Genomic DNA, 54,292 nt, shown 5'->3' on the forward strand with positions numbered 1-54,292 from the left:
CGTACGGGTTACTTTCGACAAAGGCGAGCGTTATTATGAAGGCGAAGCAAAAAGGTGTTGTGGCAATACAACGCATCTTTTTAATCGATTCGAGTGCGATGGAGAAGAGCTGCAATCTTTTAGATAAGACGAAACCGGATTATATTGAGGTGCTTCCAGGAGCAATGACGGATATTATCGCTGAAGTGAAAGAGCGTACTGGTGTACCGATTTTAGCAGGTGGTTTTATTCGTACTGTAGAAGATGTGGAAAGAGCTTTAAACGCTGGTGCGACAGCGATTACGACGTCAAAACGCGAACTATGGAAACATTACCAAAAAAAGTGACGAAAATGTGAAAAAATTCTGTTGACACCGCTTTCATAAGAGGTTAACATTATAGACAAGTTAATAAACGTGACGGAGAAAAGAAGAGATCCACATTTCATTGTTTCTATATAAATTTATATAGAAGCGTGCAAAGCTGTGGGTCTTTTTCTTTTGACAAAAACGAATGGCCATTCATTTTACCTCTATCACATTTGGAAGCGTTTAAATTGATTGTGGAGGGATACTATGTCAGCATTTTTAGGAGAGTTAATAGGGACTGCGTTGTTAATCGTACTTGGTGGCGGCGTTTGTGCTGGTGTAAGTTTAAAGAAATCGTTTGCGAAAGATTCAGGTTGGATTGTTATTACAATGGGCTGGGGCTTAGCAGTAGCGGTTGCAGCGTATGCGGTTGGATCAATTAGTGGGGCACATTTGAATCCAGCTTTAACGATAGGACTAGCATTTAAGGGAGCGTTCCCATGGAGTGACGTACCAGGTTATATCGTAGCACAAATGATTGGGGCAATTATCGGGGCAGTTATCGTATATTTACATTACTTACCACACTGGAAAGAAACAGAAGATCCAGGAACAAAGTTAGGCGTATTTGCAACAGGTCCAGCAATTCCGAACACATTTGCAAACCTTTTAAGTGAAATGATTGGAACATTCGTTTTAGTATTTGGTATATTAGCAATTGGTGCAAATAAATTTGCAGATGGATTAAATCCATTTATCGTAGGTTTCTTAATTGTAAGTATTGGTTTATCATTAGGTGGGACAACAGGATACGCAATTAACCCAGCACGTGATTTAGGTCCGCGTATCGCACACTTCTTCCTTCCGATTGCAGGAAAAGGCGGTTCAAACTGGAAGTATGCATGGATTCCAGTAGTAGGTCCAATTTTAGGTGGATCACTTGCAGGTTTATTCCATCAAGTTGTATTTGAAGGAAAACAAAATTCAGCACTTATTTATGTGATTATCGCAACTGTGATTGTACTAGCAATCTCTTATATGACAAGTAAAAAAAGCGGAAGCAATACAAATAGTAGAAAAGTAGCATAAGGGGGAAACCGATATGAAAAAATATATTCTTTCATTAGACCAAGGAACAACAAGCTCACGTGCAATTTTATTCAATAAAAAAGGTGAAATTGTTCATTCAGCTCAAAAAGAGTTTACACAACATTTTCCAAAGCCGGGCTGGGTAGAGCATAATGCACAAGAAATTTGGGGATCTATTTTAGCAGTTATCGCAACTTGCTTAAGCGAAGCAGATGTAAAACCAGAACAAATCGCTGGTATCGGTATTACGAACCAACGTGAAACAACGGTTGTATGGGATAAAACAACTAGTAAACCAATTTACAACGCAATCGTATGGCAATCTCGCCAAACAGCTGAAATTTGTGATGAGTTAAAAGAAAAAGGTTATAGCGAAATGGTTCGCGAAAAAACAGGTCTTTTAATTGATGCATACTTCTCTGGAACGAAAGTAAAGTGGATTTTAGATAACGTTGAAGGTGCAAGAGAGAAAGCAGAAAACGGGGATCTATTATTCGGAACAATTGATTCATGGCTTGTATGGAAACTATCTGGTGGTAAAGCACACGTAACAGATTACTCAAACGCATCACGTACGTTAATGTTTAACATTCACGACTTACAGTGGGATGATGAGCTTCTAGACATGTTAACAGTACCAAAGAGTATGCTTCCAGAAGTACGTCCATCATCTGAAATATATGGAGAAACAATTGATTACCACTTCTTCGGTCAAAATGTACCGATTGCAGGTGTAGCTGGTGACCAACAAGCAGCTTTATTTGGACAAGCTTGTTTCGGTGAAGGTATGGCGAAGAACACTTACGGAACTGGTTGCTTTATGTTAATGAACACAGGTGAAAAAGCAGTAGCTTCTGAGCACGGTCTATTAACAACAATTGCATGGGGAATAGATGGTAAAGTGAACTACGCATTAGAAGGAAGTATTTTCGTAGCAGGTTCTGCGATTCAGTGGTTACGTGACGGAATGCGCATGTTTAAAGATGCAAGTGAGAGTGAAGTATATGCCTCTCGCGTTGAATCAACTGACGGTGTATACGTTGTACCAGCATTCGTTGGACTAGGAACACCTTATTGGGATAGTGAAGTACGCGGCGCTATGTTTGGTGTAACACGCGGTACGACGAAAGAGCATTTCATTCGTGCAACGCTAGAATCTTTAGCTTACCAAACGAAAGATGTATTATGCGCAATGGAAGCAGATTCAGGTATTAAACTGAAAACATTACGCGTTGATGGCGGAGCAGTTAAAAATAACTTCTTAATGAAGTTCCAAAGTGATATTTTAGATGTTCCTGTAGAGCGTCCAGTGATCAACGAAACGACAGCTTTAGGTGCAGCATACTTAGCTGGTCTTGCGGTTGGATATTGGAAAAACCAAGATGAAATAAAATCACAGTGGCATATGGACAAACGCTTTGAACCAACTATGGAAGCGGAAACAAGCGAAGAGCTATATGCTGGATGGAAAAAAGCAATTGAAGCAACAAAAGCTTTCAAATAATCATAAACAGTGTTATAATGGTGACAAGTTAATAATTCGGTAGGAGATTTGGAGAGACCACAACGCGCTATAGAGGCGAAATCTATAGCGGAGTTTGTGGTCTCTTTTTTCGTTATCAAAGGGAGGAATTACCATGAAATTTTCAAGTAAACAACGTAAAGACGTATTAAACGGAGTAAATAAACAAGAGTTAGATGTGATCGTAATTGGTGGAGGTATTACTGGTTCTGGTATTGCATTAGATGGAGCAACACGCGGGTTATCAACAATTGTGTTTGAAATGCAGGACTTTGCAGCAGGTACATCAAGTCGTTCAACGAAGCTTGTACACGGTGGTCTACGTTATTTAAAACAACTTGAAGTGAAAATGGTAGCAGAGGTGGGTAAAGAGCGTGCGATCGTATATGAGAACGGTCCCCATGTAACAACACCAGAGTGGATGTTACTTCCGTTCCATACAGGCGGTACGTTCGGATCATTTAGTACATCAATTGGTCTTCGTGTATACGACTTCTTAGCAGGTGTAAAACGAAGCGAGCGCAGAAAGATGTTTAACCGTGAAGAAACGCTAAACAAAGAGCCTCTTGTAAAAAAAGAAGGATTAAAAGGCGGCGGTTACTACGTAGAATATCGTACAGACGATGCGCGTCTTACAATTGAAGTAATGAAAGAAGCAATTGAGCATGGTGCGAAAGCTGTTAACTACGCAAAAGTAGACAGTTTCTTATATAAAGATGGAAAAGTATGCGGTGTACGTGTAATCGATTTACTAGACGGTGAAGTATATGAAGTTTACGGTAAGAAAATTGTAAACGCAGCTGGTCCTTGGGTAGATACACTTCGTGAAAAAGATAACTCGAAAAAAGGAAAAGTACTTCAGTTATCAAAAGGTGTTCACTTAGTAATTGATCAAAAACGTTTCCCACTCGGGCAAGCGATTTACTTCGATACACCAGATAAACGTATGGTGTTCGCGATTCCTCGCGGAGGAAAAACATACGTAGGTACAACAGATACGTTCTATGATAAAGACGCAGCTGTACCACAAATGACAACAGAAGATCGCACATACATCATTAATGCGATTAACTACATGTTCCCAAGCGTGAAAATTACAGAGAAAGACATTGAATCAAGCTGGGCTGGTGTACGTCCGTTAATTTATGAAGAAGGTAAGAATGCATCTGAAATTTCTCGTAAAGATGAAATTTGGACTTCTGAATCTGGTTTAATTACAATCGCAGGTGGTAAATTAACAGGATACCGTAAAATGGCTGAAATGGTAGTAGATTACGTAACGAACTTATTACAAAAAGAAGGTCATAGCGCATATCCGAAGAGCGATACGAAACATATGCCAATCTCTGGTGGACATGTAGATGGTTCACACGGATTCCCAGCATTTGTTGCGAAAAAAGCAGACGAAGGTACAAAATCTGGTTTAACGAAAGTACAAGCAGAAGAGTTCGCGAAATTCTACGGCTCTAACGTTGATGTACTGTTCGACTTAGCGAAAAAACATAAAGAAGAAGCGAAAGAATACAACATGCCGCTTGACGTTCTAATCCCACTTGTATACGCAATGGATTACGAAATGACAGCAAAACCAGTTGACTTCTTCGTACGCCGCAGAGGCGCTGTATTCTTCAACATCCACTGGGTATACGAGTGGAAAGAAGCAGTAATCAACTACATGGCTGCGAAACTAGGCTGGAGCAAAGAAGAACAAATGAAATATACAGCTGAACTAGAAAAAGCACTAACAGACGCTGTAATTCCTGTAGATCAACAAGAACAGGCAGCTGCGTTAGCATAAAATAGAGAACCACCTGAAGGGGAGCCTTTAGGTGGTTTTTTTATGGGTTATTTTTCTAACTATGTTGTATAACGACATATGTTGTTATACTATGTATATAAGGTGGTGGTATTGTTGGACAAAGAAATCTTGAAGGGAAGTATAGATATTTTATTACTTTCTATCATTGCAAAACGTGATACATACGGCTACGAAATAGCTCAAAGTTTAAAGGATGCAAGTGAAGATTTGTATAGTATGGGACAGGGAACTTTGTATCCTGCTTTAAAGCGATTAGAGAAAAAGGAGTTTCTTGAATCTTATTGGAATGAATCTGAGAATGGGATGAAAAGGAAATTCTATACTATTACAGATAAAGGGAAAAAAGAATTGCAGAAGAAAGTGAACTCTTGGGAGAGTGTAACAGCATTAATTCAAGCTTGTCAGAAAGGAGTTATTTATGAGTGAATTTGATGAGTATATTAAGTCTATTTTAGTCTATTCAGAACTTAGTGATATTGAACAGGATGAGTTATTTCTAGAAATGTATGATCACTTGAACAGCTTGAAAGAAGAATATATGGAACAAGGTATGAATGAAAAAGAAGCGATTTATAAAGCGATTCAAAGTTTTGGAGAATCAAAAGTTATTGGCGTAGAGATTAATAAATCGGTATACGAAGTTCCTAGGCCATTAAAGGTATTATCAAAAATTTTATGTATTCCTTATATAATCATTTGTTTTATTGTCTTTTTAGGAACGTTTATTTCAACTTCTACATTTGACTCTGTTCGCAGTTTGACAGGTGGTGGGACTGTCTATCATCCCATTGAATTTTGGCAGCAATTTTTACATATATCTGATTTAGAAACGTTATTACAACTTTTTGGAATAACACTTTGGCAAGTTAAAGATTTTATTGCACATCCAGGTCCTTGGGGAAACTCAACTTATTGGTTAAGCGTTTTACAACATATAATATTAGTAGTTCCATTCGGATTTTTCGTTCCAGTGCTGATTAATAAAGTGACTAACTATAAGAAAGCTCGTAAGTGGTATGTTATGACCTTTCTTGTTTGGGAGATATTACATTTACTAACTTTGTCTGATGTTTTTGATGTGTGGCGGATTGCTATAAATATGCTCGGTGCGTCAGTGGGATATCTTCTATTTGTAAGTATGATACAAATAGATAATAAAATTAATATGATGCGCAAGAAGATATTTGAAAATTAACTTGCTATCATGTAGTGCGCTGATTTTTTTTACTCATAATAGGTGTTTATTTATACTGTTATGAAACTGCTGCATAATCCATCTTTATTAGGGTCGAAATGAAATACACAGCTGAATTAGAAAAAGCATTAACAGATGCTGTAATTCCTGTAGATCAACAAGAGCAAGCAGCTGCGTTAGCATAAAATAGAGAACCACCTGAAGGAGAGCCTTTAGGTGGTTTTTGTATGTTATTTATCGGATAAGAAGTGTGAAGAACTTATTGGTTTTGATATTATCAAGCCATCTTTGTATGGTCATGAAATATTAGATTCTTTAAGTGAGTGTTAGGATGAAAGAGGAATCAATTAAATCGGTTCTCTTTTTAATTTAGCGATGAGGGGAACCTTGGCGATAGAAAACTAAGACACAACCTTTATTGCAAACTTAAAAAGCGCTTTGGGAGAGAGGTGCTCTTTAGGTGAATGTATTGTAACGACTATTCGGTTTATTATATGTAAGTGGCTGAGGAATTGTTTTATCAAAAACGTTATTGCCAACCGAATTTTTTTATAAATTTATAAAACTTTTTCATACAGTGCGTCGTCTAATATATGGGAAGGAGGAAATAACAGTAAATAAAAATCTATAAAAAACTATAAAAATTTACAATTATATGTTATGTTTTTTCACAAAATTCAACATATAATATTTTCAGGTAATGAAAATAAAAAATTATATTTCAATTGTGAAAGCTGCAAACATATTAGGAAAAACGCAACAAACTTTACGGAATTGGGATGAAGAAGGTGTTTTTATTGCGGATAGAACACATTGAAAAAAACGAAGAATCCGAATTAGTGGAAGATCTTATAGCAATCACAACCTCTTTTTCTGCAAAAATTCATGGGAAAAGAGGAGGTAGAAAATTAGAAAATGCAATAAAATCCGTATTAGAAAAGGGTGGAAAGGATGAAAACAACACGGGCTTGTAAAATCGGTTCTATTACAAAAGAACAAACGGAAGATTTAATTACTTTGATTCGTACGTTCGAAAGCGCAAAACGATATAGTTTGAATCGTTTGATTGATGGCGAAAACGAGAAAGAATTGATAAAAAAATTACAGCCTAAATATTTGTTAAATAAACGTTTTTGTGAAGATGCGGTTTTACAAGCGCAAACGATCCTTTCCTCTCAAAAAGAACTTCTTCCAGTTTACCTAGAAAACAATCAAAAAAAGTTAGAAAAGACGTTACAAAAAATAGATGATTATGAAAGCGGCAAAAAAAGACCTAAACAAGTTTCATTAGAAACTTGTTTAATTGGTTTAAGAAAACGAAAACAAAAATTAGAACAAAGAATGGAAACATATGCAAAACATATTAAAAATGAAACATTACCTCCTATTATTTTTGGTGGGCGGAAAAATTTCTATGAAAGAATGAAAAACAAGATATCCAATCAAGAATGGAAAGATTTGCGTACACGACAATTATATTCTCGTGAGATAAAAGCAAAAAAGGGAATTTGAACATGCGCATTACAGTTGATGACTGTGGGCAAGGATGGTTAGAAATTGCAAATCCATTAGGACTAACAAATGGAAAAACAAAAAGCCCACGAATCAAAGTTCCGATTATCATTCCATATCGTTTTTATCATCAAATTACAAATGTCGTTATGGGAGAGAAAATCGATGTAAATCCAAAAGGAAAACCGATGATAGAGCATCAAAAATATAGTGTAGAAATCATTCGTAAACAAAGTGAATTTTATGTGAATATTACGTTTGATGAAACGGAAATAGGTCGTGTACTAGATTTCAAGGAAACACCACAATCAGATGTAATGGCAGGAATCGATGTAAATCCGGACCGTATTGCAGTTAGTTTATGTACAAAACAAGGTAATTTTAAAGATTCAAAAATTTTTTATCTACACAATCTTAATACGTTTTCAACAAACAAACGCGGAACGATAATTGGACAAATCGTACAACAAATTAAAACATGGTTGTTGGAAAACAATGTAGGTGGAATTGTTTTAGAAGATTTACAGTTTCAACAATCTCATGATACTGATAAATACAGTAATCGTAATTTCCATCAATTTACGTATAAAAAGATGTTGAACAATTTAATTCGTATGGCTCTTCGCAACGGGCTTTCTGTCAAAACAGTGAATCCTGCTTATACAAGTGTGATTGGAAAATTAAAATATAGTAAAAAATACGGTATTAGCGTTCATGAAACAGCCGCATTCACGATTGCAAGACGTGGATTAGAATTGCAAGAACAATTACCAAAAGAGATTATTTTATTATTAAAAAACCAAATTACAACAAAACTGCGTATTCTTGTTGCTTCTATGGAAGAAAGTAAAAAGAATACGAATACGAAAAAAGTATATAAAAAATGGTTACAAACAATTAAAACGTGGAAAGAACATCACAATTGGAAATTGTGGAGCATTCTTCACAAAACGGTTTATATGAGCAATCAACAATTCGTATTTAAAATTTAAATGAGAAGGGGGATACTGGTTTATTTCTTATAACCTCTTGCATACTACTGACTTGGATGAATGGTAGTATGCAAGAACAGACCGTTCCTAACAGGAACCTGCCGTCATTCTTTCACGATAGGTGGATGAAAAGGTCACAACCCTTACGGACAGGAAAAAGGTGAGATTCCTTTTCGGTAGTTGGCATTTGACTTGGTTCGCCAACAATTTATAGATTTTTATAAGAATTTCAAACCAGGAAATGATGTGGATGAATTAACGATAGAAGCGTTTGAAATAGAAGATAAGGAGGACCTTATCGACGAAATAATGAACAAGTATGGACAAGAAGTCCTGCAGATTGTGTATTCGTATGTGAATAATAAAGAGATTGCGGAGGATTTAACGCAAGATATATTTGTGAAATGCTATAAATCTCTTCATACATATAAAGGGAATTCGAATTTAAAAACATGGTTATGGAGAATTGCAATTAATCATTGTAAGGACTATTTAAAAAGTTGGTATAACAAAAAAGTTATCGTGACAGAGGATGACTTTACGTATATGGAGATTCAAAAAGAAAGTGTGGAACAAACTGTCATTCAAAATGCGGAGGATCGTGAACTGGCTTCTGCAGTAATGAGTTTACCGATAAAATATCGAGAAGTTATTTATCTATTTTATTATGAGGAATTATCAATTAAAGAGGTTGCTACGGTAATAGAAGTGAAGGAAAACACGATAAAAACGAGACTGAAAAAAGCAAAGGAGCTTTTGAAGAAAGGATTGGAGGAATAATCAAATGGAAGATCGATTAAAAGGTTTGCGAAAATCAATGGAGAACACAACGTTTAAACATTTGAGTTTTTCTGATCAGCACCAAAAGCGGGTGCGCGAAAAAATCAATCAATCGTCCGAAAAGGAAGAAGACATCCTTTTAGCAGTGTTGCAACTTATTATGAATGAAAAAACAGGTTATGAATTGATGCAGTTAATGCGGGGGAGAGGAATTCAAAAATTCGAAGGTGATGAAGGATCTCTATACACTTTATTGCATCGTCTAGAACAGAATCGCTTTATCCAATCTAGCTGGGATCATGCGGGAGCTAAATATTATCAATTAAATGATAAAGGAAACAAGATGCTGCGAAAGGCAGAGAAGAATGCTACGAAGGCACGATTTATATTAAAAGGATTAGTACAGGAGTGAGAAAAAATTGAACAAAAAAGGGGAGCGTTTTTTAAAAGAAGTTACGAACCATATTAAATCAAAAGAAGCGAAGGATTTGGTGGCGATGGAACTAGACTTTCACTTAAAACAGGCGAAGAATATGTGGATGGATAAAGGATTAAGTGAGGAAGTTGCTGAAGATAAGGCTGTTGAACAAATGGGAAGTCCGGTCAAACTTGGCGAAGAACTTAACAAACTGTATAAGCCAAAGGTTGATTGGTTTTTAATTGGTTTATTAGTGGCTGCGATGGGGCTAGGGTTTTTGCCGATTATAACTTTTGGACATGCTGACTTATTCATGAATAAGGTGATATTTGTTATTCTCGGTGTTGTAACAGCTATGGGCATGATGCTACTTGATTATCGGAGATTAGAGAAACTTGGGTGGCTGTTTTATACAATTGGCGTACTTATCTTGTTAATGATAAAATGTTTTCCGACTGATTACGTGATTGGGGAAGCAATAATAAAAATTGGCCCCATCAAAATTGACTGTTTAATGACGATGCCATTCTTCTTTCTAGCTTGGGCTTCTTTTTTCAATAATAGTAGGTTAAAGTTTATGCATCTTCTCATATTATACGTATTTTCTTTATATCTATTTTCAACTACATCAATTCTTTTACCAATTTTCATCTATATTACGATGGTATTCGTTATGCTTTGGTGGAGTAAGTTAGGAAAGAACACGGCATGGCTCATTACAATTTTACCCTTTATTGTTAGGGATCTATTTTCCTGGTCTGCGGTAAAAGAATACCGGATAGCTAGAATTTTAGGATTTATAAATCCAGCGCATGATCAATGGGATTTACGTTTACAAGAGGCAATGTCTTCAGCAGGTTGGTTTGGTACATATGGAAATATAAAGTCTATCCGTGCTGCCCATACTGATTTTGTATTTGCAAGTTTGACTTACTATTATGGATATGTACTTGCGCTAGTTCTTGTCGTGATTCTTTCTCTTTTTGCAGTAAGAATAATGAACATAGCTTATAAAATAAATGATGGTTATGGTAAATTGCTTCTCGTTGGCGGAGTGACTCTTTTTGTAATCCATTTTATTTGTAACGTTGGCATGACCCTCGGGATATTACCACGTGTTTCTATATCATTACCTTTTATTAGCTACGGATTGATACCAACTCTGTTTCATGCATTTATAATGGGAATTGTGTTAAGTGTATATCGACGTAAAGATATTCCTTTTAGAATGAGAAAAACACCTTGATGATTATCAAGGTGTTTTCGTTATAAGTTCAAAACTATCCGAATCAGCCCCAAGCACAAAAGGACTAACCTCGCCAACACTATAAAGTTGCAACTCATGCATCGCGCGCGTACAAGCAGTGTAGAACAATCTACGTACGCTCTCATCACTGTATACATCTTCAGAAGCATCATAAATAATAACAACGTCAAATTCAATACCCTTCGCTAAATAAGCAGGGATCACGACAATACCTTGCTCATACTCGGCTGAGTTACTCTTCACGAGTTTAATATTCTCGATATGACGGAGTGCTTCGTATGCAGCGGCGCTTTCAGTTGCGGATTTACATATAATTGCGATTGTATTGTGATTTTGTTTTTGTAGTTCGGTAACTTTTGTAGTAATATGCTCGTGCAGTTCGCTGTAATCAGCTACTTTCGTTACTGTAGGTTTCTCGCCGTCGCGTTCAAAGGCGTGAATGTTCTTCCCTTCCGGTACGAGAGCACGTGTAAATTCAATAATCGGTTTTGTTGAGCGGTAGCTACGAGTTAAGTTAATACCGTTCGTTTCATCTGGTCCGTATAAGCTAGTAAGTGTATTGAAATTCACTGCCTCACTCGCATGGGCAAATATCGCTTGGTTAAAGTCTCCGAGTACCGTCATTCTTGCAGCAGGGAAGAGACGTTTTAAGAACTCGAACTGAAACGGAGAATAATCTTGCGCTTCATCTACGAGTACGTGTTTAATCGATCTGTTCGTTTGGAAGCCTTCAATTAATTCTTTTAAAAGTAAAAATGGAGTCGCATCCTCGTAATATAGCTTTCCTTCATCAAGCATGTTCACCGTTAGAGAGCAAATGTCATCCCATTCTTTCGGTTTTTCTCCAGTAACCCATGATGCGTCTGTGAAGAGTTGTTTATAGATTCCTGTGAAATTGATGAAGCGCAGTGTTTGAACGCCTTTACGAAGCGGCTTCAATTTTTTGCGGACAATCATACGTCCCAGGACTTTCGTTTCTTTCTCATAGTCATTAAAAGAGTTGTCGTCAAACTCGCCTTTTTTCTGCAAGTATTTATAAGCCTTTTGATATTCATCTTTACTAAGTAATTCAATTTCTTCTTCTACCCAAGGCTTTTTCAGTTCTGCTTTTTCAAGTGCATCTATTTGTTTATTTAGCCAATCCGTTAACTTCTCAATTCGACTATGGAAGCGGAGGGAGGAGTCAGTATTGTAAAATTGCTCTGTAATTTCTTTAGCTGAGGCGATCAGTTTCCCTCTAAATTTCATTCCTCTAAATAGCATGCCTGAAGTTTCAAGAGATTGTCTGTACGCTTTAATCATTTCGAAAAATTGAGTGGATGCTTTAAATCGGATGCTGGCATTTCTAATTTTGTAATTTGCGCTATTTGTTTCAGTTAGCATATATTCTAATTGTTCGTAAGGATCTTCCACATCAAATGACTTACTTAGTCTATGGTTTAAATATTCTTGGAATGTTACTTGCTGCATATTTTCTTCACCGAGTTCAGGTAGTACGTTAGAAACGTAGCTATTGAACATAGAGTTAGGGGAAAAGAGAATAATTTGATCCGCTTTTAGCCATTCGCGATATTTATATAGTAAGTAGGCGATTCGCTGCAGGGCAGCTGATGTTTTACCACTACCAGCAGCTCCTTGAACGATAAGGAGTCGGCCTTCATCGTGACGGATAATTTCATTTTGCTCACGCTGAATCGTAGCGACGATGCTCTGCATATGTTTGTTTGTACCTTTTCCGAGCGCTTGTTGCAGAATTTCATCACCGATTGTGAGGCTCGTATCGAACATGGAATCAATCTCGCCATTTTGAATAATGTATTGTAATTTTTTCTCCACATTACCGCGAATTACGCCGCCTGGTGTGTTGTATTCAGCCGGTCCTGGTGGATAGTCGTAATAAACACTTGAAATTGGGGCGCGCCAGTCATAAATAAGAAAGTTTTCTCCGCTTGCATCAGTAAGGGTAGAAACACCGATATAGATTTGTTCTGCGGCAGGTTCGCCTTCTTCAGTAAAATCGATGCGTCCGAAGTAAGGTGCTTTTTGCATGCGTCGCAGCGCGGCAAGTCGATTAAAGGTGTGTTTATGGGTGATTTGTGTAACAGCTAGTGACTGAGCTTGTTGTCTTAAGTTGATAACTGTTTCAAGGTAATCATCAAAAGTATCTGTATTCACTTTAACGTCATCCCAGAAGTGTTTACGGATGTTGATTACTTCTGCCCGGCGTCTGCCAGTTTCGTTTTCCAGCTTATCAATTTGCTGCGTAATCGTTTCGATTACGGTATCCAATCGTTTTTGCTCTAGATCAAGTTTTTTGTTCATACGTAAGCACTCCTTTAAAAGTGAAAAATAGAGGTTGACTGAAGAAAGGTTTTGTTGTACAATTAAGATACGGATAAATACGTTCTGTGTATTTTAGAAAACGTGTTTCTGTACTAATTTAACATAGTTTCTTAATTTAATCAATAATGATGAGATAAACCCTTGGTTCCACGCGTTGTGAATCAAGGGTTTTTTGTTTTTCTGTAAGAAATAATTGCAATTTTGCCGAGGATAATCTAAGTAAAGTATAGAAACAATCAGGAATAGGGGGATACTGATGGGAAAATATTTTGAGGAAGCACATCGTTTTTGTTCTCGTAATAGAAAGCACTTAGAAAAGGATGTTATATGTGGTTGTTTCTATTGTTTAGAAATTTTCCATCCAGAAAAAATTACAGAGTGGTGGGATGATGATAACACAGCAGTTTGTCCGTATTGTGGGATTGACTCTATTATAGGGGAAAGTTCAGGATTTAGAATCACAGAAATGTTTTTAAGTGAAATGCATAAAAGGTGGTTTTAGTTAAACGAATGACAAAATAAACTTTCGGTAACGAAGATAGTGTAAAACTAGCTAAGATTGTACACTATCCATAAAATGAAAAAGACGTTATCCTTTCTATAGAATCGAAGAGTCAATCATGTAATTTCATTTACCCAATCTGTACACAATTTCCCCCTGGAAGAGGGGATATAAAAAAGCTCGGGCTAAGCCCGAGCTTTTCATTATTTCTTTTCGTCTTTTTTATCGTCAGCTTTTTGCTCTTTGAAAAGATCTTTTAAATCTTTATCGTCAACTTTTACGTCAGCTTTTTTGATTTCTTTCATCATAAGATCGTTCATGAATTGAGCATCTTGCGTTTTTTCTTGAGCTAGTGATTTTTTAATATCAGCTTTTGCTTTATCGAAAGTAGCATCTGCGTGATTATCAGTTACTTTAATAATATGGTAACCAAATTGTGTTTTTACAGGTTCGCTTACTTCATCTTTTTTCAACTTTTGAGCTGCTTCTTCAAATTCTTTTACCATTTTCCCTGGTCCGAAGAATCCTAAGTCGCCACCTTTTTCTTTTGAACCTGTATCTTCAGAGTATTGTTTTGCTAATTCTTCGAAAGATTTACCTTGAGCAAGTTCATCTTTCACTTTTTTAGCAGTTTCCTCATCTTTTACAAGGATATGACTTGCTTTAATTTCTTTTTTATAATCCTCGAATTTTGCTTTTACATCTTTATCAGTAATCGATTGTTCAACCGCTTTTTCTTGAGCTAATTGAGCACGTACACTATTTTTTATAGTTTCTTCTTTAATACCTTGTTGTTTCATTAGGGTATCGAATTGATCACCGTATTGTTTTTTCATTTCATCGAACTTTTTGTCTACATCTTTGTCTTCAACTTTGTAGTTTTTAATAAGTACTTTTTCCATAACCATGTTGTTTAGTACTTGTTTACCAGCTTGTGTCTTCATTTGATCGTAGAATTCTTCTTTTGTAATGTCACCAGCTTTAGATGTAACGATTTTGTCTGATGATGATGTTCCACATGCTGATAATGCGATTACACTTGTTGCGGCTAAGGCAAGCATAGCTTTCTTCATTCGATAAACACTCCTACTATTATGTATTTTTAATTTATCCTACACCGATGAATTTTAAATTCATAAGAGCCCGATTAAGTCTCACTGATACTTTTGCTTTTTTGTATTGGTAAAGCGCGCTTAACAGGGCTTACCGTGGCTGAGGATAAAGTTTTGATGAATGTTTTGTTCTATAGTATAAGCAATATGTACAAAATTTAATATATCATATTTCGACGCGTTTTCATATTGATAAAGAAAAATTAACCAGTACGTGTCAGATTTTGAAAGTGTGCCATATTGGGCGTATGCCGCATATACAGAATAGAGGAGGGGATGGGGATGAATTCTCAACTTATTTTATTACTTGTACTGTTTATTTTATTGGTTATTGTAGGTATAATTTGCTTATAGAGGAAAAAAGTGAGGAAGGGGCTTTCCTTCCTCACTTTCCATGAAATATAATTTCTATATAACTAGAAATTAATAAAATTGTTATACATACATTAATAACCCGAAAGACACCGGGCTGGCGGCTCGCAGCTATTTGTTTTCGTTCACACAGTGTATGTGTCATGAAATTCGTGTAAAATATAACAAGAAGTGCGAATGCGACAAAAACAACTGTTATAAGTGTCATGAGGCGAGACCTCCTTTTGGCTAAAATACATATACATATATTGTATCACACGATATTTTGTTCGTGTTACAAAATTCAGAAATAGAAGACTTTGTGTTAGAAAGTGAGGGAGAAAATGGACGTTGTTAGAAGATTAGAACAAGCTGAATACTACGTAGATCTACTATTTAAAATGATTGATGAAGAGAAGTGTCCATTTTATTCTTTGATCATAAAGAAAAAAGCTCGTAAAAAAGATATTGAACGTATACTAAATCTTTGTGAAAAACTGAACGAGCAATATGTAGTGGAGAAAGCTGAAGGGCTTCTTTTGTTCGATGCGCTGTTAAATCAATTTGAAAAAGCGCTTCCACATCAGCTCGAAGTACACGAAACTGCGGAAGCGCTAGCAAAACAAGGTTTATTTAAGCCGCTTATGAATGAATTCTTAAGCATGATTGCGAAAAAATAAATAGATTATTTCTTAACTAACTTTTGATCGGATTCTGTAAAGTTCTCTTCAATATCTTCTAATGATTTCTCAAAAATATCGATAAAGTCTTGTCCGTAAATATTACGCAGGATTGCAATCAGTTCGATATTTTCTGGGAACTTCCCATAAAAATTACGAAGTGCAAGAGCCCCATTAAACACTGAATTATTTTCAGGATCATACTCCTCCATTAAGCGAAGTAGTAATTCTTCCCCTTTGTCTGTAATTTCAATGTACGTATTTCGTTTATCATCTTCCTTTTTTGAGAATACAAGATAGCCGCGTTCTTCCAGCTTTTTCGAGAAGTTAAACGCCGTTGATACGTGCATAACTCCAAACTTAGCAATCTCAGAAATAGAAGCCCCTTTTAAATGATAAGCGATTGTTAAAATATGATGTTCATTAATATTTAAATCGTAAGGTTTAATCCACTGCTGCCAATCTTTCTCTACACATTTCCATAACGCTTTCGATAATTGAGCAATGCGTTGGCTGAAAATCATCGCTTCTTTTACCGAGTAATCTTTTTCTCCACTTTTCATTTACTCACCCACTTTAACATTCTTTTTCATTACTATCTATTATGCCAGTAAAATAAAAATTAATAAAGTCTTTTTGTAAGAATTGTGAAAATTTTTTAACAAAATGACATTCTATACAAATCATGCATAACTATGGAAGCGTTTTATGAGTCGTGAATACATGCGTTGTCCTTACATGTTAATTGATAACATATATTGTAAATGCATAAAAACACGGCATATCTATACGATATGCCGTGTCAAGGTCAATTTATATAAAAAATATTTGTTATATGCAAAAAACTAAGCAGGAATTTGTTTACGCTTTTTCTGGAACAGCTTCTTGTAGTTTCTCAATTGACTTTTGGATGTCCAAAATTTCTTTCTCAATATGGCGCTTGTTTTGAGAAATATCTTGTTTCCAGTTAGAAAGCGTGTCTTGCATGTCATCTTTTAGTTCTTGAAACACTTCTTTACCTTCTGAAGCCGTTTCAACAATTTGACGCTTTAATAATTTCGTATCAGCTGTAATATCAGCTAAAGTCTTTTTAATATCATTTCCTTTTTCTTTTAACTTGCCGCGCATGTCTTTACCAGAAGAAGGAGTTGAGAAAAGAACGGCTAGTCCAGCAACTGCTCCCCCGCAAATAACACCTGTAATAAAGGATTTAGCTTTTGACATAAAAGGAGACCTCCTTATTTTTTGTTCGTATTCATGATGTGAAAAAATATGCATATCTTTCTTATATGTGCTATGCACAAACAATCATCCCTGAGCATTTTAAGTGAAGAAACAAGCCATGCGGAATTTGATGACTTCAGGGAAGTGGCTTGTTATGTATTACGCCTTCTTATAGTGTCATTATTTCACACTATTTGCAATTGTACTTGCGATGTTTTGTAAATTTTCCATAGTGTATTCATTTTGGTGTGATTTCCAAACAGCACCGAAACCATCTTTTTCACCGTAGCGTGGAATTAAATGAAGGTGGAAGTGGAACACAGTTTGTCCAGCTTTTTCACCGTTATTGTTAAGTAGGTTAAAGCCAACTGGATTAAACTCTGCTTTAATCGCATTTGCGATTTTTGGAACGACAGAAAAAATGTGTGATGCGATTTCTGGCGTTAACGCAAAAATGTCTTGTTTGTGAACTTTCGGAATAACAAGAGTATGTCCTTTTGTTACTTGACTAATATCTAAAAATGCAAGCACATGTTCATCTTCGTATACTTTTGAGCAAGGGATTTGCCCGTCAATGATTTTACAAAAAATACAATTGTCTGCTGTATGATTCATTGATCTCATCCTTTCAAATATCCTTAGCCGTATTTTACCATAATTACATAAGAGAACAAACACGAAAAACAGGAAGCTGACTCAGCTTCCTGTTTTCTGAAGAGGGATTGAAAAAGCATTATCGTAATTTACGTTTCGCAGACACCTCATTTATTTAAGAAATGCACGGTAAATCGGCTAAAGTTTCTGCCGTAGACACCCCATTTTCAAGTGAAATGAATTGCAATCTTTTTTAAAATGAAATTGTTTATTTTTTAAAACAGTATATGCTCTTTCAGAGACACCCCGTTTCGAAAATGAAACAAATAATCTGGTTATGTGTAAATTTCATTGTCCAACATGGACACCCCATTTCATGATGACTTCACTATGTTGTTGTACTCATCAATTGGTGGTTGCTTTTTCAATGTGTTCCTTCTTCACTAATTATGATGTCCGCTTTCGGGAAAATATATGCTAATAAATTTAAAATTTTTTTTTGAGTACATGGATACTATGTAGTACAGCATAATTTTTGGTAAGATGAATATAGAATGAATACTAATGAAGAAAGTGGTGTCGTATGAGCGAGTTATTGCGTGTAGAAAATGTTACAGGAGGATATACGAAACGACCTGTATTAAAAGATGTTTCGTTCTCTGTTAATAAAGGCGAACTTGTCGGCTTAATCGGTTTAAATGGAGCTGGTAAAAGTACGACGATTAAACATATTATCGGTTTAATGGAACCGAAAAAAGGAACTGTCACAATTAATGGGAAAACAATTCGTGATGATATGACAGCGTACCGTTCTAGTTTTTCGTTCATCCCAGAAACACCTGTATTATATGATGAGCTAACGCTAGAAGAACATTTGAAGCTAACAGCGATGGCGTACGGTGTCGATGAAAAACAATATGAAGAACGTGTAGGACAACTATTACATGAATTTCGCATGAAAAATCGTTTAAAATGGTTTCCATCTCATTTCTCAAAAGGGATGAAACAAAAAGTAATGATTATGAGCGCGTTTTTAGTTGAGCCATCTCTTTACATAGTAGACGAACCTTTCGTTGGATTAGATCCGTTAGCAATTCAATCACTTCTTCAAATGATGGATCAAATGAAAAAGAGTGGCGCCGGCATTTTAATGAGCACACATATTTTAGCGACGGCAGAGCGTTATTGTGATTCGTTCATTATTCTGCATCAAGGTGAAGTAAGAGCGAAGGGAACATTAGCTGAACTACAATCACAGTTTAATATGCCGGGTGCAACGTTAGATGATATTTATATTGCATTAACGAAGGAAGAAGACTATGAATAGCACAGCATTATGGAAAGAACGATTTCGTCACTTTCTAAAAGAAGTTCGTACATATAGTAAATACGTATTTAATGATCATTTGAAATTTATTTTTGTATTTATCATCGGCGCAGGAGCGTATTATTACCAGCAATGGTTACAAACGTTAACACCTTCGTTTCCGACAGCGCTTGTTATGGCAGTGTTGCTTGGAATCGTATTAACGGCCGGATCGATACAAACGTTATTAAAAGAAGCAGATCTTGTTTACTTACTGCCAGTAGAAGAAAAATTAAAACCTTATTTCACAAAGGCATTTCTCTTTACATTTATGATTCAGTTATACATAATCGCAATCGTAGCAGCTGCGCTTGCTCCGTTATACTTCCAACAAATGAAGCAAACAGGTGCTGGCTACATATGGATTGTCCTCGCATTTGTCATTGTAAAAGCGTGGAATTTATTCGTCGCGTGGGAAAAGTCATTTTTAACAGATCAAAATATACAAAGGGCTGATTGGTTTATTCGTTTTATCTTAAACGGTTTATTTGTATATTTCCTTGTAGAACGTACTTCAGTTCTTGTTATTAGCGGAATCGTTCTGCTCATGGTGTTATATCTTGCTATCATGCATCAAATGGTAAAAGGAAAGCCGCTAAACTGGGAGTATTTAATTTCTGAAGAAGGTAAGAAAATGATGCTGCTGTACCGAATTGCGAATATGTTCGTTGATGTACCAGCATTAAAAGAAAGAGTATCACGTAGAAAATGGCTTGATTTCATTCTTTCGATAATCGGCGAAAAGCGTACATATTTATACTTATATACGAGAACGTTTTTAAGATCAGGTAACTATTTTGGATTATATGTGCGTTTGCTCGCTCTTGGAGGAGTTATTCTTTACTTCATTCCATTTTTATATGGGCGATTTATCGTAAGTTTTATCTTCCTATACTTAATCGGCTATCAGCTATTAACTTTATGGAAACATCACCGCATGAAAATTTGGCTTGATTTGTATCCAGTAAAGGTAGATGAAAAGAAGAAAGATTTTCTTACTTTATTAAATGCGATTCTAATCATCGGGAGCGTAATCTTTACAGTTATATTTGCACTAGCAACGAAAGATTTCATGATGACAGGAATTTTACTTATCGTAAGCATATTATTTAGTATCGGTTTTGTTTACCAATACGGGGCGAAGCGCATTGAGCGTTTAAATTGAAAGGAATGAACCTATGATTACATACGAAGAGAAAGTTATAAAAGAATTGGAGCAGTGGAAAGCTACATTCATGAAAGATTCTTCTATGATGACACGGTTCTCCAAAAAAGTGCAGACGAAAGTGCAACAGCTCATTCCGGGGAAAGTACAAAAAGTGCTAACAGAGACGATCCGGATGATGGTGCAAACGATCAGCGCCGGGTCAAACTTTATAAAGCCGAAGCTAAAAGAGACGACATGGTCACTGCAAAGACGTGACGACGAAGTTCGTAAAAAAATGGATGAGTACAAAAAAATAGCAGCGGCAGAAGGGGCTGGGACGGGAGCGGGTGGTATTCTCCTTGGCCTTGCTGACTTTCCGCTTTTACTCGGCATTAAAATTAAATTTTTATTCGATGCAGCAACATTGTACGGATTTGATACGAGCGACAAAGAAGAGCGCCTTTTTATCCTTCACGTTTTCCAGCTTGCCTTTTCAAGTGACGACCACCGAAAAGAAATATGGAAAGCAATCGAAACATGGGATACAGAAGAAGAAAATCATATGGACTGGGAAAAGTTCCAAACAGAGTACCGAGACTATATCGATTTAGCAAAAATGCTTCAGCTCGTACCCATAATCGGTGCCCCAGTCGGCGCGTATGCGAACTATCAATTACTGCAAAGACTTGGGGAAGTAACGATGAATTGTTATCGTATGCGGTTGCTGAATAGGGATTAAAAAGAAAGCATCCTAAATTTGTGATTTAGGATGCTTTTTTGTTTTAATGATTAATACTTCAAAAGAAGAAGGTATAATTCAGATTGTCTTTTCAGTGTTTTAGGCTGAAATTAGTAGTAGAGATAGAACCGATATTATAATCATCCTTATAATCAATTGAAGTAGTAAATTTCTTATTTGTATCATCTTTGATATGACCAGTTATAAAAATAGTTTCGATATCATTAGAAGGAAATCTATGATTCGTAATAGCCACTTCTAAATTCTCTTTTTCTTTAAAATATTGAATTGTAGTTTCTGTTGCTTTATTAACTATTTGTTGTTCCTTATTCTTTTGATCTATCGTACATCCACCTAAAAGGGTAAGTGTAAAGATAAAGAATAATCGTATAGCATATTTTTTCACGAATAATCACTCCATGAATTTTGCGTTATATTCCTCTTAACTAAATTGTATATCCACAGAATATGGTGTGGCTGGGTATAAAAAAACGGGACTCTAAAGTAAAAAGGTTATTAGTTTTTAAGCTCTAAATTTTTGGTGGTTGAAATAGCGCCGATATGATAATTATTTGCGTATCCAACTGAAGCAGTAAATTCTTTCGTTTTATCATTAGTCACATAGCCTGATATAGAGATAGTTTGAAAGTCTTTTGGTCCAAATTCATGATCAGTAATTGATACATCTAAGCCCTCTGTCTTTTTGAAATATTGAATGGTTTCTTCTTTTGCTTTATTAATGATTTCTTCCTCGGTATTATTTTCATTATTACAGCCTCCTAAGGTAGTAATAATGAAAACTAAATAAAAAAACAATCTTTTATGCAACATAATTCTCCTCCAATCATTGGTTCCTAAGTTAGGGATATATCAAATGTTGTAGAAGAGAAACTTTAAAATGTTTTAATAGGTTCAAATCAATCTAGGTTTTTAAGAATTATTTGAGGGGCTCCTTTTGAAAATAAAAATAGACACCTTATTGTTAGGTGCCCAAAAGTTTGATACATTGCTTCTAAATTTTTAACGTTAGAAGTTGAGCTTATTGAATATTGATATCATCCTTTATATACATATGAAATAATTGGAATTAATATAAAGGGCCAACAAAAATATACTTTATTTTCATATTAATTTCAGTCATCATAACTAATACTTTCAACCTTATTTTTATAATTTATATCTGCAGTTATTTTACGGTTTGGATTATTTGTTACATGACCTAATACAAAAATCACCCAAAAATCTGAGGGGACGAATTCCACTCTTGTCACTGTGACACCTAGCTTTTTATCTTCTTTAAAATGTTGGATTGCGATCTTTTTTGCTTTTTCTTTTAATGCTATTTCATCATTTTTTTATCCATATTGTATTATTTTTTTAGAGAAAAATTCGTTGAAACAGAACCAACATTATAATTATTATTGTAATCTATTGTAGCAGTGAATTCCTTGCTTTCATCATCTTTGATATGACCAGTTATGAAGACTGATTCTAGATCATTAGAAGGGAACCTGTAATCAGTAATAGTTACATCTAAATTTTGTTTCTCTTTAAAGTAATTAATTGTTTTTTCTGTTGCTTTATCTACTATTTGTTTTTCTTTATTATTTTCCTGCATATTACATCCCCCAATTATTGTACTTACAAAGATAAAAAAGACAAAAAAGGTAAATTTTAGGGTTTTAATTCTCATGTTTACCCTCCGTTAATGTTGTTCTATAATTTAGAATATACTAAATATCCCGAGGAGGGAATACTTTGGATAGCAAAAATACACAAGAAGTGTTAGATTTAAGCTTTTATCGAATGGCTAAAGATGCGTATAAATCAGATAAAGAGTTAAGAAATGAAATTACAGTGAATAATGCGAATGATGATACTTTACAAACATGGAAGGTCCGTGAAACATTCCACGACAAACAAACCGGAATGGATGCAGTAGCCTTTGAACGAGATGTCGATGGGAAGAAGCAAGTTATGGTAGCTTTCCGAGGAACAGAAGGGGATAAAATTATAGAGAAAAACTCTTTAGGCATTCCGATGAAGCCAGGGGAAGGTATGAAGGATTTAAAAACAGATACTAATCATTTTGTATTACGAGAAGGTGTTCATGAACCAGCAGCACCTCCTGTAGCAGGGACTGAGAATGAAGGTTCAAAGAAATATTGGAATGAAGAGAATCAGCGCTGGGAAACACATAATCAATTCGAACAAGCTGAAAGGGTCATGAAACAAGTAACGGATACATACAAGGACAGGGATGATGTAGAGATATATACGACGGGTCATTCGTTAGGGGGAGCTTTAGCGGAGTATGCAGCGGCATCTAATGATAATGTAAGATGTATGTCATGGAATGCGCCGAGTGCAAAACATTTGTTACCGCCTAATTTACAAGAAAAAGCAAATAATGGTGAGTTTAATAATAGAATTGTAAGTGTTGTTCACGGAAATGATTCAATTGGTTATGGACCATTTGGTGCATATGAAAGTCATATAGGATCGACTTATGCGGTAACCCCACCAATTTCGAAAGAAGAAATGTCAAAGCTATCATTACAGCAAAAGCTTGGGATGGATGTTGCTCGATTTTTGAATTCAATAAGTGGCCCTGGTTATCATTATCAAACAGATCAGAACTTCCGATTTGGAGAGAATGGGTCTTTATCAAATAAATACTTGTTAAATGTAGACACGAATGAAAGAGTTTATGATTCACCGGGCGCGTTATTAGGCGGGGGAGAGATTCGTGTAGTTGTAGAGAATTTGGAAAAGGCCGTAAGAGATATGAAGCGAAACGCGCAAGAATTTCAAGATAGAGTACCGAGGTTAATTTCTAATATGATGACATTATTAGAAACGGCTGAAAGTAGACGGGTAGAAGCTAAAGTAAATAATATACGTGCACATGTAGAGCATTTAAGTTTTTGGTACATACGAACAGCAACGGAAATTTCAGATTTTATTGAGAAGAAAGCCGAGGATTATAAGAAGACGGATCAACAATATTAAGGGAGAAGATTAAGATGCCGAGAATTTACTTAAATGAAGAAGCATTGAGCCAAGCTTTACAACAATTTGACCATATGATTCAAGATTTAAACCATAATAAAAGAGTGGTAAGTACTGTACATGATTTACTCTTATCAAGCTGGTCTCAACTTGGAGTAGGGAAAAAAGCCATTAGCGATTTAGAATCTTTTAAAAAAGATATTGAAAGAAGAATGGAAGAATTAGAGTCTGATAAAAGAGAGTTAAAGGGTGCGATTGATTTATTAAAAGCGCTAGATCAAAGTTATGATTACATGGGGCCTAAATATTAGATTACAAGAAGCACTCACAACGGTGCTTTTTGTGATTTAACTGGATTAAAGAATATTGTAGTAATTATTAAGGAATATGATCCAGATTCATAATATAGATTGAAAAAGTAATATATAGTTTTGAATCAAACTTGCAAATGATTATTTTTTATTTTACAATTTACTTACCGACCGGTAAGTAAAAATAAGTGAGGTACAGTATGACGAAGAATTTACAAACATCGCAGAACATTGTAGAGGCATCATTTAAACTTATGGCAGAACACGGCATTGAGAAGATGAGTCTTTCCATGATTGCGAAAGAGGTAGGTATTTCAAAACCGGCTATTTACTATCATTTTTCTTCTAAAGAAGCGTTAGTTGATTTTTTATTTGAAGAAATTTTTTCTGGGTATCATTTTGTGAATTATTTTGATAAAGAGCATTATACGAAAGAAAACTTTGCAGAAAAGTTAATTTCAGATGGTTTACATATGCTCTCTGAATATGAAGGGCAAGAAGGAATATTACGTGTTATAAATGAATTTATCGTAACTGCATCGCGAAATGAAAAGTATCAGAAACGCTTATTTGAAATACAAGAAGATTTCTTAAATGGTTTCTACGATTTATTGAAGAAGGGTGTGGAACTTGACGTTGTGTCACAACAGGCAACGGAAGAAAATGCTCATACGTTAGCGCTCGTAATCGATAATATGAGTAATTACATGCTCATGGGATTCCAGTTAAAGTATAAAGAAATTTGGATTCGAAATGTGAAAAACGTCATGAAGGAGGAGTAAAGATGAAAATGCAAAAAAACTGGTGGCTCGGTTTTCTTGGATTTATTGGGATTTATAAAATACCAGGTATGATTGAAGCTTTTCAAGCGGATGGAAGTTGGCTAAAGTTAATCGGTTTCATTTGGTTACTTTGGTTCGGATATTTTATTCCGGAGAAGAAAGAAGATTAAATTTTAATTTTCTGTAAAGTTATGTAAAATATAGATTAAGAGTATTCATATATTAGATTACTAGATTTGGAGTGGTTACATGGATCCATTGAAAAATGAAATTCACCCTGACATGGTCAAGGTGTGGAAAGTTCGTGCTGTAATTGAAGAAGGGATCGGTATACTCGTTATTTTAGCTTACCTTTTCCTCATGATAAAGTTTGATTGGTGGGCGTGGATTTTGTATGTGATGATTGGGCTAACAGTTGTGTTCGCACCATTTGCGTACTTCTTATTCCCGAAACTACGTCAACGTTATTACAGCTACCAACTAAATGAAGAAGAGCTTGAAATTCAGCATGGTCTTTTTGTCGTAAAGCGCGTATTAGTACCGATGATTCGTGTGCAGCACGTAACGATTGAACAAGGACCAATTATGAGAAAATATGGCTTAGCAGAATTACACATTTCAACGGCTGCAACTTCTCACAGCATCCCAGGCTTAACGATGTATGAAGCAGAAATGTTGAAAACGAAAATCGCAGAATTAGCGAAAGTGAGTGATGAGGATGTATAAGAGGCAGCATCCAATCACGATGTTATTAGAATTAAAAATAACAGATTTTATACCACTCATTATTTTCATGTTTAGCTTAAACGGAAAATTCCCGTTTTGGTATTTAATTCCCGCAGCATTTGGTTTACTCACCGTTTTTTCAGCATTTGAAAAATGGTATTACACAACATATTGGGTTGAAAATAACGTATTACATGTGAAAAAAGGTCTCTTCGTGAAAAAGGAGAGCTACTTAAATAAAGAACGTGTTCAAACGATTAATACAAGTTCTAACGTACTATATCAAATGCTCGGTTTGAAAAAAATTCAGATTGAAACAGCTGGTGGGGGCGATGAAGCAGAAGTTAGCTTAGCTGGTATTACGGCAGAAGAAGCGGCGGAGCTTATTGCTTTGCTAAATGAGCCAACTCCAGAAGTGAAAGCAGAAGGAACGTTAGACGAAGCAACAGAAAATGTAGTAGAAAAAGAAATTGTTACAGAGGAAAAACAAACGACAGAATATAAATTAACTTGGAAAGAGATTTTATTAGCATCTGTTACATCTGGTCAATTTGGACTATTATTCTCTTTAATCTTTTTCGTTTATCACCAAGTAGATGAGTACATTCCGAAATGGATAGAGAATGGCGTAAAGTCGTATGTAATGGAACATGATATATATGGCTGGATTTTCATGGTAGCCATGTTACTCGTTCTTTCTTGGATTATATCTACAATCGGTTACGCGTTAAAACATGGCGATTTCACAGTGAATCGAAGAAATGACGAAGTCCGCATTTCGCAAGGATTGCTTGAGAAAAAAGAGCTCGTACTAAAATTGCATCGTATTCAAGGTATTACGATAAAAGAAAGTATTTTACGCCAACCATTCGGTTATTGTGCTGTGCAAGTAGAAGTCATTCAAAGTAAAGGAATGAGTGACGAAAAAGAAAAGGTTACACTGCACCCAATCATTCGAAAAGATCGAGTACAACAGTTACTCGCCCATTTACAATTACCATACGAACTGAATGCAAACATTATTGCATTACCAAAAGCAGCATTACGCCGCTATCTCATTGATAGTTTCATTTTCTTCGCAATGCTAGCAATCCCGTTTATTGGAATAAGTATATACTCTGAAAAGCACTTCATCATGTGGGCATTAATTCCGCTCGCGATTCTCATCTTTACACTTGGATACGCAACATTTAAAACAAATGGTTACAGTGTTAACGGAGAACAAATTACACTTGTCTATCGTAGCGTCGGAAAATATACAGGACTTATTAGAAGAAGACATGTCCAATCAATGGAGAAGACACAATCATATTTCCAGCGCCGTGCGGATTTATGTACGTATAAGTTTTCGAGTGCATCATCTAGTTATAAAATAGAGCATACGAGAGTAGAAGATGCGGAGAGAATGCAGAATTGGTATAAGAAGAAAATAAATGAGATGTAACTTGAGAAAGCTTGCCTATTATGAAAGGCAGGCTTTTTTGTTATAGGGAAATTAGTACAACTACAGCACACATGTATCAATACGTATGAAAAAAGGTAATATGCTTCTGTTTTAGGAAAATATGTGGAATTTTTAATATAAATGGTATACTAAAATACAAATAGTATTAGGAGGTTATATATGATAAGTCAGTTGAAAAGAGAAGCACTTGATGCATTAAAAGGAAGATGGGGATTAGCGGTAGGGGCAACCTTATTAATTGGAATCCTTATTGGAGCTGTTGAAATGCTAACAACAGGTATTTTCTCGATATTTTGGGGTTGGGAAGAGGCAAGTGATTCACTTACAGTAAGTATTATAGTAATGCTTGTTATTGGTCCATTAACAATAGGTGCCTATTATCTTGTTTTAAATGCAATTCGTGGGACTGATGCTCGCATTGGTCATATATTTAGATGGTTTAGCGATGGAAGTAAGTTGATGAAGTCGTTTTTAACATATTTACTAATGTATGTATACTTGACTCTATGGACATTACTTCTTATTATTCCAGGTATTATTAAATCATTTTCTTATTCTATGACATATTTTATTTTGAATGATCATCCAGAATATACAGCGAATCAAGCGATTACTGAGAGTCGTCATATGATGAATGGACATAAAATGGATTACTTTTTACTATGCTTAAGTTTCTTAGGCTGGTTCATATTAAGTATTCTTACTATAGGAATCGGTTTCTTATGGTTAGCACCGTATTTCTACGCGACATCAGCCGCATTTTATGAAGAGATTTCAAAAGAATATTATAAAAAAGAAGGCACTACTTTCTAATAAAACATATAAACTATCTACCCTAAAGAATGTAGGGAGCAGATAGCAGATGGTTTAGGTGTTTTGATATTTGTCCTATTTTCGGGATTCACTTCAGGATAAGGTATAGATTTTTATATAGAAATGCTTCCCTCTATGTTTTATCATAGAGGGTTATTTTTTTATGTAAAAATGATAGGAAATAATGAATAATATATGTAAAGAAAAAAGCGAGGTGAATGAGAGTGAGCAAATTTTTAATACCGTATTCATTTTCTATATTAAGTTTCTTTATTTCAGCAACAGCACTTGATTTATATGATAGGATGGGAAACGATAGTGAGCTGGTTTCGCCGAACATAATTGGAAAGATAATTCAATCTACTGCGCAAATGGGAGTCCTTACATTGTATTTCGGAGTACCTATTATTTTAGGTGGCTGTCTACTTGGTGAGCTATTGTTTAGAGGTATCATTTTACGATTTAAACTAAGCTATATTATATCTTTATTATTATATCTATTTTTAGCTTTTAGTATTGTTTTCATAACGGTAGGCATCCCAACTACATATGAAGATTCTAATACATTTTTCATGGGGATAACTATGATTTGTGCTGTTACATTCTTTATGGGCCGGAATATATGGGAGAAAAAAGAAATGAATAATGGAGTAACAGAATGAAATATACATGTCCGTGCTGCGGGTATAGAACAATAGAAGAAGAACCACCAGGTACATATGAAATTTGTAATATATGTTACTGGGAAGATGATGAGGTACAGTTTAACGATCCTGACTTTGAAGGCGGTGCAAATGAAGTCTCGTTAAGACAAGCACAGAAAAACTTCATTGCATTTGGTGCTTGCGAGGAATGTTTTGTGAAATCAGTTAGAAAGCCGACTAGCGAAGATGTGAAGGATACTAGTTGGAAGCAAATTAGTTAAATAGATTTAAATAAAAATGTTATTACTCGATGTAACAAGAGTAATAACATTTTTTTATGTAATGATGAAAGAATTAACGGCGTCTTATAAGGTAAAATAATAAAGATGATAACGTAATAGGTAGGCCTGTTTCCAAAAAGGCTTCTAAATTAAAGGATAGAAAATATCGGTCGTTAAACAACATAAAGAAGAAATGATTGTAGGAAATACCTAACACTATAAATAAAGGAATACCGATTTTTAATTCGTGACTTCCTTTTATTTTTCTATAACAAAATTCGCCTATTAAACAACCGATAAGAACAGGAATACTTCCAAGAATTGAAAGCATAATAATAGATACCCAAATCGGCCCCCATGAATCCGCATAATTTGGAACGCTTGTATACTGTAAAACATTCACAATGATAGAAAAAAACAATAAGCATATTAAATAACTAATAGAAAATTTTTTCAATGGAATCATCCTTATAAAATTTCACTTTATTTTTATGAAAATATAAACCTCTTTAAATTATAGATTAGATGTATAAGGATAATCAATTTTTATACATTTCGTGTTTATGGATATATTTTCGATGAATATAAAAGTATAGATGTATAGTCAATGTTATGTATTTGATGTTATCATATTGAATGATATGGAAATTTTTAATGGAATAAGTAACTAAAAATTCAAAGGTAATGCAGCTTTTGTTGTATAAAGAAAATACTTAGTAGTAATCAACAATATTAAAAATAAGATTCGTATTTATATAAATTTAGTAGAAATGGGGTTTTAAAAAGGAATGAGTATCAGCATAACGCGGCAAAAGATTTTGGCGGCCGCTTCTCAAATTGTGCAATGTAAAGGGGTTGCTAAATTAACCTTAGAAGCAGTGGCAAAAGAGGCGGGTGTAAGTAAAGGGGGATTATTGTATCACTTTGCAAATAAAGAAGCTTTAATAGAAGGTATGATAGTCAGAGGGATAGAGGATAATGAGGGCGCTATTTACAATAAAGTAGCGGAAGACTCAGAGAGGAAAGGGAGATGGGTTCGCTCTTTTGTAGAGGAAAGATTAAGTAATGAGAGAAGAACAGAAGAGTTGTCTAGTAGTATGATGGCAGCATTCATGTTAAAACCTGAATTACTTGAGCCATTACAACAATCATTTCAGCAACTGCAAAAGAATATAGAAAACGATGAGATAGATTCAGTTTGTGCAACAATTATTAGATTAGCAGCAGATGGATTATGGTATTCGGAATATTTAGGGGTTGGCAGACTAAGCCCCGAGTTAAGAGAAAAAGTGATTCAAGCTCTTATTAGTAATTCATATAAATAGAATATACGAACTATATAATGCGAAAACAATTCACCATTACTTATTTAATGTAGTGGTGAATTGTTTTTTTTATTAGAAAAATAGAACAATTTTATAGAGTATTGAATTATAACCGTCCAGACGGTATAGTAATATTTGGTTTAAGAGGAAAATGAAACAAAAAAAGAATAAAAGATATTTTTAGCACACTATTCGAAAGGATAGGCCGCAAAGCTTAGAGTCTACGGTAATACATATTGGTTACTAAGATCGTCTGGTTGCACATTTTTGATGCAACCGGACGGTCTTTTTTTGTTATATAAATATAAAAAATAGGAGGGAACTATGCAAATGAAAAGTACTAAAAGGCATATTTCAATGGTTTCATTAGTTTTTCTAGTATTATTTTCAGTGCTGAATGTGTGGGCTCCAGTTATTCAAGCTGCTGTGATGAAAAGTCCAGTGGACGAAATTAATATTTCCCGTACTGATGGCACGACATCTGAACCGTATCAAGCCTCAGATGGTATGAAAGTAGAAGTGAAGTGGTCAGCTAAAGAAAAAATAAAAAGTGGAGATCAATTCACAATTGATATGCCAAAAGAGTTTCGAAAAGACCTTATGAATATGAGTTTTCCTTTAAAAGATGCTGAAGGAAAAACAGTTGGTACATGTGAGATGAAAAAGGGTCTATTAACATGTACTATGGGTGATTACGTAGAAGGAAAGAATAACATTAAAGGTTCTTTATTCGTAGAATTCTACTTTGGTCTAGAAGCATATGATGGTGTTAAAGAAATTCCATTAGAATTTAACGTTGATGGTCAAATCGTCAATAAAGAAGTAAATGTAAGTAATACGACAGAGAGACCGAAGCCACAGCCCAATACAGATAATCTATTGAAATGGGGTTCTTATAATCAAGAAGATCCTTCGATTGCTGATTGGCTTGTATATGTAAATGCAACTGGGACAGAAATGCAAGATCTTAAATTAACAGATACATTAGGACCTGGGCATGAGTTAATTACAGACAGCGTAGTATTAGAAGAGGCTGTATTTGAAGATGGTTATGCACCAACAAATATTAAGCCAGCAGATTTATCTAACATTAAAATAAATGCAACGAAGACTGGATTTACAATTGAGTTTCCAGACAGTTCAAAAGGTTATATTTTAAGATATAAAACAAAGATTACTAATCCTGCTGCAAAGCCTCATAAAAATACTGTGAAATTAGAAGGTAAAAATATTAAAACTGAAGAAAAAGTAGGACAAGTATTCGTAAGTGGTGGAGGGGGAACCGGTTCAGGTGACGATAATCCACCTAGCATTGAAAAAAATATAGTTGATGAGAATGGCAAGCTTGTAGAGAATGAGCAGTTAACACAAATGGATCAAGTTATTCAATACCAAGTTGGTACACATATACCGAACGATCCTCCTAAATACACATCTATGGTAATTAGTGATGATTTAGAAGATGTTTTAGAAGTATTAGAGGCAAAGGTGTATGATCAAAATGGCCAAGATATTACTTCTAAAGGAACGTTAAATATAGATAAACAAAGAAGTGAAGTAACATTTACATTTGGTGAGAGTTTTGACTATAAGTCATATGAAGACCAGATAATTAACCTTAGTATTAAGGCGAAAATTAAAAATAATGCAGACTTATCTTCTTACGTAGATAAGAAGATTCCTAATAAAGCGGAATTACATTTTGATGATAAAACATTAACATCAAAAGAAGTAACTATTACGCCGCCTGAAGCTCCAAAAGATGGTACAGTATCGCTTCATAAAATAGATTCTGAGAATCCGAACAAAGGGTTAAAAGGTGCCGAATTTGAAGTTCGAAATAGTGCAAATGAAGTTGTTGTAAAACTGAAAACGGACGAAAAAGGTTTTTCAGTACCTCAAACTTTAGCTCCTGGGACGTATAAAGTTTATGAAACAGTAGCACCAGAAGGATATCAAAAATTAACAAGCCCAGTAGAGGTTACACTTCAAGCTGGAGAAACAAAAACAATTGAAATTAAAAATACTATGCAAAAGGGTCAAATTGAAGTAAAGAAAATTGATTCGGAAAATGGTGAAAAACCATTAGCAAATGCAGAGTTTGATATAGTAAAAGACGGTGTAGTAGTCGAACATATTGTTACAGATAAAGATGGTAAGGCAATCTCTAAACCGTTAGCACCAGGAAAATATATTTTAAAAGAAACAAAAGCACCTGAAGGCTACCAATTAAAAGAAACAGAGTTCGAAGTAAATGTAACAGGGGACGGCATATTCCCAATACAAGTGGAAAATGCAATGGTAGACAAAGGTAATATAGAAATTACAAAAGTGGACAAAGAAAACGGGGCAGTATTAGCCGGTGTCGAATTTGAAGTCCAAGATGAGAAAAATGACGTAGTAAGAAAAGTAGTAACAGATAAAGATGGAAAAGCAAACGTTTCAGATCTATCAGTAGGAAAGTACAAATTAGTAGAGACGAAAAGCTTACCAGGTTACAAAAATCTAGCAGAACCAGTACGATTTGAAATTACAAAAGGTATGACAAAAGCTTTAGTAATAAAAGTAGAAAATGAGCAGTTAGACAAAGGCTCAGTAGAAATTACAAAAATAGATAAAGATAGTCAAAAAGTATTAGAAGGCGTAGTCTTCGAAGTGCAAGATGAGCAAGGAAAAGTAGTAACAGAAGTAAAAACAGATAAAGATGGTAAAGCAAAAATCTCAGATTTATCAGTAGGAAAGTACAAATTAGTAGAGACGAAAAGTTTACCTGGCTACAAAAAGCTAACAGAACCAGTATCATTCGAAATTACAAAAGGTATGACAACAGTCCTATCATTGAAAGTAGAAAATGAACAGTTAGATAAAGGTTCAGTAGAAATTACAAAAGTAGATAAAGACAACAAAAAAGCATTAAAAGGCGTAGTCTTTGAAGTGCAAGATGAAGCTGGAACAGTAGTAAAGGAAGTAAAAACAGATAAAGATGGTAAAGCAAAAATCTCAGATCTATCAGTAGGAAAGTACAAATTAGTAGAGAAAGAAAGTTTACCAGGCTATAAGAAACTAACAGATTCAGTATTATTTGAAATTAAAAAAGGCATGACTGAAGTTCTATCATTAAAAATAGAAAATGAAATGGTAGATACGGGAAATGTAGAGATAACAAAGATAGATAAAGATAATAAAGCACCGTTAGCGGGAGTAACATTCATCGTCCAAGATGAAAAGGGGAATGAAGTTACAAAAGTAACGACAGATAAAGATGGAAAAGCAAATGTTTCAGATTTACCTGTAGGAAAGTATGAATTAGTAGAGGTAGAAAGTTTACCTGGTTATAAAAAGCTAGAAAAACCAGTATCATTTGAAATCAAAAAAGGCATGACCGAAGTTCTATCATTAAAAGTAGAAAATGAAATGGTGGATACAGGGAATGTAGAGATAACAAAAATAGATAAAGATAGTAAAGCTCCATTAGAAAATGTTGTATTTGAAGTACGTGATTCAAAAGGAAAAGTAGTTGCGAAAGTAACGACGGATAAAGAAGGAAAAGCAAACGTTTCAGATTTACCTATTGGGAAGTATGAGTTGGTGGAAGTAGAAACACCGGCAGGATACAAACCACTAGAAAAGCCAGTTTCATTCGAAATTGAAAAGGGTAGAGTAACAGCGCTAAAGCTAACAGTAGAAAATGAATTAGTGGATACAGGAAATGTAGAAATTACAAAAGTAGATAAAGAAAATAAAGATGCTTTAGCTGATGCAGTATTTGAGATTCAAGATGCAGCAGGACAAGTAGTCGCTAAAATAACGACAGATAAAAAAGGACAAGCACAAGTTACTAATTTATCAGTCGGCACATACAAGTTAGTAGAAGTAAAGGCACCAAAAGGGTATAAACAATTAGTAGATCCGATTGCTTTCCAAATTGAAAAAGGCATGACAAAATCTCTTGCTTTAACAGTAGAAAACGAAATGTTAGACAAGGGAAATGTGGAAGTAACAAAAGTAGATAAAGATAGTCAAAAAGTATTAGAAGGCGTAGTCTTCGAAGTACAAGACGAACAAGGTAAAGTAGTAAAGGAAGTAACAACAGATAAAAATGGTAAAGCAAAAATCTCAGACTTATCTGTAGGAAAGTACAAATTAGTAGAGAAAGAAAGCTTACCAGGTTACAAAAAATTAATAGAACCAGTATCATTCGAAATCAAAAAAGGTATGACGAAAGTTTTATCATTGAAAGTAGAGAACGAACAGTTAGATAAAGGTTCAGTAGAGATTACAAAAGTGGACAAAGAAAGTGGCGCAGTATTAGCGGGCGTAACATTCGAAGTGCAAGATGAAAAAGATAAAGTAGTAACAAAAGTAACGACAGATAAAGAAGGACAAGCAAACGTTTCCGATTTATCAGTAGGGAAATATAAGCTAGTAGAGGTAGAAAGCTTACCAGGATATAAAAAATTAGCAAAACCAGTATCGTTTGAAATTAAAAAAGGTATGACAGAAGTCTTATCACTAAAAGTAGAGAATGAACAGTTAGATAAAGGTTCAGTAGAAATTACAAAAGTGGACAAAGACAGCCAGAAGGCATTAGAAGGCGTAACATTCGAAGTGCAAGATGAAAAAGGCAAAGTAGTAACGAAAGTAACAACAGATAAAGAAGGAAAAGTAAAAATTTCAGATCTATCTGTAGGAAGTTACAAACTAGTAGAAGTAGAGAATTTACCAGGCTACAAAAAATTAACAGAGCCAGTATCATTCGAAATTAAAAAGGGTATGACAGAAGTCTTATCATTAAAAGTAGAGAATGAACAGTTAGACAAAGGTTCAGTAGAAATCACAAAAGTAGATAAAGATAGTCAAAAAGTATTAGAAGGCGTAGTCTTCGAAGTACAAGATGAGCAAGGCAAAGTAGTAACGGAAGTAAAAACAGATAAAAATGGTAAAGCAAAAATCTCAGACTTATCTGTAGGAAAGTACAAATTAGTAGAGAAAGAAAGCTTACCAGGTTACAAACAATTAACAGAACCAGTATCGTTTGAAATCAAAAAAGGAATGACAGAAGTTCTATCATTAAAAATAGAAAATGAAATGGTAGATACGGGAAATATAGAAATTACAAAAATAGATAAAGATAATAAGGCACCGTTAGCAGGTGTAGTCTTTGAAGTTCAAGACGACAAAGGCAAGGTGGTAACGAAAGTAACGACAGATAAAGCTGGAAAAGCAACAGTTTCAGATTTATCAGTAGGAAAGTACAAGTTAGTAGAAGTAGAGAGTTTACCAGGCTACAAAAAATTAGAAAAGCCTGTACCATTTGAAATTAAAAAAGGTATGACAAAATCTTTAACGTTCACTGTAGAAAATGAAATGGTAGATACGGGGAATGTAGAAATCACAAAAATAGATAAAGACAGTAAAGCACCATTAGAAAATGTTGTATTTGAAGTACGTGATTCAAAAGGAAAAGTAGTTGCAAAAGTAACAACGGATAAAGAAGGAAAAGCAAACGTTTCAGATTTATCTATTGGAAAGTATGAGTTAGTAGAAGTAGAAACACCGGCAGGATACAAACCACTAGAAAAGCCAGTTTCATTCGAAATTGAAAAAGGTAGAGTTACAGCATTACAATTGACTGTAGAAAATGAATTAGTGGATGTAGGAAATGTAGAAATTACAAAAGTAGACAAAGAAACGAAAGATGCTTTAGCTGATGCTGTATTTGAGATTCAAGATGAAGCAGGACAAGTAGTTGCTAAAATAACGACAGATAAAAAAGGACAAGTACAAGTTACTAATTTATCAGTTGGAACATACAAGTTAGTAGAAGTAAAAGCACCAAAAGGATATAAGCAATTGGTAGATCCGATTACTTTCCAAATTGAAAAAGGCATGACAAAATCTCTTGCTTTAACAGTAGAAAATGAAATGTTAGACAAGGGAAATGTAGAAGTAACAAAAGTAGATAAAGATAGCCAAAAAGTATTAGAAGGCGTAGTCTTCGAAGTTCAAGACGACAAAGGCAAAGTAGTAACAGAAGTAACGACAGATAAAGATGGAAAAGCAAACGTTTCAGATCTATCAGTAGGAAAATACAAATTAGTAGAGACGAAGAGCTTACCAGGTTACAAGAAGTTAACGGAACCAGTATCATTCGAAATTAAAAAAGGTATGACAAAAGTCTTATCATTGAAAGTAGAGAATGAAAAGTTAGACAAAGGTTCAGTGGAGATTACAAAAATGGCCGCTGAAAGCAAGGAAGTCTTATCAGGAGCTGTGTTTGAAGTTCATGATGACAAGGGAAAAGTAGTAGTGAAAGTAACAACAGATAAAGATGGAAAGGCAAAAATCGCAGATCTATCTGTAGGTAACTACACACTAGTAGAAGTAGAAGCACCAAAAGGATATGAAAAATTAACTAATCCAATTCCATTTGAAATTACAAATGGAATGATAAATGCAGTTCAATTAGAAGTATTAAACAAATTGAATCATTTAGCACCACCAGGTCCAGAAACACCAGATCCAGAAAAGCCTGGAACACCAGATCCAGAAAAGCCTGGAACACCGAATCCAGAAAAGCCTGGAACACCAGATCCAGAAAAGCCTGGAACACCAAATCCAGAAAAGCCTGGAACACCAGATCCAGAAAAGCCTGGAACACCGAATTCAGAAAAACCGGAAAAAGAATTACCGAAGACAGGGCAGAAAATGCCTGTGGAACCATATATGGGAGCACTTCTTGTAATGATGAGTTTTGGATTATTCGTATTAGGTAGAAAACAGCAGAGATAATAAAAGTGAAAAGGTATCCTCAAAGTATTTGAGGATACCTTTTTTAGCATAAAAAAAGCATCTAGCAAAAGAACTAGATGCAAATAAAAACACATGGGAAGACAAAATTCTTCCCGTTTCCCGTATGTAATTATATCAAAAAAATTATAAAAAACTAGCTATATTTAAAATATAATTTTAAAAAAAGTTATATACATAAATAATTGCAATACTCGCAGTTTTATCTTCCTGAAAAAGTTATTTCTTTAGTTCCGAATATTAAGACTAATGTTGATAAATCTTCAGATAATTAGAAATAATGTCCAAAAGGATATATAATATTGCTTAAGAAATAGTTTTAATGGATTACATATATTTCATTTGGTGTATTAATTGAATATCATAATTTTTAATTTTATTAAGCAAGAATCTCGGTTACTTATTGCATTTCTAACATAGGGTGAGAAAGAAAAATACAATAGTGTGGAGGTTTTTATAATGACGTTTGTTCTTAGTAAAATGAGTGGCTTTAGCATAGAAGAAAAGGTACATGAATTTGAATCTAAAGGGTTTCTTGAAATCTCAAATGAAATCTTTTTACAAGAGGAAGAGAATCATAGTTTATTAACACAAGCACAGTTAGATTATTATAATTTGGAAGATGATGCGTACGGTGAATGCCGTGCTAGATCTTATTCAAGGTATATAAAGTATGTTGATTCACCAGATTATATTTTAGATAATAGTAATGATTACTTCCAATCTAAAGAATATAACTATGATGATGGCGGGAAAGTTAGACAGTTCAATAGCATAAATGATAGCTTTTTATGTAATCCTTTAATTCAAAATATCGTGCGTTTCGATACTGAGTTTGCATTTAAAACAAATATAATAGATAAAAGTAAAGATTTAATTATAGGCTTACATCAAGTAAGATATAAAGCTACTAAAGAAAGACCATCTTTTAGTTCACCTATTTGGTTACATAAAGATGATGAACCAGTAGTGTTTTTACACCTTATGAATTTAAGTAATACAGCTATCGGCGGAGATAATTTAATAGCTAATTCTCCTCGGGAAATTAATCAGTTTATAAGTTTGAAGGAGCCTTTAGAAACTTTAGTATTTGGACAAAAGGTCTTCCATGCCGTAACGCCACTTGGAACAGAATGTAGTACGGAGGCTTTTCGTGATATTTTATTAGTAACATTTTCTTATAAGGAGACAAAATGAGAGAGAATAAAATAATTATGATTTCTGGAGCCAATAGCGGTATAGGTCATGCTTGTATAAAATACTTTTTAGAAAAATCATTTCATGTAATAGCTCTTGATATTAATAATAATAACTTAATAGATTATATGAAAACAGATATGCCTTTGAAAGTAGTGCAAATTGATTTAAGTAATAGCGAAGCGATTCATAATCTTTTTACTCAATTAGATTTAGAAAAGCTTTCTCCTGATATATTAATAAATGCAGCTGGTATTCGAGAGATAACACCTGTTTTACATTTATCCGATGATATGTTTAAAAAAGTAATTGATGTAAATTTAGTAGCACCATTTATCCTTTCTAGGGAAGTAGCTAAGCGATGGTGTGAATCGAAAATAAAAGGTTGTATTGTGAATATAGCATCGGTTTCTGGATTAATGGCTGAACCAGAGCGAGCTGCTTATGTGGCATCAAAGCATGCCTTAATCGGATTGACTAAACAGATGGCTATGGAATTTGGGAAGCAAAATATAAGAGTAAATAGCATTTCTCCCGGTGTTATTAGAACTGAACTTACAGAAGAATACTTTAGTAATAAAGCATTGATGTCTATGATAAAAAGTAATCAATCTTTAGATACTTGGGGGTTGCCGCAGGATATTGTTTCATGTATTGAGTACTTGATTTCTGATCAGGCCCGCTTTATTACTGGTTCTAATTTTGTAATTGATGGTGGTTGGACTGCTGGGAAAAACTTGTAGTTGAGTGTTTTTGAGGAAAAGCACCTGTCCTTTTTTAGGCTGGTGTTTTTCTCACTATAAACAGATTTTTTTATTGGAGGGGAATTAATTTGCTTCAAAAAAGTTTTAAGCAAGAGAAAACGGTACCGGCCTTAAAGATGATAGCATCAATGGTTATCTTTGGATCAGTTGGATTTTTTTCTGTTCAAACAAACTTACCTTCGTTTGAATTAGTGTTTGTAAGGTGTATTTTTGCGACAATATTTTTAAGTGTATGCTGGCTGCTTACAGGGCAATATAAACAAGATAAATGGGAACGAAAAGAAGTTATTCAAGTTTTAATATGTGGCTTTTTCTTAGTATTTAATTGGGTTTTCTTATTTAAAGCCTTTGAAAATATGTCAGTTACAATTGCTATCTCAGTTTATCATCTTGCACCAGTAATTGTACTGTTAATTGGAAGTATCGTCTTTAAAGAAAAATTAACATTAATATCTATCATTTCAATAGTTGTGTGTTTTGTGGGAGCTTTATTAATTGCTGGTATCGATGGAAGCTTCTCTTTCGGTTCATTAATGTCTTCAGGTATGATATGGGGATTTCTTGCAGCTCTCTTTTATGCATTTACAACTTTATTTGGTAAAGGGATTAACAAAATGAGTGCGTATGCAATGACATTTTTACAAACATTCTTGGGGATATTTCTTTTAATACCATTTATAGATTTAGATGCTTTTAGTGGCCTCACTCAAAGTAATTGGACATATATTATAGCTACTGGTTTTATTCACACAGGGATAGTGTATTATCTGTTTTTTGATAGTTTACGCCATTTATCTACAAAAACAATCTCAATATTAGTTTTTTTAGATCCGGCAGTGGCAATATTATTAGATACTGTACTTACTGGATTCCGTCCAACTTTAATGCAAATAACAGGAATTCTTTTTATTTTTATTGGCATGACTTTAACATTAAAAAAATCTAAAGATAAAAAACTGAGCCAAAAAGAAAAGCGAATTGAAAGCGATGCTAGTATATCTCAACAATAATGAAATATATTGTGTATAAAACGATAAACCTTGCATGAATCATGCAGGGTTTATTTGGTTCAATATAATTCATATTTATAATATGTAATTTTAAAAACTGAGGTATGTTTTTTAACATGCTTTTGATTCAACTATTTTTATTTGACTATAAATTTACAAAATTGTATATAAAACCTTATTTTTTGATAATATATAAGTAATAAATTCATAGAATTGGAGTGATGAGATGCAGCCGTTAGAAAGGGAGATTCATTCTAATATGCTGAAAGTGTGGAGGATTCACGCTTTAATTGGGGCGGCAGTTATACTAACAGTCGTAATTGCGTATTTCTTTTTTATGATTAACTTTAACTGGTGGGGCTGGTTGTTTGGACTATTAGTAACAGGAGCTATTATATTTATTCCACTTGATTATTTTGTGTTTCCAAATTTACGTCAGCGCTATTATAGTTACAGATTAAATGAAGAAGAGATTGAGATTCAAAAGGGAATGTTCGTTGTAAAACGCGTACTTATTCCGATGATCCGTGTGCAGCACGTAACGATTGAGCAAGGGCCGATTATGAGAAAGTATAATTTAGCAGAATTACACATTTCAACAGCCGCAACTTCTCATAGTATCCCAGGTTTAATGAAAGAAGAAGCAGAACAGCTGAAAAGACAAATTGGAGAACTTGCGAAAGTGAGTGATGAGGATGTATAAGAGGCAACATCCGATTACGATATTGTTAGGTATTAGGGTTGCGAGTTTGTTGCCACTTATTATTCTTGTTTTATTTAAACCTGATGAACAAGTGGAACCTTGGTATTTATTTTATCTTTTCCTTCTGGTTGTTTTATTCATCATGGCTATTTTTTCAGCAATTAAATGGTATTTTAAAGTGTACTGGCTTGAGAATAATATTTTACATATAAAGCACGGTGTTTTTGTAAAGAAGGAAAGCTATTTAAATAAAGAGCGTGTACAAAATATTAGTATGTCTTCTAACATCATTTATCAAATGCTCGGACTTATGAAGTTAAATATAGAAGTAGCCGGTGGTGGTAATGAACCAGAAGTGATGTTGGCTGGTATTAAAGAAGACGAGGCAAAACATTTAATCTCTTTATTACATAAGAAAGAAACTACTGTAAAAGAAGAAATAGAAGAGAAAGAAAGCAAGATGGTTTATCAGTTAACAGCGAAAGAGGTTTTAGCCGCAGCGATTACATCTGGTCGGTTCGGACTAGTGTTCTCTGGACTAGTACTTCTTTACACAAAGTTTGATTTTGTTCTTCCTGAAGGATTCACAAGTAAAGTAGAAGCGTATGTGATGGGAAACGGTGTTTATAAACTAATTGTAATTGCATTAATTTTAATGGTAATTTCATGGATTATTTCCACGGCTGGATATGTGTTGAAATATGCAAACTTTAAAATTGAGCGAAAAGGGGAAGAGATTCGTATCGTTCAAGGATTATTTGAAAAGAAAGAGTTTGTCTTAAAATTGCACCGCATTCAAGCGATTACTGTAAAAGAAGGTATGCTTCGCCAGCCGTTTGGCTATTGTGCTGTTGAAGTGGAAGCAATTCAAAGTATTGGAGCAGCAAGTAACGAAGTAATGTTGCATCCATTTATGAAGAAAAAAGATGTACAGCCCCTGCTCACATATTTAGAGTTACCTTATGAAATCGAAGCGGAGATCGTTCACTTACCAAAAACAGCGTTGCGTCGTTATTTCATTATGGGCTGGTTAATAAGTATCATACTCACAGTTCTAATTGCCAGCGTGAGTATATATTTTAAACAATATATTGCGTTGTTTGTTATTTTACCGTTATTTATCGTGTTTTCGTTACTTGCGTATGCTAGATATAAAAGTGGTGGTTATGAATTAAGAGAAAATCAACTAACGGTTGTATATCGTAATTTTTCGAAATATACAGGAATAATGCGAAGAAGACATGTTCAAGCAGTAGGTTATGATCAATCGTATTTTCAAAGAAAAGATGAATTATGTACAACTCTTGTAGCGGTAGCCGGGCGCGGTTATGAAGTAAAGCATATGAGAAAAAAAGATTCGCTTCGTATATATAATTGGTACAAAGAAAAAGGAAACACCGGTGTGTAATGGTGTTTCCTTTTTGTCATTAAATCGATATCTTTAGTCGAATCGTTGATATATTTCAAGATGTGATAGATATATTCGAAAAATCGTTGATATATTCAAAGATGTGATAGATATATTCGAAAAATCGTTAATATAATTTCACGTACTGATAGTGTTGTATTACTTTTTAATTAAACTAACACATCAAAAGTAGTCACGAACGACGGACGAGAGAAAATACTCTTTTGCTGTTCGGCATGTGGATGCGCCTGTGCTTGTCCTTCTGCTTGCGTGGGACGTTTTTTATGAGCATTTTCGAATGAACGTGATTCTGTCCAGTCTTTAAAGTTTTGCTCTGTTTCCCACATCGTTAAGATGACATATGTATCGTTACTTAATGGGCGTAGAACACGGATCGCTTGGAATCCTGGTTCGTTTTCAATAAGACCTGCGCGGTTTTTAAAGCGGTTTTCAAATACTGGGCGACCTTCGTCTGTGACAGAAATGTTGTTACAAACGATATAGCCAGATTGTCCTTTAAATTCACCGACAGCATCTAGTACGTCATACTGAAGTGAGCCTTCTACAGATTCTTCTGTATTTTCTTTATAAAACATATTTTTCTCATCATTTTTTGCAGTGAAATGTGATTGTTCTAGAGGTGTTTCGTATGAAATAATAGCCTTCACTTTAATGCCCCCTTACTAGTTTGTTTCTATTATATCAACTCTCTTAAAAAACTTCGAAGATTATATACATAAAGATACTTCTTTTTCAAATAATAAATGTACCATCATTTGGAAAGAAGGACGATGTATGAAGAAAGTAAAGTGGACTTTATTAGGCGGCGTCGCAACGTTTGTAGTAGCAATTGTACTCTATAAACTTATCGTGTTAGCTGGTGGCTATATGATGGATGAAAAGCAGCTTGTTTTCCACTCTTCATCACGTATTGTTGACCAGAAAGGAAAAGAAATTACGAAATTATACGTAGAAAATAGGGAACTCGTACCAGTCGAGCAAATTCCGAAGTATGTGCAGCAAGCGTTTGTTGCGGTGGAAGATTCCCGTTTTTATGAGCATCAAGGAATTGATTATCCGTCTATATTCCGGGCTCTTTATAAAGATACGTTAGCTGGAGAAAAGGTAGAGGGCGGTAGTACCATTACGCAGCAACTCGCTAAAAATGTCTTTTTAACTCGTGAAAAAACATTTACGCGCAAATTGAAGGAAGTCGCAATTTCTCTTCAATTAGAGCAAAAATATACGAAGCAACAAATTCTTGAAATGTATATGAATCATATTTATTTTGGTCATGGGGCTTACGGTATTCAAGCAGCAGCAAAGTTATATTTTAATAAAAATGTTGAGGATTTAACAGTAGAGGAAGGGGCAATGCTTGCAGGCCTTCCGAAGTCACCAAACGGATATTCACCTTATTTCTCCCCAGAGAAAAGTAAGGAGCGCCGTGATCTCGTATTGTCACTTATGCATAAACAAGGCTATTTGACTGCCGAAGATAGCGTACGTTATCAAGGAAAGACGATTGCTTTATATAAAAACTTAGACGAAAATGAGCTTGCATATATGCCGTATATTGATATGGTCATAGATGAAGCCGCTCGTTTATACGGGTTGTCTCATCAAGAAGTACTTCGCGGAGGATATACGTTTGTCGTACCTATGGATGAAAAGATTCAAAAGGTAGCATATAACCAGTTTCAAGATGCAAGGAATTTTCCTGGGAAAGAAGAAGGGGCGCAAGGTGCATTTTTATTAATGGATAATCGTACGGGAGGGATTAAAGCGGCGATTGGGGGAAGAAAGTACGTCCCGAGAGGATTTAATCGTGTTTTTGCCAAAAGGCAGCCTGGATCTGTTTTAAAACCACTTATCGTTTATGCACCAGCACTAGAAACGAAAAAGTATAATCCGTATTCTTTATTAACAAATGAAAGAAATTCTTTTGAAGGGTATGAACCTCGAAATTATAATCATGAGTATTCAAAAGAAATGACGATGTATGATGCGATTTTAGAGTCGGCAAACGTACCGGCAGTTTCTCTATTAAATGAGTTAGGGGTAGAAGAAGGAAAGCAGTATTTAGAAAAAGGAAATGTCCATATTGCAGATGCTGGTTTAAGTACAGCGCTTGGGGGGCTAAAAAATGGCGTTTCAACATTTGATCTTGTAAAAATGTATCGTTCATTTTTAGCAAATGGAAATATTATTGAGCCGCACGTTATTGATAAAGTATTAAATAGACACGGTGCAGTCATTGGGGAATCGCCAAAAGTAGAGACGAAAATCTTCTCGAAGCAGACAGCATGGTATATGACGAAAATGTTAGAAGGAGTTGTGAAGGAAGGAACAGCGAGAGTTGGTGTATATAACGGTGCGTTAGCTGGGAAAACAGGTACAACTTCATTGCCAAATGACGATAAGGGAGCAAGAGATATGTGGTTCGTCGGCTATACACCGAACTTAGTAGGCGCTGTTTGGATTGGTTATGACCGTACGGATAAGGAGCATCAGTTGCAAGGAGAAAGTGCATCTGCGACAAAATTGTTTAAGAAAATTTTAACGAAGGCTAATGTAGAACATAAAGAGAAGTTTATGAAGCCTGAAGGTGTGGAAACAATCGGCGCTCCGATTCGACTGCGCAAAATTGAAGATGTAAAAATGAAACTATCATTTAGCCCTTTCGGTTTATTTAAAGCAAAATTAAGTTGGAAACCACTTCCAGATAACAGAATTATGTACCGAATCTATAGAGTGGAGAACGGAATTCATACACATGTTAGCACTGTAAATGGTGCTGGGGAATATGAGGAAAAGTTCGTTAACATATTTTCAAAACCGAGCTTTTACGTTGTACCATATAATACACAAACGAATCGTGAAGGAGAAAAGTCAAAAGTAGCTAAACCATAGTTTTTCTCTGTGTTATAATAAGAATGTTGTGAAAATAGTAAGCGTTTTTACGAATGTTTGTGTCAATTTAATGAACAACGTACATAATATTATGCATTTTGTTTTTACAAGCTGTATAGTAAAAAAAGATAAATATCGAACGTATTCGAAGCATTGGTAAGGAAGGGAGCAAGGGTCTTGGTAAGAACTATAAATGAGACATTTTTAAAAGCATGTAGGGGGGAACGTACCGATTATGTACCAGCATGGTATATGCGTCAAGCAGGTCGTTCACAGCCGGAATATAGAAAGATTAAAGAAAAGTATTCTTTATTTGAAATTACACATAATCCAGAGTTATGTGCTTACGTTACAAAATTGCCGGTTGATCAATATAACGTAGACGCAGCAATTCTTTATAAAGATATTATGTCACCACTACCTGCAATTGGTGTGGATGTAGAAATTAAATCAGGTATTGGCCCAGTTATTGATAATCCAATCCGTTCTTTACAAGACGTAGAAAAACTAGGGGAAATCAATCCAGAAGATGACGTACCGTACATACTAGATACAATTCGTTTATTAACGACAGAAATGTTAGACGTACCGTTAATCGGTTTTTCAGGAGCTCCATTTACATTAGCGAGCTATATGATTGAAGGCGGTCCATCTCGTAACTACCATAATACGAAAGCGTTCATGTATGCAGAGCCAAAAGCTTGGTTTGCTTTAATGGATAAACTAGCAGATATGGTTATTACATATTTAAAAGCGCAAATAAACGCAGGAGCAAAAGCAGTTCAAATTTTCGATTCTTGGGTTGGAACAGTAAATGTAGCAGATTATCGCGTATTTATTAAACCAGCAATGGAGCGTATTTTTGCAGAAGTTCGTAAGATGGGTGTACCGATGATTATGCACGGCGTAGGAGCTGCACACTTAGTGAATGAGTGGCACGACTTACCGCTTGATGTAGTCGGCTTAGACTGGCGCTTACCGATTGAAGAAGCACGTGCACGTGGCGTTCATAAGGCGGTACAAGGTAATATGGACCCTTCATTCTTACTTGCACCATGGTCTGTTATTGAAGAACATGTAAAAGGTATTTTAGATCAAGGGATGAAACAGCCGGGTTATATCTTTAACTTAGGTCACGGTGTATTCCCAGAAGTAAATCCGGATACATTAAAACGTTTAACTACATTTATTCATGAATACTCTAAAGGGCAGTTAGCGAAGTAAAGGAGAATTGCTGTATGAAAAAGAAAATTGGTTTGCTTGTAATGGCATACGGAACGCCATATAAAGAAGAAGATATTGAACGTTACTATACACATATTCGTAGAGGAAGAAAGCCAAGTCCTGAAATGCTGAAAGATTTAACAGAGCGTTACCGTGCAATTGGTGGTATTTCTCCTTTAGCTACTATTACATTAGAGCAAGCTAAGAAGTTAGAGAAGCGTTTAAATGAAGTACAAGATGAAGTAGAGTACCATATGTATCTTGGCTTAAAACATATTGAACCGTTTATTGAAGATGCAGTGAAAGATATGCATAACGACGGAATACAAGATGCAATCGCACTTGTTCTTGCACCTCACTATTCTACTTTTAGCGTGAAATCATACGTTGGACGAGCACAAGAAGAAGCTGAGAAACTTGGAAACTTAACAATTCACGGTATTGATAGCTGGTATAAAGAGCCGAAATTCATCCAGTACTGGGTCGATGCAGTGAAAGGTATATATAACGGCATGTCAGACGCAGAGCGTGAAAAAGCAGTACTAATCGTATCTGCACACAGCCTACCAGAGAAAATTATTGCAATGGGCGATCCATATCCAGATCAATTAAATGAAACAGCTGATTACATCGCGCGTGGCGCTGAAGTAGCAAACTATGCGGTAGGCTGGCAAAGTGCAGGAAACACACCAGATCCTTGGATTGGTCCAGATGTACAAGATTTAACGAGAGAACTAAATGAAAAGCACGGTTATACTTCATTCGTATATGCACCAGTTGGATTTGTTGCGGAACATTTAGAAGTTTTATATGACAACGACTTTGAGTGTAAAGTTGTAACGGATGAAATTGGCGCGAAATATTATCGTCCAGAAATGCCAAATGCATCGGACGCATTTATTGATTGCTTAACAGATGTTGTATTAAAGAAAAAAGAATCTGTACTGTAAGAAGAAAGGGGGAGCCTGCTTGAGGAAAAAAGTTGTGATCGTCGGCGGAGGCATCACTGGATTAACAACAATGTATAATTTACAAAAAAATATTCATGAAAAAAACTTGCCGATTGATACATTACTTATAGAAGCATCGGGTAAACTTGGCGGAAAAATTCAAACCGTTCGAAAAGATGGATTTACAATTGAACGCGGACCGGATTCTTTCTTAGCACGAAAAGAAAGTGCAGCTAGATTAGTGAAAGAATTAGGTCTTGGCGATGAACTTGTAAATAATCAAGCCGGTCAATCATTTATCCTCGTAAACAATCGGTTACATAAAATGCCGAGCGGATCAATGATGGGAATTCCAACGCAAATTACGCCGTTTCTATTTTCCGGGCTGTTCTCCCCAATTGGTAAATTAAGAGCTGGTTTTGATCTATTAATGCCGAGGTCAAAGCCAGTATCTGACCAATCACTCGGACAATTTTTCAGACATCGCCTCGGAAACGAAGTGGTTGAAAACTTAATAGAACCGTTACTATCAGGTATTTATGCAGGGGATATTGATGAAATGAGCTTAATGTCAACATTCCCGCAAATGTATCAAATTGAGCAGAAACATCGCAGTATTTCACTCGGTATGCGTACGCTCGCTCCGAAAGAAGAGAAAGCTGAACCGAAAAAAGGAATCTTCCAAACAGTGAAAACAGGTTTAGAATCTATCGTAGAATCTCTCGAAGCAAAGATGCATGAAGGTACGATAATAAAGGGAACTCGCATTGAAAAAGTTGCAAAACAGGGTGATGGTTATACGATTACTCTTAGTAACGGAAAAGAAATAGAAGCGGACGCCATCGTAGTGGCAACTTCGCATAAAGTATTGCCGTCCATGTTTGCTCAGTACAAGCAGTTTCGTTTCTTCCGTAATATTCCATCCACATCCGTTGCGAATGTCGCACTTGCTTTCCAAAAGTCCGCAATCCAGCGCGATATTAATGGTACAGGATTTGTCGTATCACGAAATAGCGATTACACCATTACAGCATGTACGTGGACGCATAAAAAATGGCCACATACAACGCCAGAAGGAAAAACACTCCTTCGCTGTTACGTTGGACGTGCTGGTGATGAAGCGGTTGTAGAACAAACTGAAGAAGAACTCGTTCAGCTTGTACTAGAAGATTTAAGAAAGACGATGGATATTACAGAGGATCCAGAGTTTACAATCGTAAGTCGCTGGAAAGAAGCGATGCCCCAATATACAGTAGGTCATAACGAGCGAATGAAACAGCTCACAACATTTATGGAGAAAGAGTTACCTGGTATATATTTGGCAGGTAGCTCCTATGCTGGTGCTGGACTTCCAGATTGTATTAATCAAGGTGAGGAAGCTGCAAAGCGTGTATTATCTCATTTGGAGAAAGTAATAGATGCTGAATTAATCGCACAATAAACTATAAGAAACGCCTTCAATCATATTGAAGGCGTTTCGTTTATTATATAAAATATTTATTCGCCAATAAACATATATAAGTTATTTGGCTTTATAACGGCATCTCCTGCATAAATAATCCACTCTGTTAAGTTATCAAAATCTAAATGATAACTATTTCCTTCACTCATATCTTTTATAAAATATGGTTCATTAATGAGTATTCCTTGAATGAAATCTTCCGTAATGTTTTGCATTTCAAACCACATATGTTCACTTTTTCCTTCTTCGTAGGAGACACCAAACTTAGCAAGGAAACGAAAATCTTCATTTGATTGTTCAATATGAAAAATGTTGCTGAAATACCCGAAAGTATTTTTCGCATTGTAAGCCATACGAGCCGTTTCACTATTTGTTTTATAGAACATGAGCCCTGTAGCTTCCTCGTGTTCTTTGAAAAAACTTTCAATATATTCTTCTGAAGTATTAAATTTGAATAAGAGAACGGATGGAGATTGATGGTATTCATCTCGGGCATCCATTCCGCCTAAGAATGTATTTTGTGCATCTATTGGTTGTAGTTTCACTTCTTCATCCTCGATTGAAGATAATTGGTCCATACTCGTTTTATGCCCTATATAAGATAATCCTTTTTCCCACGGAACAGCGACTGTATGTATAGAACCTTGCTGACTATGCGCGATAACGATAGGCTCATTCATAGGGACTTGTCCATTCTCAACGGCATTATTAGCAAATGTTTGAAAGAGATCGCCAATGCCGTAGTAGGAAGAAATGCGATTTGGAATAATTAACTCTATTTCAGTTACGCCTGCTCTTAAAAGACCATGTGTATGAAACCAATATTGCGTAGGCTCATCATCTTTATCGTCTTCATAAACAGAATGAATAACGTACAAGTCAGGAATGTCAGGTAATAATTCATTTTCAACGTGATATTCAATATAGCTTCTAGATATCACTTTCATTGCTGCACTTGAATCTATTACAAATAACAAATCTGGGGCGAGATTCCATAAAAACTGTAACTGCTGGAAAAAGCAGTCCAGTACATCGCCTACAAATAGCGTACGAGTGAAAATTTCAGTGCCGAAAGCCACATCTTCAAAATTACGATCTACAATTGTAGAATCTTGTCTATTGTACATTTTATATTCTTCTGGGTCGTTCGCCTCATCAATATGCAGTTCATACGGTATGACTGTTTCACCCATATGTAATTCAACAATAAGGCTTGTCTCATCACTATAAACAATTTTTAACTCATCAACTTTAGTAGCGATAATTTCTAGTCGGTGTTTTAACTGCTCAATTGTAATTCTAGTTGGTATAACAGCAATCATATCTGAAAAATGACGTTCTAATGTTCCATTCATAGCTGCGCGGTATGTTTCTGTTTGCACTTCCATCCAATCACTCCTATTCAAATGAATCCATTTTACATGCCAATCAAATATCGATATTTTCTGTTTTCTCTCTCTAACATTATAGAGTGCATTTGTAGAAGGTGTAAAATTATTATTTTGTATTATAGTTTGAAAGCTTGTAAATTAAATAAATCTTTTGTAAAATTTGTCGAAAAAAAGTTCTATATAACGAATCATTTGTTATGATAGAAATGCTGAGAAAATATGAAATAGGGAGAGGAAAATGGCTGTGAAGAAATTGTTAAGCGTCTTTTTATCATTCTTGCTATTGCTTTCATTTACTGGAACTTTAGCGCAAGCAGAAGAAACTGCTTCTATGTCAGTAGAAAAAGCAATTCAAGTATTTAAGCAGCAAGGGAAAACGAAGGGGATTGTGGAAGGATATATTGTTGGATATACGCAAAGTTCTTCTAAATATACGAAGGATCCAGCTAAGTTTGATGATACAAACGTAGCAATTGCAGATTCGCCAAACGAAACGAATCCAGACAAAATCATGCCCGTTCAGTTGCCAAAAGGTGATGTGAGAACGGCAGTGAATGTAAAAGATCACCCTGAAAATATCGGGAAGAAAGTTAGTTTGACTGGGACTCTTGAATTATATTTTAGTAACCCAGGTCTAAAATCAGTAACAGCTTATAAGTTTCAAGGTGAAGGACAAAATCGTGTTAGCGATGTAGTAGCTTCGCCGAACGGCGGAGAAGTTGCTAAAGGAACAGCGGTAACATTAACGACGAATACAGAAGGCGCAACAATCTACTATACGTTAGATGGCTCTAATCCTACTAATAAAAGTGTTCGTTATAATGGACAAATTATAGTGAATGAAAATAGTGTAGTGAAAGCAATCGCAGAAAAAGAAGGACTTACTTCTTCAGCAATTTCGACATTTTCATTTATTATCGTAAATAATGAACAGGTTCGTATTCATGACATTCAAGGAAAATCACATATGTCTCCTTACAACGGGAAGAAAGTAAACAATGTGGAAGGCGTTGTCACAGCGCTTGATAAAAACGGCTTTTATATAGAAGATAATCAGCCAGATAATGATCCAGCTACTTCAGAAGGTATGTACGTATATAAAAAAGATGCGAATGTAGCAGTAGGAGATCTTATTCAAGTTGATGGAGTAGTAGAAGAATATGTAGGAGCAGGATATGCAGAGCGATTTGAAACAGACTTAACGACGACAGAAATTAAGGCGAGTCGCGTTGCTGTAATCGCAAAAGATCAATCTTTGCCGGCACCGATTGTACTTGGAGAAAACGGTGTGAAAATCCCGGACCAGATTATTGATAATGATGCATTTGGTTTATTTGATCCAAATGAAGATGCAATCGACTTCTATGAAAGTATAGAAGGTATGCGTGTTACGATGCCAACACCAAAAATTATTACACCTCAGAAAAACGGGAATTTATATGTAACAGTAAAAAATGGTGGAGATAAAATAGTAACACAATATGGGACACCTCTATTAGATGAAAATCAATTAAACCCAGAGCGTCTTTCTGTAAAAGTACCTCGCGATTATGTAGCAAAAGTAGGAGATACTTTCACTGGAGATATAACAGGGGTAGTAGGATATGATTACGGTTCTTTCCGTATTTCGCCAATAACAGAACTGCCAGCTGTAGTGGATGGTGGATTTAAGCAAGTAGGCGCAAATATTCAGCCACGTCTTGATAAGTTAACGGTTGCTACATATAACATTGAAAACTTCTCAGCGAATAAAAAAGAAACAACAGATGAAAAGGTAAAAGCGTTAGCGTATTCTATTAAATACAACTTAAAAATGCCAGATATTATCGGTGTAGAGGAAATGCAAGATAATAACGGATCAATTAATGACGGTACAACAGATGCGTCATTAAGCGCAAAACGTATCATTGATGCAGTTCTAGAAATTCGTGGACCGAAGTATGAGTATGTAGAAATCGCTCCAAACAATAATCAAGACGGAGGAGCACCAGGAGCGAATATTCGCGTCGGCTTCTTCTATAATCCATCACGCGTGAAATTAGCGACGGTACCAAAGTTACTTGATAAAAATATTGTTCGTATTGGAGACGAAAATCCATTATTTGAAAGTACACGTAAACCGTTAGCGGCAGAATTTACGTTCCAAGGACAAAACATTGTTGTCGTTGCAAATCACTTAAACTCAAAACTAGGAGATGCAACGCCATTTGGAAAAGTGCAGCCGCTCGTATTAAAAAGTGAAGACAAACGAATTCAGTTAGCACAAGAAGTAAATCATTTCGTGCAAGGAATTCAGAAAAAGAATACGAATGCACCAGTTGTCGTGTTAGGTGATATGAACGATTTCGAGTTCTCTAAACCACTAAAAGCACTAGAGGGAACAATCTTAAAAGATATGTTAAACACAGTGCCGAAAGAGAATCGTTACACTTACATTCACGAAGGAAATGCACAAGTGTTAGATCATATTTTAGTAACAAACAACATCGCACCGCACACAATTGTAGATCCAGTGCACTTAAACTCAAACATAATGAAAGAGCACGGACGTGTAAGCGACCATGACCCAGTACTTGCTCAAATTGATTTGAAGAAAGCTTCTTAAAGAAAGGAACGCTTAGGTGACTAAGCGTTCTTTTTTTTTCATTGTTATAGAATAGTATAAAGAGATGATTCCTTTTTTTGTAATCTAATGATAAAATTAATTGAATATTTAGTTTTTTAAAGGGGGACAACAATGCAGTTACAAATAAATGGAAAGTTAATGAATCAGCTTGCAATTTTTTTTAGTACGATCGTCATGCTTCAGTTTGTAGCTGATATAACAGGACTTACAAGCAATCTAGATATTACGTATAACTTAATTAATACAGCAGCTTCTTATATAACATTTAGTTTGGCGGTTATTTTCACTTTAATAGGTGCAAGAAGAGAATTAAGTAAATATGCAATTATTTTATTATGTTCAGTGGTAGGTATTAAAGCAATTTATTTTGCGGTGTTCGTTATCTTATGGGGATTGGCAGGTACACCGTAAAGGGGAGGATGATTATATGTAATGATAATAAGAGCGTAATTCTCTATGTTAACTTAGGGAATTACGCTCTTATTCGTTCAATGATTTAGTCTGAAATTACTTGAAACGCCTTTCTACACCGCTCTCTTTTTTGCAACCTTCTTCTATATTTTTTTCTATCACGTTTTACTCCTTGTATATACATGATTAAGCTAACGAGGAGGAAGAAAGTGCATTGCATCGTTAAAATATACGGAGACATGCCATGCAACGGTTGTTTTGGGTCATATAAATGAAAAGGCGCTCCGCCTATTGTAGGGAATATCGTATTTAGCAGGACGTATGGAATGGAGGCAACTGCAAATGGGAAAAGAATCGCCATATAGTCCTTTTGTGACCACGCAGATGCTGCAAGTCCTAAAAGGGCCATTAAACCTGCAAATAAAAAATTAATTCCGATATATACAGCAATGTAAGTGAGGGGAGATTCGTAATATAAGTTTGCAAACATCCCATTATCATTTATAATGCCTGAACCAGCAGTCGGTTCTCCGTCTGGAATGGTTAATTTGCAAAATAATAACGATAAGATGAATGGAAATGTATAAAGAAATCCGCCACAAAAGAATGTAACGATATATTTCGTTACTGAATAAGGGAACAAAGAAATCCCTTTACTTACAAACGGTTTAAAACCATCTGATTTATCCGAATTGTAACTTGTACTAAAGGGGAAACTAGCAATAACGGGCATTAATAATAAATAAACATCCATTTCATTGTCGCGAAATCCAATCCATTTAACAGCTGTTGTTACAAAGGCATCCGTTCCATCCCCAATGTAACGAATTACATAATAATAATGGTAAATAAAAATAAGAGCTAGTCCACTAAACATAATAATTAAAGAAACACGATTACAAAAAGCTTGCTTTATATTTAAACGAAGCGCACGCATCATGACTGAAAAAGCCTCCACTATTTTGATAAACTTGTCTATTTTCTATATTACTATTAATTGTAAAGATTTTCTTGTTTTTTTATTTGATTATTTGAAAAAGAGGAATTTTGTTGTTGTGAAGTAAGGTTTAGCTGAAAGGGATTTTTCTAAAATATGGTTGACAATTAAGTATTACATTTGTAATC

General features: G+C 35.1%; 50 protein-coding genes, 2 pseudogenes and 1 riboswitch (1 of these 53 running past the window's edge). Of the genes and pseudogenes, 39 read left to right on the forward strand and 13 right to left on the reverse strand.

What is annotated here, in order from left to right:
- From glpP to DN400_RS10970, 12 genes and pseudogenes are all read left to right on the forward strand, one after another.
- Positions 1–326: the 3' portion of a glycerol uptake operon antiterminator GlpP gene (gene glpP / locus DN400_RS10915; protein ID WP_000394286.1), read on the forward strand. It extends 235 nt beyond the left edge of the window; 326 of the gene's 561 nt are visible here — the last part of the coding sequence; the start codon falls outside the window, past its left edge; the stop codon is at positions 324–326.
- Positions 327–554: 228 nt separating this feature from the next.
- Positions 555–1,376: a glycerol uptake facilitator protein GlpF gene (gene glpF, locus DN400_RS10920; protein ID WP_001272200.1), complete on the forward strand. Its 822-nt coding sequence runs from the start codon at positions 555–557 to the stop codon at positions 1,374–1,376.
- Between the two features lie 13 nt (positions 1,377–1,389).
- Positions 1,390–2,880 (forward strand): glycerol kinase GlpK, encoded by a 1,491-nt coding sequence (glpK, locus tag DN400_RS10925; RefSeq protein WP_063546700.1) that lies wholly within the window; start codon positions 1,390–1,392, stop codon positions 2,878–2,880.
- Between the two features lie 133 nt (positions 2,881–3,013).
- Entirely contained in the window at positions 3,014–4,696 is a 1,683-nt protein-coding gene (glpD, locus tag DN400_RS10930) for an aerobic glycerol-3-phosphate dehydrogenase (protein WP_029442064.1), read from the forward strand.
- A gap of 114 nt (positions 4,697–4,810) precedes the next feature.
- Positions 4,811–5,143 (forward strand): PadR family transcriptional regulator, encoded by a 333-nt coding sequence (locus DN400_RS10935; protein ID WP_000356630.1) that lies wholly within the window; start codon positions 4,811–4,813, stop codon positions 5,141–5,143.
- The gene (locus tag DN400_RS10940; RefSeq protein WP_065228416.1) at positions 5,136–5,912 is read left to right on the forward strand and encodes a VanZ family protein; all 777 of its coding nucleotides are present in this window, start codon (positions 5,136–5,138) and stop codon (positions 5,910–5,912) included. The genes DN400_RS10935 and DN400_RS10940 overlap by 8 nt, the downstream gene beginning before the upstream one ends.
- Before the next feature lie 225 nt (positions 5,913–6,137).
- Positions 6,138–6,242 (forward strand): annotated as a pseudogene (locus tag DN400_RS30285) (DUF2283 domain-containing protein); the annotation flags it as partial.
- A 458-nt stretch (positions 6,243–6,700) separates the two neighbouring features.
- On the forward strand, positions 6,701–6,886 hold the full coding sequence (locus DN400_RS10950; protein WP_033685918.1) for a resolvase: 186 nt from the start codon (positions 6,701–6,703) through the stop codon (positions 6,884–6,886).
- Positions 6,864–8,416: pseudogene (locus DN400_RS10955) on the forward strand (IS200/IS605 family accessory protein TnpB-related protein). Before DN400_RS10950 ends, DN400_RS10955 begins: the two are co-directional and overlap by 23 nt.
- Positions 8,417–8,662: 246 nt before the next feature.
- On the forward strand, positions 8,663–9,196 hold the full coding sequence (locus DN400_RS10960) for a sigma-70 family RNA polymerase sigma factor (protein WP_065228474.1): 534 nt from the start codon (positions 8,663–8,665) through the stop codon (positions 9,194–9,196).
- 4 nt (positions 9,197–9,200) lie between these two features.
- Positions 9,201–9,608 carry a PadR family transcriptional regulator gene (locus DN400_RS10965; RefSeq protein WP_065228419.1) on the forward strand — a complete coding sequence of 136 codons (408 nt, stop codon included), beginning with the start codon at positions 9,201–9,203 and terminating at the stop codon, positions 9,606–9,608.
- A 7-nt stretch (positions 9,609–9,615) separates the two neighbouring features.
- Positions 9,616–10,860 (forward strand): FtsW/RodA/SpoVE family cell cycle protein, encoded by a 1,245-nt coding sequence (locus DN400_RS10970; protein WP_147801679.1) that lies wholly within the window; start codon positions 9,616–9,618, stop codon positions 10,858–10,860.
- Between the two features lie 6 nt (positions 10,861–10,866).
- Here DN400_RS10970 and helD read toward each other — a convergent pair whose 3' ends face one another.
- The gene (gene helD / locus DN400_RS10975) at positions 10,867–13,203 is read right to left on the reverse strand and encodes an RNA polymerase recycling motor HelD (RefSeq protein ID WP_147801680.1); all 2,337 of its coding nucleotides are present in this window, start codon (positions 13,201–13,203) and stop codon (positions 10,867–10,869) included.
- Positions 13,204–13,480: 277 nt separating this feature from the next.
- Here helD and DN400_RS10980 point away from each other — a divergent pair, with 277 nt between their 5' ends.
- On the forward strand, positions 13,481–13,726 hold the full coding sequence (locus DN400_RS10980; RefSeq protein WP_000521398.1) for a hypothetical protein: 246 nt from the start codon (positions 13,481–13,483) through the stop codon (positions 13,724–13,726).
- Positions 13,727–13,929: 203 nt separating this feature from the next.
- Here the strand turns inward: DN400_RS10980 and prsA are convergent, their stop codons facing one another.
- The gene (gene prsA, locus DN400_RS10985) at positions 13,930–14,799 is read right to left on the reverse strand and encodes a peptidylprolyl isomerase PrsA (protein ID WP_065228422.1); all 870 of its coding nucleotides are present in this window, start codon (positions 14,797–14,799) and stop codon (positions 13,930–13,932) included.
- A gap of 424 nt (positions 14,800–15,223) precedes the next feature.
- Positions 15,224–15,418, reverse strand: coding sequence for a hypothetical protein (locus DN400_RS10995; RefSeq protein ID WP_000172690.1), 195 nt, complete (start codon positions 15,416–15,418; stop codon positions 15,224–15,226).
- Between the two features lie 115 nt (positions 15,419–15,533).
- Here DN400_RS10995 and DN400_RS11000 point away from each other — a divergent pair, with 115 nt between their 5' ends.
- Positions 15,534–15,869, forward strand: a complete 336-nt coding sequence (locus DN400_RS11000) for a DUF1878 family protein (protein ID WP_000383657.1) — start codon at positions 15,534–15,536, stop codon at positions 15,867–15,869.
- Positions 15,870–15,874: 5 nt separating this feature from the next.
- On the opposite strand, the gene DN400_RS11005 is transcribed toward DN400_RS11000, so the two are convergent.
- From DN400_RS11005 to DN400_RS11015, 3 genes are all read right to left on the reverse strand, one after another.
- Complete coding sequence (locus DN400_RS11005) at positions 15,875–16,432, reverse strand: HTH-type transcriptional regulator Hpr (protein WP_000834924.1); 558 nt, start codon at positions 16,430–16,432, stop codon at positions 15,875–15,877.
- Between the two features lie 298 nt (positions 16,433–16,730).
- Complete coding sequence (locus tag DN400_RS11010) at positions 16,731–17,093, reverse strand: YtxH domain-containing protein (protein ID WP_000030302.1); 363 nt, start codon at positions 17,091–17,093, stop codon at positions 16,731–16,733.
- Positions 17,094–17,273: 180 nt separating this feature from the next.
- Positions 17,274–17,708: an HIT family protein gene (locus DN400_RS11015; RefSeq protein ID WP_001016835.1), complete on the reverse strand. Its 435-nt coding sequence runs from the start codon at positions 17,706–17,708 to the stop codon at positions 17,274–17,276.
- 562 nt (positions 17,709–18,270) lie between these two features.
- On the opposite strand from DN400_RS11015, the gene ecsA reads away from it, so the two are divergent.
- From ecsA to ecsC, 3 genes are read left to right on the forward strand one after another with little or no spacing between them, the layout of a single operon-like run.
- A complete protein-coding gene (ecsA, locus tag DN400_RS11020; protein ID WP_001292597.1) occupies positions 18,271–19,014 on the forward strand; it encodes an ABC transporter ATP-binding protein EcsA in 744 nt (247 codons plus the stop codon).
- Positions 19,007–20,218, forward strand: coding sequence for an ABC transporter permease EcsB (gene ecsB / locus DN400_RS11025; protein ID WP_065228423.1), 1,212 nt, complete (start codon positions 19,007–19,009; stop codon positions 20,216–20,218). The genes ecsA and ecsB overlap by 8 nt, the downstream gene beginning before the upstream one ends.
- 13 nt (positions 20,219–20,231) lie before the next feature.
- The gene (ecsC, locus tag DN400_RS11030; protein WP_065228424.1) at positions 20,232–20,939 is read left to right on the forward strand and encodes an ecs operon protein EcsC; all 708 of its coding nucleotides are present in this window, start codon (positions 20,232–20,234) and stop codon (positions 20,937–20,939) included.
- A 91-nt stretch (positions 20,940–21,030) separates the two neighbouring features.
- Here ecsC and DN400_RS11035 read toward each other — a convergent pair whose 3' ends face one another.
- From DN400_RS11035 to DN400_RS11045, 3 genes are all read right to left on the reverse strand, one after another.
- Positions 21,031–21,345 (reverse strand): DUF1433 domain-containing protein, encoded by a 315-nt coding sequence (locus DN400_RS11035; RefSeq protein WP_065228425.1) that lies wholly within the window; start codon positions 21,343–21,345, stop codon positions 21,031–21,033.
- Positions 21,346–21,455: 110 nt separating this feature from the next.
- Positions 21,456–21,770, reverse strand: coding sequence for a DUF1433 domain-containing protein (locus tag DN400_RS11040; protein WP_061660181.1), 315 nt, complete (start codon positions 21,768–21,770; stop codon positions 21,456–21,458).
- Between the two features lie 538 nt (positions 21,771–22,308).
- On the reverse strand, positions 22,309–22,632 hold the full coding sequence (locus DN400_RS11045; protein ID WP_065228426.1) for a DUF1433 domain-containing protein: 324 nt from the start codon (positions 22,630–22,632) through the stop codon (positions 22,309–22,311).
- 113 nt (positions 22,633–22,745) lie between these two features.
- On the opposite strand from DN400_RS11045, the gene DN400_RS11050 reads away from it, so the two are divergent.
- The 9 genes from DN400_RS11050 to DN400_RS11085 all read left to right on the forward strand — a co-directional run bounded on the left by DN400_RS11050 (position 22,746) and on the right by DN400_RS11085 (position 28,973).
- On the forward strand, positions 22,746–23,951 hold the full coding sequence (locus DN400_RS11050) for a lipase family protein (RefSeq protein ID WP_417901949.1): 1,206 nt from the start codon (positions 22,746–22,748) through the stop codon (positions 23,949–23,951).
- 14 nt (positions 23,952–23,965) lie between these two features.
- Complete coding sequence (locus DN400_RS11055) at positions 23,966–24,262, forward strand: hypothetical protein (RefSeq protein WP_002030222.1); 297 nt, start codon at positions 23,966–23,968, stop codon at positions 24,260–24,262.
- Between the two features lie 200 nt (positions 24,263–24,462).
- Positions 24,463–25,044, forward strand: a complete 582-nt coding sequence (locus tag DN400_RS11060) for a TetR/AcrR family transcriptional regulator (RefSeq protein WP_000164846.1) — start codon at positions 24,463–24,465, stop codon at positions 25,042–25,044.
- Positions 25,045–25,046: 2 nt separating this feature from the next.
- On the forward strand, positions 25,047–25,214 hold the full coding sequence (locus DN400_RS29415; RefSeq protein ID WP_000783806.1) for a hypothetical protein: 168 nt from the start codon (positions 25,047–25,049) through the stop codon (positions 25,212–25,214).
- Positions 25,215–25,293: 79 nt separating this feature from the next.
- Positions 25,294–25,770, forward strand: coding sequence for a PH domain-containing protein (locus DN400_RS11065; RefSeq protein WP_000371357.1), 477 nt, complete (start codon positions 25,294–25,296; stop codon positions 25,768–25,770).
- Positions 25,763–27,214 (forward strand): PH domain-containing protein, encoded by a 1,452-nt coding sequence (locus DN400_RS11070; RefSeq protein WP_065228428.1) that lies wholly within the window; start codon positions 25,763–25,765, stop codon positions 27,212–27,214. The genes DN400_RS11065 and DN400_RS11070 overlap by 8 nt, the downstream gene beginning before the upstream one ends.
- Positions 27,215–27,394: 180 nt before the next feature.
- Positions 27,395–28,048, forward strand: coding sequence for a DUF975 family protein (locus tag DN400_RS11075; protein ID WP_000625399.1), 654 nt, complete (start codon positions 27,395–27,397; stop codon positions 28,046–28,048).
- A 224-nt stretch (positions 28,049–28,272) separates the two neighbouring features.
- The gene (locus tag DN400_RS11080; protein WP_065228429.1) at positions 28,273–28,710 is read left to right on the forward strand and encodes a hypothetical protein; all 438 of its coding nucleotides are present in this window, start codon (positions 28,273–28,275) and stop codon (positions 28,708–28,710) included.
- Entirely contained in the window at positions 28,707–28,973 is a 267-nt protein-coding gene (locus DN400_RS11085) for a CPCC family cysteine-rich protein (protein ID WP_000877837.1), read from the forward strand. The genes DN400_RS11080 and DN400_RS11085 overlap by 4 nt, the downstream gene beginning before the upstream one ends.
- A 73-nt stretch (positions 28,974–29,046) precedes the next feature.
- Here DN400_RS11085 and DN400_RS11090 read toward each other — a convergent pair whose 3' ends face one another.
- On the reverse strand, positions 29,047–29,430 hold the full coding sequence (locus DN400_RS11090) for a hypothetical protein (protein WP_000714567.1): 384 nt from the start codon (positions 29,428–29,430) through the stop codon (positions 29,047–29,049).
- Between the two features lie 331 nt (positions 29,431–29,761).
- Between DN400_RS11090 and DN400_RS11095 the strand changes: the two genes are divergently transcribed.
- The 7 genes from DN400_RS11095 to DN400_RS11125 all read left to right on the forward strand — a co-directional run bounded on the left by DN400_RS11095 (position 29,762) and on the right by DN400_RS11125 (position 42,190).
- Entirely contained in the window at positions 29,762–30,298 is a 537-nt protein-coding gene (locus DN400_RS11095) for a TetR/AcrR family transcriptional regulator (RefSeq protein WP_000028013.1), read from the forward strand.
- A gap of 172 nt (positions 30,299–30,470) precedes the next feature.
- Positions 30,471–30,563: riboswitch (cyclic di-GMP riboswitch) on the forward strand.
- 59 nt (positions 30,564–30,622) lie between these two features.
- Positions 30,623–37,090, forward strand: a complete 6,468-nt coding sequence (locus DN400_RS11100; RefSeq protein ID WP_098211783.1) for a SpaA isopeptide-forming pilin-related protein — start codon at positions 30,623–30,625, stop codon at positions 37,088–37,090.
- 477 nt (positions 37,091–37,567) lie between these two features.
- On the forward strand, positions 37,568–38,305 hold the full coding sequence (locus DN400_RS11105; protein WP_016082583.1) for a 2OG-Fe dioxygenase family protein: 738 nt from the start codon (positions 37,568–37,570) through the stop codon (positions 38,303–38,305).
- Positions 38,302–39,048, forward strand: a complete 747-nt coding sequence (locus DN400_RS11110; RefSeq protein WP_001208940.1) for an SDR family NAD(P)-dependent oxidoreductase — start codon at positions 38,302–38,304, stop codon at positions 39,046–39,048. The genes DN400_RS11105 and DN400_RS11110 overlap by 4 nt, the downstream gene beginning before the upstream one ends.
- Before the next feature lie 89 nt (positions 39,049–39,137).
- Positions 39,138–40,079 (forward strand): DMT family transporter, encoded by a 942-nt coding sequence (locus DN400_RS11115; protein WP_000939632.1) that lies wholly within the window; start codon positions 39,138–39,140, stop codon positions 40,077–40,079.
- Positions 40,080–40,305: 226 nt separating this feature from the next.
- Positions 40,306–40,782: a PH domain-containing protein gene (locus DN400_RS11120; RefSeq protein ID WP_001182718.1), complete on the forward strand. Its 477-nt coding sequence runs from the start codon at positions 40,306–40,308 to the stop codon at positions 40,780–40,782.
- Positions 40,775–42,190, forward strand: coding sequence for a PH domain-containing protein (locus DN400_RS11125; RefSeq protein WP_065228431.1), 1,416 nt, complete (start codon positions 40,775–40,777; stop codon positions 42,188–42,190). The genes DN400_RS11120 and DN400_RS11125 overlap by 8 nt, the downstream gene beginning before the upstream one ends.
- A gap of 170 nt (positions 42,191–42,360) precedes the next feature.
- On the opposite strand, the gene hmoB is transcribed toward DN400_RS11125, so the two are convergent.
- Positions 42,361–42,858, reverse strand: a complete 498-nt coding sequence (hmoB, locus tag DN400_RS11130) for a heme-degrading monooxygenase HmoB (protein WP_065228432.1) — start codon at positions 42,856–42,858, stop codon at positions 42,361–42,363.
- Between the two features lie 127 nt (positions 42,859–42,985).
- On the opposite strand from hmoB, the gene DN400_RS11135 reads away from it, so the two are divergent.
- The 4 genes from DN400_RS11135 (at position 42,986) to hemY (ending at position 48,718) form a co-directional block, all read left to right on the forward strand.
- The gene (locus DN400_RS11135) at positions 42,986–45,103 is read left to right on the forward strand and encodes a transglycosylase domain-containing protein (RefSeq protein WP_065228433.1); all 2,118 of its coding nucleotides are present in this window, start codon (positions 42,986–42,988) and stop codon (positions 45,101–45,103) included.
- Positions 45,104–45,280: 177 nt separating this feature from the next.
- The gene (gene hemE / locus DN400_RS11140; protein WP_000252605.1) at positions 45,281–46,327 is read left to right on the forward strand and encodes a uroporphyrinogen decarboxylase; all 1,047 of its coding nucleotides are present in this window, start codon (positions 45,281–45,283) and stop codon (positions 46,325–46,327) included.
- Between the two features lie 14 nt (positions 46,328–46,341).
- The gene (gene hemH / locus DN400_RS11145; RefSeq protein WP_088349107.1) at positions 46,342–47,277 is read left to right on the forward strand and encodes a ferrochelatase; all 936 of its coding nucleotides are present in this window, start codon (positions 46,342–46,344) and stop codon (positions 47,275–47,277) included.
- 19 nt (positions 47,278–47,296) lie between these two features.
- Positions 47,297–48,718, forward strand: coding sequence for a protoporphyrinogen oxidase (hemY, locus tag DN400_RS11150; protein ID WP_147801681.1), 1,422 nt, complete (start codon positions 47,297–47,299; stop codon positions 48,716–48,718).
- 56 nt (positions 48,719–48,774) lie between these two features.
- Here hemY and DN400_RS11155 read toward each other — a convergent pair whose 3' ends face one another.
- Positions 48,775–50,127 (reverse strand): DUF4026 domain-containing protein, encoded by a 1,353-nt coding sequence (locus DN400_RS11155; RefSeq protein WP_000453695.1) that lies wholly within the window; start codon positions 50,125–50,127, stop codon positions 48,775–48,777.
- A gap of 241 nt (positions 50,128–50,368) precedes the next feature.
- On the opposite strand from DN400_RS11155, the gene DN400_RS11160 reads away from it, so the two are divergent.
- The gene (locus tag DN400_RS11160) at positions 50,369–52,735 is read left to right on the forward strand and encodes a DUF6359 domain-containing protein (protein ID WP_065228435.1); all 2,367 of its coding nucleotides are present in this window, start codon (positions 50,369–50,371) and stop codon (positions 52,733–52,735) included.
- Between the two features lie 132 nt (positions 52,736–52,867).
- Positions 52,868–53,167, forward strand: coding sequence for a hypothetical protein (locus tag DN400_RS11165; protein ID WP_001176841.1), 300 nt, complete (start codon positions 52,868–52,870; stop codon positions 53,165–53,167).
- An 85-nt stretch (positions 53,168–53,252) separates the two neighbouring features.
- On the opposite strand, the gene DN400_RS11170 is transcribed toward DN400_RS11165, so the two are convergent.
- Positions 53,253–54,107, reverse strand: coding sequence for a hypothetical protein (locus tag DN400_RS11170; protein WP_000984164.1), 855 nt, complete (start codon positions 54,105–54,107; stop codon positions 53,253–53,255).
- Positions 54,108–54,292 lie beyond the last annotated feature (185 nt).

Origin of the sequence: Bacillus sp. AR8-1, from assembly GCF_008042345.1 — a bacterium.
GTDB lineage: Bacteria > Bacillota > Bacilli > Bacillales > Bacillaceae_G > Bacillus_A > Bacillus_A cereus.

Bases quoted from the DNA above. Each gene is read 5' to 3' on its own strand.
- DN400_RS11100 (WP_098211783.1), top strand. From the start codon at position 30,623: ATGCAAATGAAAAGTACTAAAAGGCATATTTCAATGGTTTCATTAGTT.
- DN400_RS11000 (WP_000383657.1), top strand. From the start codon at position 15,534: ATGGACGTTGTTAGAAGATTAGAACAAGCTGAATACTACGTAGATCTA.
- DN400_RS11160 (WP_065228435.1), top strand. From the start codon at position 50,369: ATGGCTGTGAAGAAATTGTTAAGCGTCTTTTTATCATTCTTGCTATTG.
- DN400_RS11075 (WP_000625399.1), top strand. From the start codon at position 27,395: ATGATAAGTCAGTTGAAAAGAGAAGCACTTGATGCATTAAAAGGAAGA.
- DN400_RS11045 (WP_065228426.1), bottom strand. From the start codon at position 22,632: ATGAGAATTAAAACCCTAAAATTTACCTTTTTTGTCTTTTTTATCTTT.
- DN400_RS11055 (WP_002030222.1), top strand. From the start codon at position 23,966: ATGCCGAGAATTTACTTAAATGAAGAAGCATTGAGCCAAGCTTTACAA.
- DN400_RS10965 (WP_065228419.1), top strand. From the start codon at position 9,201: ATGGAAGATCGATTAAAAGGTTTGCGAAAATCAATGGAGAACACAACG.
- DN400_RS11105 (WP_016082583.1), top strand. From the start codon at position 37,568: ATGACGTTTGTTCTTAGTAAAATGAGTGGCTTTAGCATAGAAGAAAAG.
- DN400_RS29415 (WP_000783806.1), top strand. From the start codon at position 25,047: ATGAAAATGCAAAAAAACTGGTGGCTCGGTTTTCTTGGATTTATTGGG.
- helD (WP_147801680.1), bottom strand. From the start codon at position 13,203: ATGAACAAAAAACTTGATCTAGAGCAAAAACGATTGGATACCGTAATC.
- glpK (WP_063546700.1), top strand. From the start codon at position 1,390: ATGAAAAAATATATTCTTTCATTAGACCAAGGAACAACAAGCTCACGT.
- DN400_RS11070 (WP_065228428.1), top strand. From the start codon at position 25,763: ATGTATAAGAGGCAGCATCCAATCACGATGTTATTAGAATTAAAAATA.
- ecsB (WP_065228423.1), top strand. From the start codon at position 19,007: ATGAATAGCACAGCATTATGGAAAGAACGATTTCGTCACTTTCTAAAA.
- DN400_RS11010 (WP_000030302.1), bottom strand. From the start codon at position 17,093: ATGTCAAAAGCTAAATCCTTTATTACAGGTGTTATTTGCGGGGGAGCA.
- DN400_RS10940 (WP_065228416.1), top strand. From the start codon at position 5,136: ATGAGTGAATTTGATGAGTATATTAAGTCTATTTTAGTCTATTCAGAA.
- DN400_RS11050 (WP_417901949.1), top strand. From the start codon at position 22,746: ATGGCTAAAGATGCGTATAAATCAGATAAAGAGTTAAGAAATGAAATT.
- DN400_RS11085 (WP_000877837.1), top strand. From the start codon at position 28,707: ATGAAATATACATGTCCGTGCTGCGGGTATAGAACAATAGAAGAAGAA.
- glpF (WP_001272200.1), top strand. From the start codon at position 555: ATGTCAGCATTTTTAGGAGAGTTAATAGGGACTGCGTTGTTAATCGTA.
- DN400_RS11165 (WP_001176841.1), top strand. From the start codon at position 52,868: ATGCAGTTACAAATAAATGGAAAGTTAATGAATCAGCTTGCAATTTTT.
- DN400_RS11095 (WP_000028013.1), top strand. From the start codon at position 29,762: ATGAGTATCAGCATAACGCGGCAAAAGATTTTGGCGGCCGCTTCTCAA.
- DN400_RS11040 (WP_061660181.1), bottom strand. From the start codon at position 21,770: ATGTTGCATAAAAGATTGTTTTTTTATTTAGTTTTCATTATTACTACC.
- prsA (WP_065228422.1), bottom strand. From the start codon at position 14,799: ATGAAGAAAGCTATGCTTGCCTTAGCCGCAACAAGTGTAATCGCATTA.
- DN400_RS11005 (WP_000834924.1), bottom strand. From the start codon at position 16,432: ATGAAAAGTGGAGAAAAAGATTACTCGGTAAAAGAAGCGATGATTTTC.
- ecsA (WP_001292597.1), top strand. From the start codon at position 18,271: ATGAGCGAGTTATTGCGTGTAGAAAATGTTACAGGAGGATATACGAAA.
- DN400_RS11135 (WP_065228433.1), top strand. From the start codon at position 42,986: ATGAAGAAAGTAAAGTGGACTTTATTAGGCGGCGTCGCAACGTTTGTA.
- DN400_RS11015 (WP_001016835.1), bottom strand. From the start codon at position 17,708: ATGAATCATACAGCAGACAATTGTATTTTTTGTAAAATCATTGACGGG.
- DN400_RS11155 (WP_000453695.1), bottom strand. From the start codon at position 50,127: ATGGAAGTGCAAACAGAAACATACCGCGCAGCTATGAATGGAACATTA.
- DN400_RS11060 (WP_000164846.1), top strand. From the start codon at position 24,463: ATGACGAAGAATTTACAAACATCGCAGAACATTGTAGAGGCATCATTT.
- DN400_RS11110 (WP_001208940.1), top strand. From the start codon at position 38,302: ATGAGAGAGAATAAAATAATTATGATTTCTGGAGCCAATAGCGGTATA.
- DN400_RS11170 (WP_000984164.1), bottom strand. From the start codon at position 54,107: ATGATGCGTGCGCTTCGTTTAAATATAAAGCAAGCTTTTTGTAATCGT.
- DN400_RS11120 (WP_001182718.1), top strand. From the start codon at position 40,306: ATGCAGCCGTTAGAAAGGGAGATTCATTCTAATATGCTGAAAGTGTGG.
- DN400_RS11125 (WP_065228431.1), top strand. From the start codon at position 40,775: ATGTATAAGAGGCAACATCCGATTACGATATTGTTAGGTATTAGGGTT.
- DN400_RS11065 (WP_000371357.1), top strand. From the start codon at position 25,294: ATGGATCCATTGAAAAATGAAATTCACCCTGACATGGTCAAGGTGTGG.
- glpD (WP_029442064.1), top strand. From the start codon at position 3,014: ATGAAATTTTCAAGTAAACAACGTAAAGACGTATTAAACGGAGTAAAT.
- DN400_RS10980 (WP_000521398.1), top strand. From the start codon at position 13,481: ATGGGAAAATATTTTGAGGAAGCACATCGTTTTTGTTCTCGTAATAGA.
- ecsC (WP_065228424.1), top strand. From the start codon at position 20,232: ATGATTACATACGAAGAGAAAGTTATAAAAGAATTGGAGCAGTGGAAA.
- hemH (WP_088349107.1), top strand. From the start codon at position 46,342: ATGAAAAAGAAAATTGGTTTGCTTGTAATGGCATACGGAACGCCATAT.
- DN400_RS10995 (WP_000172690.1), bottom strand. From the start codon at position 15,418: ATGACACTTATAACAGTTGTTTTTGTCGCATTCGCACTTCTTGTTATA.